General features: G+C 37.1%; 35 protein-coding genes and 3 pseudogenes (1 of these 38 cut by a window edge). 19 read left to right on the top strand and 19 right to left on the bottom strand.

What is annotated here, in order from left to right; translation table 11 throughout:
- The 3 genes in view from HX062_RS05190 to HX062_RS05180 are tightly spaced (at most 6 nt apart) and all read left to right on the top strand, a layout consistent with a single transcriptional unit that may run on beyond the window.
- A protein-coding gene (locus HX062_RS05190; RefSeq protein WP_286466681.1) for a site-specific DNA-methyltransferase crosses the window boundary here: on the top strand, window positions 1-1399 show its 3' portion. The gene continues 674 nt to the left of window position 1, outside the view; 1399 of the gene's 2073 nt are visible here — the last part of the coding sequence; its start codon lies beyond the left edge, outside the window; its stop codon occupies window positions 1397-1399.
- A 6-nt stretch (window positions 1400-1405) separates the two neighbouring features.
- Window positions 1406-1843 (top strand): virulence RhuM family protein, encoded by a 438-nt coding sequence (locus HX062_RS05185; protein ID WP_286466680.1) that lies wholly within the window; start codon window positions 1406-1408, stop codon window positions 1841-1843.
- Entirely contained in the window at window positions 1827-4670 is a 2844-nt protein-coding gene (locus HX062_RS05180; RefSeq protein WP_286466679.1) for a DEAD/DEAH box helicase family protein, read from the top strand. Before HX062_RS05185 ends, HX062_RS05180 begins: the two co-directional genes overlap by 17 nt.
- Before the next feature lie 192 nt (window positions 4671-4862).
- On the opposite strand, the gene HX062_RS05175 is transcribed toward HX062_RS05180, so the two are convergent.
- On the bottom strand, window positions 4863-5312 hold the full coding sequence (locus HX062_RS05175; protein ID WP_286466678.1) for a DUF421 domain-containing protein: 450 nt from the start codon (window positions 5310-5312) through the stop codon (window positions 4863-4865).
- Window positions 5313-6266: 954 nt separating this feature from the next.
- Between HX062_RS05175 and HX062_RS05170 the strand changes: the two genes are divergently transcribed.
- The 5 genes from HX062_RS05170 (at window position 6267) to HX062_RS05150 (ending at window position 10592) form a co-directional block, all read left to right on the top strand.
- Window positions 6267-6938, top strand: coding sequence for a KGG domain-containing protein (locus HX062_RS05170; protein ID WP_286466677.1), 672 nt, complete (start codon window positions 6267-6269; stop codon window positions 6936-6938).
- Between the two features lie 66 nt (window positions 6939-7004).
- Window positions 7005-7700 carry a YciE/YciF ferroxidase family protein gene (locus HX062_RS05165; RefSeq protein ID WP_286466675.1) on the top strand — a complete coding sequence of 232 codons (696 nt, stop codon included), beginning with the start codon at window positions 7005-7007 and terminating at the stop codon, window positions 7698-7700.
- Between the two features lie 749 nt (window positions 7701-8449).
- Window positions 8450-9031: a DUF4142 domain-containing protein gene (locus HX062_RS05160; RefSeq protein ID WP_286466674.1), complete on the top strand. Its 582-nt coding sequence runs from the start codon at window positions 8450-8452 to the stop codon at window positions 9029-9031.
- A 361-nt stretch (window positions 9032-9392) separates the two neighbouring features.
- Window positions 9393-9995 carry a DUF4142 domain-containing protein gene (locus HX062_RS05155; protein ID WP_286466672.1) on the top strand — a complete coding sequence of 201 codons (603 nt, stop codon included), beginning with the start codon at window positions 9393-9395 and terminating at the stop codon, window positions 9993-9995.
- 15 nt (window positions 9996-10010) lie between these two features.
- Window positions 10011-10592 carry a DUF4142 domain-containing protein gene (locus HX062_RS05150; RefSeq protein WP_286466671.1) on the top strand — a complete coding sequence of 194 codons (582 nt, stop codon included), beginning with the start codon at window positions 10011-10013 and terminating at the stop codon, window positions 10590-10592.
- Window positions 10593-10652: 60 nt separating this feature from the next.
- Here HX062_RS05150 and HX062_RS05145 read toward each other — a convergent pair whose 3' ends face one another.
- Both HX062_RS05145 and HX062_RS05140 read right to left on the bottom strand, forming a co-directional pair.
- Window positions 10653-11588, bottom strand: coding sequence for a helix-turn-helix domain-containing protein (locus HX062_RS05145; protein ID WP_286466669.1), 936 nt, complete (start codon window positions 11586-11588; stop codon window positions 10653-10655).
- A gap of 548 nt (window positions 11589-12136) precedes the next feature.
- A complete protein-coding gene (locus tag HX062_RS05140) occupies window positions 12137-12979 on the bottom strand; it encodes an SDR family oxidoreductase (RefSeq protein WP_286466667.1) in 843 nt (280 codons plus the stop codon).
- A 411-nt stretch (window positions 12980-13390) separates the two neighbouring features.
- Between HX062_RS05140 and HX062_RS05135 the strand changes: the two genes are divergently transcribed.
- The gene (locus HX062_RS05135) at window positions 13391-14101 is read left to right on the top strand and encodes a hypothetical protein (protein WP_286466666.1); all 711 of its coding nucleotides are present in this window, start codon (window positions 13391-13393) and stop codon (window positions 14099-14101) included.
- A 265-nt stretch (window positions 14102-14366) separates the two neighbouring features.
- On the opposite strand, the pseudogene HX062_RS16245 reads toward HX062_RS05135, so the two are convergent.
- Window positions 14367-14566, bottom strand: a pseudogene (locus HX062_RS16245) (hypothetical protein); the annotation flags it as partial.
- 184 nt (window positions 14567-14750) lie between these two features.
- Here HX062_RS16245 and chrA point away from each other — a divergent pair.
- On the top strand, window positions 14751-15887 hold the full coding sequence (chrA, locus tag HX062_RS05130) for a chromate efflux transporter (RefSeq protein WP_286466665.1): 1137 nt from the start codon (window positions 14751-14753) through the stop codon (window positions 15885-15887).
- Between the two features lie 611 nt (window positions 15888-16498).
- Here the strand turns inward: chrA and HX062_RS05125 are convergent.
- Entirely contained in the window at window positions 16499-17194 is a 696-nt protein-coding gene (locus HX062_RS05125) for a hypothetical protein (RefSeq protein WP_286466664.1), read from the bottom strand.
- Between the two features lie 394 nt (window positions 17195-17588).
- On the opposite strand from HX062_RS05125, the gene HX062_RS05120 reads away from it, so the two are divergent.
- The 7 genes from HX062_RS05120 to HX062_RS05090 all read left to right on the top strand — a co-directional run bounded on the left by HX062_RS05120 (window position 17589) and on the right by HX062_RS05090 (window position 27656).
- Window positions 17589-20156 carry an McrB family protein gene (locus HX062_RS05120; protein ID WP_286466662.1) on the top strand — a complete coding sequence of 856 codons (2568 nt, stop codon included), beginning with the start codon at window positions 17589-17591 and terminating at the stop codon, window positions 20154-20156.
- 7 nt (window positions 20157-20163) lie between these two features.
- Window positions 20164-21399, top strand: coding sequence for an McrC family protein (locus HX062_RS05115; protein ID WP_286466660.1), 1236 nt, complete (start codon window positions 20164-20166; stop codon window positions 21397-21399).
- A 568-nt stretch (window positions 21400-21967) separates the two neighbouring features.
- On the top strand, window positions 21968-22363 hold the full coding sequence (locus tag HX062_RS05110) for a (deoxy)nucleoside triphosphate pyrophosphohydrolase (protein ID WP_286466658.1): 396 nt from the start codon (window positions 21968-21970) through the stop codon (window positions 22361-22363).
- Window positions 22364-22366: 3 nt separating this feature from the next.
- On the top strand, window positions 22367-25372 hold the full coding sequence (locus HX062_RS05105; RefSeq protein ID WP_286466657.1) for a DEAD/DEAH box helicase: 3006 nt from the start codon (window positions 22367-22369) through the stop codon (window positions 25370-25372).
- Between the two features lie 92 nt (window positions 25373-25464).
- Window positions 25465-26493 (top strand): HNH endonuclease family protein, encoded by a 1029-nt coding sequence (locus HX062_RS05100; RefSeq protein ID WP_286466652.1) that lies wholly within the window; start codon window positions 25465-25467, stop codon window positions 26491-26493.
- On the top strand, window positions 26494-26859 hold the full coding sequence (locus tag HX062_RS05095) for an HIT family protein (protein ID WP_286466651.1): 366 nt from the start codon (window positions 26494-26496) through the stop codon (window positions 26857-26859).
- A gap of 218 nt (window positions 26860-27077) precedes the next feature.
- Window positions 27078-27656, top strand: a complete 579-nt coding sequence (locus HX062_RS05090) for a helix-turn-helix domain-containing protein (protein ID WP_286466649.1) — start codon at window positions 27078-27080, stop codon at window positions 27654-27656.
- Window positions 27657-27724: 68 nt separating this feature from the next.
- Here the strand turns inward: HX062_RS05090 and HX062_RS05085 are convergent, their stop codons facing one another.
- From HX062_RS05085 to HX062_RS05075, 3 genes are read right to left on the bottom strand one after another with little or no spacing between them, the layout of a single operon-like run.
- Window positions 27725-28408, bottom strand: a complete 684-nt coding sequence (locus tag HX062_RS05085) for a phosphonatase-like hydrolase (protein ID WP_286466648.1) — start codon at window positions 28406-28408, stop codon at window positions 27725-27727.
- Window positions 28409-28413: 5 nt separating this feature from the next.
- Window positions 28414-29568: a TIGR03364 family FAD-dependent oxidoreductase gene (locus tag HX062_RS05080; RefSeq protein ID WP_286466647.1), complete on the bottom strand. Its 1155-nt coding sequence runs from the start codon at window positions 29566-29568 to the stop codon at window positions 28414-28416.
- A 21-nt stretch (window positions 29569-29589) separates the two neighbouring features.
- A complete protein-coding gene (locus HX062_RS05075; RefSeq protein ID WP_286466646.1) occupies window positions 29590-30876 on the bottom strand; it encodes a DUF5690 family protein in 1287 nt (428 codons plus the stop codon).
- A gap of 231 nt (window positions 30877-31107) precedes the next feature.
- Between HX062_RS05075 and HX062_RS05070 the strand changes: the two genes are divergently transcribed.
- Complete coding sequence (locus tag HX062_RS05070; protein WP_286466645.1) at window positions 31108-32199, top strand: zinc-binding dehydrogenase; 1092 nt, start codon at window positions 31108-31110, stop codon at window positions 32197-32199.
- A gap of 169 nt (window positions 32200-32368) precedes the next feature.
- Here HX062_RS05070 and HX062_RS05065 read toward each other — a convergent pair whose 3' ends face one another.
- The 6 genes from HX062_RS05065 to HX062_RS05040 all read right to left on the bottom strand — a co-directional run bounded on the left by HX062_RS05065 (window position 32369) and on the right by HX062_RS05040 (window position 49003).
- Window positions 32369-33082 carry a TonB-dependent receptor domain-containing protein gene (locus HX062_RS05065; RefSeq protein ID WP_286466741.1) on the bottom strand — a complete coding sequence of 238 codons (714 nt, stop codon included), beginning with the start codon at window positions 33080-33082 and terminating at the stop codon, window positions 32369-32371.
- Window positions 33055-35202, bottom strand: a complete 2148-nt coding sequence (locus HX062_RS05060) for a TonB-dependent receptor (RefSeq protein ID WP_286466643.1) — start codon at window positions 35200-35202, stop codon at window positions 33055-33057. Before HX062_RS05060 ends, HX062_RS05065 begins: the two co-directional genes overlap by 28 nt.
- A gap of 405 nt (window positions 35203-35607) precedes the next feature.
- Window positions 35608-37179 carry an L-type lectin family protein gene (locus HX062_RS05055; RefSeq protein ID WP_286466642.1) on the bottom strand — a complete coding sequence of 524 codons (1572 nt, stop codon included), beginning with the start codon at window positions 37177-37179 and terminating at the stop codon, window positions 35608-35610.
- An 83-nt stretch (window positions 37180-37262) separates the two neighbouring features.
- A complete protein-coding gene (locus HX062_RS05050) occupies window positions 37263-44285 on the bottom strand; it encodes a beta strand repeat-containing protein (protein ID WP_286466640.1) in 7023 nt (2340 codons plus the stop codon).
- A 28-nt stretch (window positions 44286-44313) separates the two neighbouring features.
- The gene (locus HX062_RS05045) at window positions 44314-47571 is read right to left on the bottom strand and encodes a phage tail-like protein (protein ID WP_286466638.1); all 3258 of its coding nucleotides are present in this window, start codon (window positions 47569-47571) and stop codon (window positions 44314-44316) included.
- Between the two features lie 724 nt (window positions 47572-48295).
- Window positions 48296-49003 carry a LuxR C-terminal-related transcriptional regulator gene (locus tag HX062_RS05040; protein WP_286466636.1) on the bottom strand — a complete coding sequence of 236 codons (708 nt, stop codon included), beginning with the start codon at window positions 49001-49003 and terminating at the stop codon, window positions 48296-48298.
- Between the two features lie 793 nt (window positions 49004-49796).
- Here HX062_RS05040 and HX062_RS05035 point away from each other — a divergent pair.
- A pseudogene (locus tag HX062_RS05035) lies at window positions 49797-49916 on the top strand (IS982 family transposase); the annotation flags it as partial.
- Window positions 49917-49995: 79 nt separating this feature from the next.
- Here the strand turns inward: HX062_RS05035 and HX062_RS16240 are convergent.
- The 5 genes and pseudogenes from HX062_RS16240 to HX062_RS05015 all read right to left on the bottom strand — a co-directional run.
- Window positions 49996-50052 (bottom strand): annotated as a pseudogene (locus tag HX062_RS16240) (hypothetical protein); the annotation flags it as partial.
- A gap of 596 nt (window positions 50053-50648) precedes the next feature.
- Complete coding sequence (locus tag HX062_RS05030; protein WP_286466632.1) at window positions 50649-50930, bottom strand: hypothetical protein; 282 nt, start codon at window positions 50928-50930, stop codon at window positions 50649-50651.
- A 3-nt stretch (window positions 50931-50933) separates the two neighbouring features.
- Window positions 50934-53330: an RHS repeat domain-containing protein gene (locus HX062_RS05025; RefSeq protein ID WP_286466630.1), complete on the bottom strand. Its 2397-nt coding sequence runs from the start codon at window positions 53328-53330 to the stop codon at window positions 50934-50936.
- A 637-nt stretch (window positions 53331-53967) separates the two neighbouring features.
- The gene (locus tag HX062_RS05020) at window positions 53968-54594 is read right to left on the bottom strand and encodes a HEAT repeat domain-containing protein (protein ID WP_286466628.1); all 627 of its coding nucleotides are present in this window, start codon (window positions 54592-54594) and stop codon (window positions 53968-53970) included.
- Window positions 54595-55508: 914 nt separating this feature from the next.
- Window positions 55509-57671 (bottom strand): MBG domain-containing protein (locus tag HX062_RS05015; RefSeq protein ID WP_286466627.1); only part of this gene is annotated, 2163 nt, incomplete at its 5' end.

Raw genomic sequence — 57671 nt, 5'->3', positions numbered from 1 at the left:
GTTTAAGGGCAAAGTTAAATTAATTTATATAGACCCTCCATATAATACAGGAAGCGATAGTTTTAAGTATAATGACAATTTTAATCATTCCACTTGGTTGACCTTTATGTATAATAGACTAAATATAGCTAAAGATCTACTAAAAAACGATGGTGTTATATTTATAAGTTGTGATGATAATGAATATGGTTATTTAAATATAATGCTTGATAATTTCAAAGATTTATCCTTTGAATCAGCCTTTTACATAAAAGTCAGACATGAGAATAGAATCCTTCGAAAGGACAATAGGTATCAAAAAGTAATGGAGCAATTACTTTGTTATTCAAAAGCAGATTATAGTCCAAATAGGATTCAAGTTGAAAAAGACAAAGATGTAGACTACATATTTGAAATAGAAACAATACATAAACCAAAGCAAATCATCCACCTAAATGGATATGAAGTAGAGATTTATACCGCAGATCAATACAAAATCACGAAAGTCCAAAATGGAAGTCTTAAAGAGTATAATATACGAGGTTCACTAATAACTCAAAAAGGTTCAGCTTCGGAGTTTTATGAATTACATTTAAGGGATAGAAAAGAAAATGATGGTTTAGGAACCTTGTACAAGGTTATAGGAATGGGAGAAAGAGGCGATGGATTAGGATATAGATATATAAGACAGCCTTTTGATCTAACAGGTCAAAATGGATTTTATTATCAAGGAAAACCACTAAAAGCAGGTGAAGATATTGGAAATCCTTATCCCAACTTTTATGATTTTGAAAAAAACTTCAACAATTCATCTGATGAAGGGGGTGTTGTATTTAAAAATGGAAAAAAACCAGAACGCTTTTTAGAGAAAGTTTTAGAAATTTCGGACATTAAAAAGAATGAAATAGTACTAGATTTTCATTTGGGAAGTGGAAGTACTGCAGCAGTAGCACATAAGTATGGTTTGCAATATATTGGTATAGAACAATTAGATTCTCAACTCTCCTTATCCATAAATAGGTTGACTAATGTTATACACGGTGAACAATCAGGTATTTCTAAACATATAAACTGGACAGGTGGTGGTTCATTCACGTATTTAGAATTGGCTAAAAATAATGAAACGGCTAAAGAGTGTATAGATGCCTGCCACAGTTTAGAGGAGTTGATTTCTCTTTTTGATGCGTTAAATACGCGCTACTTTTTAGATTATAATGTACGCATCAAAGATTTTAAAGAAAACGTTGTCAAAGAAGAAGCTTTTATCAATTTAAGTTTAGCACGTCAAAAAGAATTGTTTAAACGGATGTTAGACAACAATCAGCTGTATGTCAATCTTTCAGAAGTTGAAGATACACGTTACCATTTATCAGAAGACAACATCCGATTAACAAAAGATTTTTATCAAATCAAAAACTAATGTCTTATGCGTGATAATGGTCCGTTCTTCCCTTCATACGAACGATCTGCATTCCTTTTATATGCGGATTCTCCAGGCAAAGTCAAGGGAGATACTTTTGCGATGTATGATACTGTTCGGCTTATACAAGAGCGTATAGTTGAATTATTCGCAACTTACAAAACACTAATTACCAAGTATTTAAACATTGTGCTCACAGCAGGCAAATGCCATAAAGATACAGCTCGTGCAAGTAGTAGCCAAACGGCAAAAGAGGGTAAAACACTTTTTGAAAACGATTATTTCAAGGAGTTCGTAGAGCGCTTTCGTTCCATTTGTGCAGAGGACAGTCCTATACACCAACAAATTACCGCTATATGTCAAGAATGTAGCATAGAATCAAATTGTGATAAAATGGTAAAATCCATTAAAATAAAAAATATAGAGCATGACTTTGTTTCCTGATAAATATCTTTTCGAGACCCTTAGAGATAAAGCTTATGATTTAGGAATAACCAAACAAGTTATTCCCCCTTATATTATAGATAATTTGCGCTTTCCATTATTCCAGTGGCAAGAAGATGCAATGCAAAATTTTCTGTTAGCAGAAGCTATTAAACAAGTAGAAAATCCAGGCACAGCCTCGCATTATATGTTCAATATGGCTACGGGTACAGGTAAAACACTTGTACTAGCTGCTAGCATACTTCATTTTTACAAGCAGGGGTATCGCAATTTTATATTCTTTGTAGATCAAAATAATATTGTTGGTAAAACAGAAGATAACTTAACAGATGCTACTCATCATAAATACCTGTATACCAATCCAATCGTAATTGACGATAAAACGGTTGAGGTTCGCAAAGTAGATAATTTTTCGCCTTATGTAGATGGTACTACATTAGACAATCCGGCAATTGATCATATCGAAATAATCTTTACATCCATACACAAATTGCATAATGCCATGTATGTAGTAAAAGAAAATGATATGTTTTTAGACGATTTACAAAAACGTGATTTAATTCTACTCGCTGACGAGGCACATAGCTTTAATGCTGATACTAAAAAGAAAAAGCAACTAGATGTAGTAGAGTTCAAAGAGCTAAAAGATGGTGCCAAAGCTGAAGATGTGGAACGCAGTTGGGAAAATACTGTTACGGCTAAATTATTACATAAAGAAGGGATAAAGGCCCCTAGCAATACTAATGTATTGTTGGAATTTACCGCAACCATTCCAAAAGACACCAACGTAGCAGCTAAGTATACAGACAAAATTATTATTAAGTTCGATTTACCAGAATTTCTAAAAGCAGGTTATACCAAAGAAATCAATTTAGTATCTTCTAATTTTGACAAAAAACAACGTATTCTACAAGCCTTGCTGTTTAATTGGTATCGCAATCATTTGGCGATAGCCTATGACATTAAAAACTTCAAACCAGTAATCCTTTTCAGAAGTAAATATTCAGATGAAAAGTTAGAGGGAAATGTACAAGAAGATTATGCCTACTTCAGAGACGTTGTAGAAAACTTGGTTGCTTCTGATTTTAAATTCCTAGAATCTATTAAGGTTGAACAAGCGCAAAAAATATATGAAATCGGTCAGAGTAGAATTGTCGATATTGTACGGCTTATCAATGAGAAATTCAATGGTAATTATCAACCGATCATCTCTTATATTACTTCAACATTCAAGGAGCATAATTGCATAGTCACACATTCGAAGGAAAAAGCCGCCAAAGGCCGTAAAGGAGAAGAAAAAACAACATACAATCAAGACAGGCTATTAAATAGCTTAGAAGACAAGAACAATCCCATAACGGCTATCTTTACATGTAAGCGTTTAACGCAAGGTTGGGATGTACTCAACCTTTATGATATTGTTCGTTTATACGAAGGTCGTGATGCGAGTAAAGACAGCAAAACGGGCAAACGCAAAGCCGGTACAAGTACGGTTTCAGAAGTTCAGTTGATAGGTCGTGGCGTGCGTTACAATCCTTTTACATATGGAGATGACATAGCTTATAAGCGCAAATTTGACAAGCACTTAGATCACCCGTTACGTGTATTAGAAGAATTTTATTTCCATTCAGATAAGGATGAGAGATACATTGACGAGTTAAAATTAGAGCTAAAAAATCAAAAATTATTTCCAGATGACAAGAAGGTCATCAAGTATTTTGATATTAAAGAACAGATTAAAAATGATAAAGATTCATTCTATCATCAGCTACAACTATTTGCTAACCAAAAAATTGAAAACCCTAATCGCCGTAAAACAACTTTAGAAGATATTATTCAAGATTTCAAATTTGAATATACAATTCCATCTTACCACTATAAAGCGGAAAAGGTAGTCCTAGAGGATGGCAAAAAAGACGAGGTTCGCCATAACCAAGGAAATGAGGATAAAAAACAAATCAAGCAAAAATTATCAGTCATTATGGCTGGGCATCTTAGACATATATGTTTAAAAGCGTTTAATGAAATCGCTAAAAAAGAACGATCATTGTTTAGATTTGAGCAGTTACAACAAGAGCTACAAATTAGATCCATTGACGATTTATGGACAGATCAGTTCTTAGGTACACTCTATATTACGTTGTATTTACCTAAGCAATACGACAATTTAAACGAGGTAGAACCTAAAATACTAGTAAAAGCATTTGTGCGTTTCTTTGAGCAATTCATTGAAGAGTGGAAAAAAGAAATACACCCCCATATTGGCAGTGATTTTGAAGCGAAGCCCTTTAAATACTATTTCGAAAGTGCAAAGCCACTAGCCGTTGTAGAAGATTCAAAAAATACAGCTTACGAAAACAAACTTATCACTAAGGATTGGTATGCGTTAAATCACTTTCACGGAACATCTGAAGAACAGTCACTGGTTGATTTTATCATCAATACGATAGAGAATTTCAAAGAAAAATACGAAAATGTCTATCTGTTAAGAAATGAGCAAGTATATAAAATATACGATTTCAAACATGGAAAGGGTTTTGAACCAGATTTTCTATTGCTATTAAAAGAGCGAGACACAGCTAGGTATTATCAAGTATTTATCGAGCCAAAAGGTTCGCAATTCAAAGATGCTACAGGGAGATACGACAATAGTAAAGAGGCTTGGAAAGAACAGTTTCTACACGATATTACTACTAAATACGGTAAAGAAGACGTTCTAAAAGTAGAAAACAAAGACTACCGTTTAGTTGGTTTACCGCTGTACAATGCTACACTTGAACATGCTGTAAAACAAAGTATTGATGCAAACTTACATATAGTATTATAAAATGCATAAATAGGCTCCTCTATTAGCTAACAGCCTTCGATTTTGAAGGCTGTTTCTATGCAATCAGCTTGGTGATTATGATGACACGGTCTCACAAAGGGTGTAAGATCAAAAATAAAGCTAGGGTTAGGATCACTGGCACAAATCGAAGCGAAATATCCAAATATGGAGTAAACCAACAAGCATAGTAACTTATTTTAATACAAAGCTAATTTTTCCATTTGGTTCTAAATAGGCAGATTTTATTTGACTAAAATCTTCAAGTTTTGCTTGTAGTCGTAAACTTGTCGTTAGGTCATTTATTCCGATAGCTCCTTTGGTCATATTATCCCAAAGAAATTCACCATCTTGATATAGCAATATAGGTTTGCCTTTAAAAAAATGGTTAATAATACTATGTTTTGCGCTAAGCCACATCAAAAACCGATTAAAAGCAACAATGCTTATCCCTATAAGTATTGAGGGCATAAACAACGGAATTTCCATTAATCCAGCACTTAAAACTGATCCAAGCATAATGAGAATTACAAGATCCACACTATTTTGTTTACCCATGATGCGAAGTCCCCCTAGCCTTAAAAGAAATAAAGCAACTAAATACATTATAAAGCTGCGCAGGATAAAACCTAGTATCCCTGCCATAGAATTGATTTGACTAAAATCAAACGTTATAAAATCGAATAGAATAAGAACCATACAGTCTAGATTATTTACGGAAATTTTACTCTTTACAAAAAGTAGGATAAACACCTAACAAACAACAACATAACCCTAAAATACAAACCACAAAACAACAATAGCTGCTATCCTTTTCTCTCATTCAATGGTTTCTTTTGTTTTAGCAATAAAAGTGGCCCTTTCACATTCCTTTACAAAAACAAAAAACGGATCTACTGTTACAAGCTATTACCTAGTAGTACCCTCTAATAATAAGACAGCACTCCTACTACTTTCCTGTATTAATGCAAATACTACTCCATAGCTGTGATAATCGTCCTCACAGATTAATCAAGTATGTTCACCTTCATTAAATAGCAAGTCCCCCCCTACTACCACACATTGCTATTAATTAACATCAATATTGAACAAACACACAAAAAATTAAATAATAAAAACAAAAAATGTAGAACATATGAGTAAACAATACACACTATGTAGAAAATATACTTAAAATAAACAGAATTACTACATCAATAGATCACCAGTGTTATTTTCCCATTATAAATATAACCAACTGATTGACAGCTTCTTACAATTCATCACCTCCTAAAACTACCATATACTATATTATTTAACTTAATAAAATAAAAACAATAATTAAATTAACTTTTTTTATATGTTTTTTACTTTTTAAATAACATAGTTAATAATAAAATTATTTCATAAAAATAACGAACAATCAGAAAGTCAAACCCTCGACAGAAGGTAGTTTACTTACAGTAATTTATTTTTTTAACACTAAAAATAGCAACATGAATAAAATTTACTTTAAATACTCTTATTCTTATTGAGCACAGTAATTGAAGTTCATACTACAACTGCGGCTTTTATGACAGCTAGTATCGCAGTTCATATTAACCCTTTAAAAAATAAATTATGAATCACCAAAATTCAAGAGGCAATCAGTCTCACAGCAACAGCAGCGGATCTCATTTGTATGATTTAGCAGAAGAGATCTATCAGTTAGGCTATGAACACGGATATGACGATGGAGCGGAAGATGAAAGATATGATGATCAAATGGATCAAGAAGATTTAGACTACTTTTTTGATGACGAAGATTTTGACTATGATCAACGAGATGGAGGTTATGAGGACGATTATCACTCGAACTTCAATGGACAGGATCATCCTCGTGATTCTCAAGGTAGATTTGTCTCAAAGCAAGGAGGAGGAAGAGGTTCATACCGTTCATCTTCAAGTAACTCTGGCTCTAATGCTGGAAGAAGATCCTACAACACATCAACTAGAAATTCTGGTTCTGGTTCAAGAGGGGGATCATATGGGTCTTCTACAAGAAATGCTGGATCTGATTCAAGAGGTGGATCTTATGGGTCTTCTACAAGAAACGCTGGTTCTAATTCAAGAAGTGGATCTTACAGATCTTCTTCGAGAAACGCTGGTTCTAATTCAACCGGACAATCCAATAGCGGTACGAGCCGACGCGGGTTTGCGTCGATGAGTAAAGCCAAGCGAACTGAAATAGCGAGAATGGGTGGTCGTGCATCCCATGGTGGCGGACGTTCAACTAGCAACACTCGAAGATAAAATCCTTCAGGCAAGTATCAATTAGAAGAAGGAGAGCTATCTCCTTCTTTTATAAAAAAGTGAATTATGGAAAATTTGAATCATACCACCGAGGCAACCGCAGAATTTAAAGCGCTTTTCATCACCCTATTAAAGGGGATATACAATACAGAACAAGCCATTTTAGATTCATTGCCTACCTTTATAAATGCGGCAACAACCCATCAGTTAAAAGACGCGTTTCAAGATCATGAAATTGTAACAAGAAAGCAGATTATGCGTCTTGAGCGAATCTTTAGACACTTGCATATTACACCAAAAAAAGAAGCGTGTTCGATGATGGAGACCTTTGATAAGATTGTACAAAAAATCATCAAGGTTACTCCAGATAAAAGTATGATACGCGATGCTGGACTCATCGTAGTAGGTCAACAAATTGAACATTACGAAATTGCTACTTATGGAGGTCTTATCCAGTTTGCTCTGGCTATAGATGAGCATGAACTAGCAGATCTACTTGAGCAAACGCTAGTAGAAGAAGAAGAAACGGATTGTGAGCTTACTTATATTGGAGAATGTCATCTTAATCTTGAAGCCAGTGGCCACAGCAACAACAAGCCTATGGATCAGCAGGACAATGAGGATGATGAAGAAGATCAACAAGAGGATGAAGACGAGGATCAGGCTCATGGCGACTCTAAAAACAAAGCGTCCTCAACAGCATCCAAAACGTCAAAAGGAATGAACACTAGCACTTCAAAAGATACAAAGTCAAAAAAGTAGCTTAATTCAGTTCTAAAAAAATTGCTTGGATTGAAAATCAAGTGACTTACCGACGGTTATTGCTCTTGTTACTCATACTGAAAACAACAACCCAGGTAAGTCATTTTTATCCATTAAAAACATCTTTTATTATGGGCGTTTCACTTACATATAAAGTCTTTGTTATTCTTTTTTCAATCGTGTTTTTCGCTTTTATACAAGTGATTTCACGTAGGAAAAAACAGGTTGGAGAAAACTATTTTTACAAAGAGGGTCAGATCAATGGTGGTATATCTCCCCTATCCTTTTCCTACGAAGAGCAGTATGATACCACGGATCAACAGCTGTTAAAAAAAAGGTTCAGTAGTTTACTATCCACTCAATTGTACTATACTAAAACTGCGATGGAAAAAAGCGAACATCCAATGGTTCAATAATTTGCAAAAAATGTAGTAACAGCATATGAACAATCGCTTAACGAATTGAAGTGCCTGATGCATGAGGATAGTCAAAAGGAACTACTGTTTAATACGAAGCACAGACTTCTGATCCATAGACTTGAAACGGAGATACCGTCCAATTATGACCTCGATTTTTTAGACGAGACCATCAAGTTGCAATTTAGTATACGAGAGGTGTTAGGGTACCTAAAAAAATGTACCGACAATGCTGATTTAAAAACTTTTTATACTAAACTAATTCATGAAATTGAAGAGCGCATCGATCGGGGAATTACTTTATTAAACCATGTTTAACCAATACGCATTATTATGAAAAGAGATACTATATTTTTTCTTCTTGTTATATGTATAGCTCTTGTAGCTGTATCTTGCAGCGACCGACGTCCAACGGCAAAAGATCCAGATGCTATTGCCAAAGATCAAAATCAGGCAAACCAGCAGCACATTACTGGGCAGCAAAAAGACTATTCTTCCTATTTGGTTGATGTAGTCCAGGATCAGCTATTTGAAATTGAGCTAGGAAAATTGGGAAAAAGGAAATCTAACAGTGATAAAATTCAAGATTTTGCAGCTGAATTAGAAAAGCACCATCAAAATAGATTGAAAAAACTAAATAGTTTAGCCAATGACTTTGCCTATATGATGCCACATAATCTGTCCGATAAACAATGGGAGGAAATAAAAGATTTAGAAAAAACCAACGCAAAGAACTTTGATGAAAAATGGATAGATGCTGTTATTTCTAACCACAATAATGCAGCTGATGTTCTGATAAAATCCATTAATAAGGTGGATAACAACAAGATTAGAACGCAATTGAATGAAACCTTACAAGAGGTTCGTTCACACCTAGAAGCAGCAACTTATATTAAAAACCAACAGCTGAAATAATCCATGGTTCAAAACACCCCTTGAAGAGAGAAAACGACTTTCACACCTACACCAACAGGAGCATACTACAGTCTCGTTGATCCAAGTAAAAGCGAATCTGTACAAGAAGCGACAATTGAAAAGGCGAATGAACAGGAAGAGGAAAGGTACAAAGGAAGTTCTTCAAGTAGTAGAAAATTAAATAGCAACATTGCTATATAAAATAAAGAAACGAAGGTAAAAAAACACCCTAGTTTCATCTCTATAAAAAAATGCTTGAATTGAAAATCAAGTGGCTTACTCAAGGCAATTTCCATAGTTACTCATACCATAATAGCAACACCCTTGGTAAGCCACTTTTATTCACTTAAAACACATACGTATGGGAGTATCAATTAACTATAAACTATTTGTGATCATCTTTACCGTCTTTTTTTTCGCTTTTTTGTTTCTTACCTCGTGTAAGAACAAATCGAATTCGGAAGACTATATATACAAAGAACAGAGCGATCCAAAACCGGTGCACACAGAACCCTTTACTTATAAGGAGCAATATGATACCTCCAATCAGGATGTTTTAGAGCAACGCTTCAGCAATTTGATATCTACTCAGTTGTATTATACCAATCTAGCCATTTCCCAAAGTCACAGTGCGGAAGTGCAGGAATTTGCGGAACAAATGATACTGGAATACGAGCATGCGCTCAAAGAAATGGAGAGCTTGATTAGCAAGGAAAAACAAAATGAAATACTATTTCGAGCCAGTACACGATTCACCATCAACGCATTGGATTCGCCAAATAAGAGCAGCTATGATCGTGATTTTTTGGATGAAACCTTCAAGCTTCAATACAGTATTCGAGAAGTGCTGTGGGACTTGAAACAGAACACAAAAAATTCCGATTTACAAACGTTCTACAGCAAATTAATACAAGTAATTGAATTGCGTATTGATCAAGGAGTGAATTTATTAAATCATGTATAACCAAAATTTATAACTATGAAATTACATACAAAAACCCTTTTTTTATTCTTTTTTCTATCGGTATTTCTAGCTTCATGCAAAGATCAACCCAAGGCAAAAGAACCTGAAAAAATAGCCAAAGAACAAAATAAAGCCAATCAACAACATACAGTTGAACAAAAACATGTAGATTATTCTTCTTATTTAGTAGATGTCGTACACGATCAACTATTTGAAGTTGAATTAGCAAAACTAGCAAAGCGAAAATCAAACAACGAAAAGATTCGCGAATACGCTGCAGAACTAGAAAAACACCATGAAAACAGGTTGCAAAAGCTCAATGCTTTGGCAAGTGATATGATCTATGCAGTGCCTCATAATTTGTCAGACAAGCAGTGGGAAGAGCTACACGATTTAGAAGAGACAAACGCAAAGAACTTTGATAAAGAATGGATGGAAGTTGTCATTTCAAAACACAATAAAGCGGCTGATGTATTGATTGATGCTATCAATAATGTCGATGATTACAACATGAGAACCCAGTTAAATGAGACGCTACAGGAGGTGCGTGCACATCTAGAAACAGCTACTCTAATTAAGAATAAACAAGTGAAATAGCAACATTTTTAAGCTTTTATTTTTTTTCTAAACCGCTCAAAATCTTTCAATTTGGGCGGTTTACTTTATGACAGAACTGTCAATTTTTAGTCCTTTATAATGTTGCTTTCGATATTGCGCTGGACTACATTGCACGAGCTTTTGAAAGTTTCGAAAGAAGTTAGAATAATCGGAAAATCCACATTTTTCAGCAATTGCATAACTAGACAAGTCTGAATAAATGAGTAGTTGCTGTGCATATTCCATCCGTTTAGTTAAATAGTAGGTATAAAACGTTTGATTATACAACAATTTAAACCCTTTTTGAAAGGCATTTTTACTCAAATCAAAAAGTTGACACAATTCTTCAATCGTATAAATCTTCTCGTAGTTTTTGTTTGATATTAAATCGTGTATTTTTTGAATTTTCTTCCGCTCTTCTTGACTCATCTTTCGCATTTTTTCAACACTCACTTCTTGTGCTGATGCGTCTGGTTGAACAATGGGAATGACCAAAGCAAAACTCATCCAAATATCATGTGATTGATCCATATAATGAAACCCACAAAATCCATTGATCTTTTTATTCCCTAACGCTAGCTGTAGAGAAAACGAATTTTTATGGGCTGGGGTTTGAATGAATAACAAAAAATTCTTCATCCACTTCTCCTGTTGATCATCTTCCAAAAAATCAAGTACGTTATGGTCAATGAACACAGTTTTATCAAAAGAGCTTTGATTGCCTTGTATGAGTGAAATATCTAATATTTGCCCTTGTGCACTAATCTTAATAATAGTGGTTGTAACAAACTCATAGCCCAAGGTAGGTTGCAAGGAGATAAAATAGTTGAATTTATTTTCGTAATCACCTGCCAAAATATTGAACAAAACTTCAGCTTGGGAAAAACAGTCTTGCTCCACTTTCAAGTCAAGTCGCCTAGTGTAATTCCCTTTGGACAATTCTTCAAGCGCTTCAATAAACGCTTTGACTCTTTTTTTGCTGATTGTAATTGACATCTGACCTTGTTAATTCATTTATCGATTTTCAAAATTCCTCCACTAGTTTCACTACCTAATAAATTTAATTTAAAGCTCAATTGTACTTTACTATCACTTTTGCACCAATAAGAGATATCTCAACCGTTCAGCTTGTAAAACTCACTTTATTCCCATCGCTTTGTTGCTAAAAAAAAACTCCTTTTAACCCAAGCGAAAAGCACCAACTTCTTTATAAATTATACCAAAAAAAAGAAAGTGACGCATATGAAAATGATTCATATATACCACTTCTATTATTTAAATCTGATTTAATTTTTTCAAAAACTTCTTTTTAAGTAACAAATGTACATATTTTCAAAAAGTATAACAATTTTATAACACTCTTTATATTGTATATAAATACACTATTTTTACCGCGTTTAGTCAAAGTTAAAACTACTACAGCATAACAATAATTGAAGGTGGTACGCGTACGCTTTAGAAATGTATTAAAAAAAAATGAGGCTAGCACTCCTTCTGTTGAAAAAAGAATACTACCCTCAATTATTTTATCCTTTTAGTATCATTTACAAGGTAATCCGTCCCCCTGTTACTGCAATAATAGCTCCTGAAACATAGCTAGCGGCTTCACTGGCTAGAAAAATATAGGCGGGTGCAATTTCCTTAGGCTGTGCAGGTCGCTCCATGGGAGTGTTTTGTCCAAAGGTATCTACATCAGAAAGTGTAGTAGGAATCAGCGGTGTCCACACGGGACCTGGAGCTACAGCATTTACTCTAATTTCTTTGCCTTGTTCTAAAAACATCTTACTCATACTCGCTGTCATATTTTGAATCGCTGCTTTTGTAGAGGCATAAGCTAATAAACCAGGATTAGGGTCGTATACATTTACAGAAGTTGTATGAATGATACTTCCTCCCTTAGGTATATGCGCTAAGGCATATTTGGTCATATAAAAAAACGAATCTACATTGGTCTCATACGTTTTTTTCCAATCCTCTATCGAAATATCTTCAAACTTTTTGTGCTCGCGTTGATAGGCAACATTGTTAACCAATACATCAATTTTACCAAATGCCGCAATGGTTTGATCAATAACCCGCTGACAATTATTTGCGTGTGCTAGATCCATTTCAATAGCCAATCCCTGTACACCTGCCTGTTCAATCCAGTATAGCGTATCGGCAGCATCTTCTCGCTCCTGCTGAGATAGATATACGAATACAACATTGGCGCCTTCTCGGGCAAAAGCAAGGGCTATTGCTTTTCCAATTCCTGAATCTCCTCCTGTAATCAAAACTGTTTTACCTATAAATAACCCATGTCCCTCATAGGTGTACTCCCCGTGATCGGGATAATTTTTCATGTTGTGCTCACTCCCTGGTGGTTGCTGTTTTTTCTCTTCTTGCATAGTATTTCATTTTATTTCCCTTTAATAGAACTAAAACCATGCTATTCTCCTACTTGCTTTGTTTTTGTGAACTAGTGCTTTCTACTTCTTCAAACAGTGTAGATAATATTGTGTATTATTTCTACATTATGTATATAAGAGCAACAACAATAAAACACCGCCTCATTTCCCATCCACAAATAAACAACACTTTGAAAAACAGTCTTTTAATTAGATTATTCATGCCTTAAAAGGCCTAAACCTTTACTTTTATGTTGTTTTTAAACAAGAACAAATCGCAAGATTGAATCAAAATATTCACACTCATTATTTATTTGCACGACTTTTGCCTTAGTTCTAACAACATTGAAGCAATGAAATAATAAATACTAGCTGTCACTACTTTTTATTAATCACAAAAACTTCAAGACTATGAATAATCGAAATAACAACAGATCGAGAACAAATCGCCAAAGAACTACTATGGATAACTCTGGTTATTCAAGAAATTACGGCAACCACAACGAGAATCAATACCAAGATAATTATCGTTATGACGACTATAATTACAACGCAAACGACACAGAAGATTATCGATTCAACAATTCAAGAAATCCAGATTACGACAGCAATGTTGATTATGAAAATGATGGGTACTTCAACGATAATGAATACCACCCGAATCAGCGTTCATACTACATGGATAGCTATGACAGAAACTTAGCGTATCCGATGAATCGCCAAAGAGATTACAACAAAGAAATCTACGCAAGAGACGATCGCTATTCGGATTATCCTAATTACCAGGACAACAGTTACGAAAACAACGACGATCATTACGGATACAATGAAACAATGGACAATCGATATGATCAGGAATACGACCGTCCTTATCGCATGAACTCTCCTAGAGAATACGGTCATCAAGATCAGCGATATGACCAAGATCAGTTTTACAACCAAGGAAATCAGTCGCAAACAAATCGTGGTAATCGTTCGCGCAACACTTCAGCAAGAACCTCTCGCAACTACGACTCAATGAATACATCTAGAGATTCAATATTTACTGACAACAATGCAAATTCATCTAACAATAACCGTAGATCTAAACGTTACGGTTTTGGAAGTAGATACAATTACTAGTTAGTACATTTTTATATTTCGTTATTTTCTGTATACAAAGAGGAAGCCCCATGCTTCCTCTTTGTTGTTTTAAATTATACCTTTACCCACTGACGAAGCTGTCATGAAATCCGTATATTTGGCTGTAAGAGAAGCAACTAAAAAAGGGTCCATGCCAGTGAGAAACTGGGGTGTGATTATTGATCAATTCTTAATCCTAGATCAAGAAAGGGTTAGACTTTTATTTAAAAACCTAACCCACCACCTTAGCTGATGGAATTAAAGTTCCATAAATAGCTTCTGTTTTAAGGGTTATAAAAAACGTTCAATACCCCTATTATCCCAATAATTAGCTTTTACTCCTTGGTTATTATTTATTTTGGTGTTCGTGATAAGCTTCGCAGTTCTACTCATGCTTCTAACAACATTAAAGGACTCTAAATAGTTTGCATAGTGTACTCCTTGGTCAGAATGGAAAATTAATCCGTTGTTTTTCGTTTAAACTACACTACAGAAATGTTGCACAAAAACATGCCAATTGGCAAGAAACCCTTTTGTTTACATTTAGATAACCTCTGAGGATTGAATTATCCTTAGCTTTACGCCTCTTGCATCATCCCCAATAATACTGAAACGTCGAGGATAGCAAAAACTATAAGTAGGAAGTAATATGTCAGAAAAAGTGAGCCTAAAAGAAATAGCCAAAGTCTTTACAAAACTGGGAATTATTGGTTTTGGTGGTCCTGCAGCGCATATTGCGATGATGAGAGAGGAAGTAGTCGTACAGAGAAAATGGATGGATGAACAACACTTCCTAGATTTACTGGGAGCTACCAATTTAATTCCTGGTCCTAATAGTACAGAAATGGCTATTCACATTGGTTATGACAAAGGAGGATGGAAAGGCCTTATAATTGCGGGACTATGTTTTATTCTTCCTGCTATATTTATAACAGCCGCACTCGCCTACTTTTATAAATCATATGGACACTTACCACACATACAGCCTTTTATATACGGGATTAAGCCAGCCATTATAGCCATCATGCTTGGTGCTGTTTTTCCACTAGCTAAAAAATCGATTACCTCCTCCTTTTTAGCCGTTTTAGGACTAATCGTCTTATTAGCTTCCTTACTTGGTGTCAGTGAAGTTATTTTATTATTTGGCGCTGGATTTTTAGCCTATGCGCTGTATTATATCAATACCATAAAGCGAAATACCTTGCAAAGTTTAATCTCTTTGCCTCTTTTACTCAGCATAGAAAGTACGTTTTTCACTTCAACCAATCGACAGTTATTTTGGATTTTTCTCAAAATAGGGTCAATACTTTATGGAAGTGGTTATGTTCTATTTGCCTTTTTAGATACAGAACTCGTACAAACAGGATTGCTAACACGGGAACAACTGATGGATGCAATTGCTGTAGGTCAATTTACCCCTGGTCCGGTTTTCTCTTCTGTTACTTTTATTGGGTTTCAAATTAATGGATTGTCCGGGGCTCTACTTTCAACCCTAGCCATTTTTTTACCTTCCTTTATTCTAGTAGCTTTAATCAACCCTGTGATGAAGAAACTGCGTAAATCAAAAGGATTAGCTGTCTTTTTAGACGCGGTGAATGTTGCCTCTGTTGCCTTGATTGTCGCTGTTTGTGTTACAATGACACGAGATGTTTTGCTCAACTGGCAAACTCTCCTTATTGCCCTACTTAGTGGTATTCTCGTTTTCAAATTCAAAAAAATAAATAGTGCTTTTATTGTTTTGATAGGAGCATTACTGGGATATATTCTCTTTTACTCTTTCCATTAAAACTAGTTTTTTTACAGCTTACGCCTAAATACTGCACCCTCTCTACTGCATAGGCCGTTTTGAATCCCTCGCTTACTTTCTGCCATCCCCTCCTTTGTTTACTTGTTACTATTTTTTGACAATCGTTCTTCGCTATCCGCGTTCTACATAGCTACACTGCAAACCTAAGCAAGTCGAAACCAACCTGCAATATCCCCCTTCCGCATTCTTCCACATATTGGACAAAAAAGGAGTTATTGTCCACTCTTTTCAAATTAAAGAAAACACAACAAACTGTATTTCAGTATTTTAAAATACAAAGTAAAGTAGTTGTAAAGGGTTTGTAAGGGGATCGTTAGTATTTACAAGGGTTTTAGGCCATTTTACCTTACAAACCCTTTACAATCCCCTTACAAACCCTTAACCATCTACCTATATACTCACACTTTACCCATCCGCCAATCAACCTTTGTTGTAACAACTAATCCTTGGAGTGCATGGTGCTAGGGGTTAAGAGAACTGAAATGATTTCATTTTCAACAAAATTACCACCGCTCAAGACTTCGATTAGAAGTCATATTTTTAGATATACCAAGCCTTTGAGTGTAGTTACATCTGCTTGAATATAATAATCAGTTTTGATTTGAAAGTACCCAAATCCAACCTTCTTTTTCATTGACACCTTCGTTTGGACTATCTAACTTAGCTCTATCTTGATCAAAAATAGTTGCAATAGAAGCACATATATATGCATCAATAATATCATTATGCTCCCCATATAATTCATCAGGTATTTCAAAAGTACAAGCAGCTGGATAGGTTTCAATAATAGTTAGGCGTTTATCACTAGTTTTCCAAATACCAACAGTTTCAATAGCACAATTGAATTTCGAAATAAAATGCATGGCTTTTGTTGCTTGTGAACCTATCATGTGGTTTATAGCTGAAAGCGGTTTATATCCTTTTGCATAAAGAAAGCGTTCCGTTTCTCTGAACAGGTAAGGGTTATCCTTAAATAAGTCAATGGAACTAGCAGCCGTTATATATTCTGTTATAAGTTTGACAAAGGCCTCTGAAAAACCCAAGGGAGCATCAATTGCCATAGTAACATTTTGGTTATTATAGGATAAGTCACAGCATTGAAAAAGAAGATGTAAAAAATCTTTGGATGTTTCTGCCTGATTTAGTATTTCCCTTAGGTTACCTCTACTCCTACCTACTATATTACCGTTTTCATTGAGAATAACTATTCCATCTCTACTAAACCTATTTTTATCACAATTCCAAGCCCCCACATCCCAACCCATATAGAATTTTTCTACACTCATATTTCTTTTGATTTTGATATACGAAGTTAATACATCTATAGCACTTTTAATGAACGTACATTATTTTTATCGAATGATCCAATACAACTAATTTCTTCTTAATTATCATCAATAGACTCTATAAAAAACACTTTGTTTCGAACTGATTGCTGTCTAATCCTTACTCATAAAGTATAGTCATCCACGAAGATATCTTTCTTTTCTATTCTTCCCTTTTGTATATTTACTTTCTATAAAATTGACGTTATATTATTTGAATATCAAAAAGCAAAAGGAAGTCTTGATGTGATTGAAAGCGCTATTGATTTGAAAAGCGCTTCAATTGCAATTTCCACCACATTAGGTGACCTTGAATAACGAGCACTATTAACCAAAATGACCAAAAGAACTTGTAATGGATTTACAGCAACTTATTGAGAATAAGCGACCAGAAATTACTGCATTACTGGAAAAATATAAAACTCACCTCCGAAATGGTGGATTAAATGAAGAAAAAGATAAATGGGTTCTATTTGAAAAACAAAAAGGACTTCCAAAATTGGATCCAGAAACCATTGTAGACGAACTAATCTCCTTAAACTACAGCAATCTACTATATCACACTGCTTTAGGAGTTATGAAACATTTAAAAGAAGAGAGAAAAGAACAATACGCACAGCTACTAGTCGCATTTTACGACGAACAAGAAGACTTGCGCGAAAGGATTAAATCCTTTGACAAGGAGCTCTTAGCGCTATATAGAGAAGTAATGCCTACTGTTAAATACGGGCACCACCACGATGAACGAACCCTTTCTCTTTTATTAAGCTTCAAATATCCAGAAAACTATTTTCTATATAAATATTCATTCTATTCGAGATTATGTAAGCTGCTTGGTGTGAAAAGCACTGTTAAAAATCAAAGATATCTTCATTATCTAGAATTAGCAGATATCATTAAGAATAAATTCATAAAAAATGATCAAGAACTACAGAGTCTTATTAAAGCTAACTTACCTGAAGGCGGATATACAGATCCAAGCTCTAATCTCTTAACACAAGATTTTTTGTACATCATGCTTGAGAAAGACAATAGCAATCACGATCTATTTGCCGAGGTTAAAACTTTATTTAATGAACAATTAAATCAAAATTTTGATTTTCCCATAGCCATAGGAAGTGATCACGGTGCAGATTTTCAACGTTTACAGGATCAATTCGGTATTATAGGCAGTGATTATGTACACTATGAGTTATATTGTGATAACTCTGCAATTTACATTGATTTACATTTAGAAAATGAGAAACAACCTCAAGAAATAACAACACTTCTACAGAGCTTGTATACTTATTTACGGACTAAAAATTATGACGAACAAACAGTTCGTTGGTTTGATTGGGCCACTAAACCCAGACAAAAAAAATATTTTCAATCCATACGATATCAACGAATATTTTCATTGGAGGAAGAGGAAATCACTTCGATAGAAAGCATAAACGAAATGATCCAAAGTTTTGTTGAGCTTGATAAAATTATTGGTCATGATATTCGAGATTTTTTGATCAACAACAATATCATTAAAGCAGAAATTGCAGAAAAATACATGATGGCTAAAAATGCAAAACACCCGTTAAATCAAATCTTATATGGTCCTCCAGGAACTGGTAAAACTTACCATACGATCAATAAAGCGATTGCCATTGCCAATCCAAGCTTTGACCTCAATCAAAATAGAAACAAGGTTAAAGAAGAATATAAGAGATTAGTAGAAAAAGGTCAAATCGTATTTACTACTTTTCATCAAAGCATGACTTATGAGGATTTTATTGAAGGAATAAAACCCGTTATAGAAGAAAATGACAATGAAGACAAAAGCGTTATTTACGACATACAAGATGGAATATTTAAAACAATATCAAAAAAAGCACAAATTCCATCTGAGCAATTAGAGGTATACAAAACCTATACTTTTAACGATGCTTTTAATGATCTTGTTTTAGAGGCTAATAAAAATCTTGAAAACGAAAAGCAATTGGTATTGAATATATTAACTGAAAATCTTGGTTTAAAAATAACTGGAATTTCAGATAAAGGCAATTTAATTTTAAAACCTATTTATTCTGAAAACGCAAAAGAATACACCGTTTCTTATTCACGTGCGGAAAAATTGCAAAAGGTCTATCCCGATTTATCTGTAATAAAAAACATAGACAAAGAATTTAGGGCTGTAATTGGAGGTTCAAATTCTACAGCTTATTGGGCTGTACTGAATTACATCAACAATAAAATTAATGCTAAAACAAAATCAATTGCGACAGCACATTCAGTACCGCTAGAACCTCATGTATTGATTATTGATGAAATCAACAGAGGTAATGTCTCTAATATTTTTGGTGAATTAATTACGTTAATAGAAGAAGACAAACGCTTAGGCAATGAGGAAGAAATAAAGGTTACGTTGCCTTATTCAAAAGAACCTTTTGGTATTCCCTCTAATCTCTATATTATAGGCACAATGAATACGGCCGATCGAAGTGTAGAAGCGTTAGACACAGCCCTGCGCAGACGTTTTGTTTTCGAGGAAATGCCCCCTAAATACGATTTACCCGAACTACAACAAATGCTGTATGGCTATACTGCTGCTTCAATTTTAGAAAAGATCAATACGAGAATTGAAAAATTACTCGATCGTGATCATCTTATTGGTCATTCCTATTTTATCAATAAGAATGAAGCAACCCTAATTGAGTCTTTCTATAAAAACATTATTCCTTTGCTTCAAGAATACTTCTTTGGCGATTATGGCAAAATCGGTTTGGTTTTAGGTAGTGGTTTTATTGAAGTAATTGAAAATAAATCTGCTTTTGCAAAATTCAGTACAGTGGATTATTCACAATTTGAAGAAAGAGAATCGTATAAGATAATCGATCACAAAAGTAATACGGAAACATTTAGAGAAGCTATTAACTTACTAATGAAGTAATTGAACTGTGAACAAAGAGAATAAAATCACCGTTTTTGAGCATGAAAAGCGCGTATTTGATTTAAACAATACAGAGGAAAAATTGTTGCATGATGCCTTGGAATTATATCATGGTGATGGTACTCCGTTCTTTAAATTAATCCGAAATGGTGTACAATTCAATGAACATGTGGGTGTCATTCAAGTTGGAAAAACAACTATTGAGGTTCTGCCTAAAGCTGATCAATCGGGTGAAACAAAATGGAGAAATCTATTGATTGAAATGATTAAAACGGTTTGGAGATTTGATGTAAAATCAACTGGTTCTAGTTCTTTAAAACTGAAGGCAAATTCAATTTTAGAGCTCTATTTCGAACTATTTATTTCTGAAGTGGAATATTTGCTACATCGAGGATTAATCAAAAGATATCGCAAGCAGGAAGGAAATCAAAAGGCTTTAAAAGGGTCCTTGCAATTTTCAAAACACCTTGCTCTTAATTTGGTGCATAAAGAGCGTTTTTATGTGAAATACACCCACTATTCAACGGAACATATTTTACATGAAATCCTATTCAAAACCATCCAATTATTAGTTACTAGCAATACAAATCCCGCGTTAAAAGGACGAATAGCGTCCCTTGCGATGAACTTCCCTGAAATGAAGAATTGCAAAATAACAGCATCTACCTTTGGCCAACTTGTTTTTGATCGAAAAAACAAACCTTATGAAAAAGCGATTGAAATTGCCAAACTATTACTTCTCAATTATCATCCTGATGTGGTAAAAGGAAAAAATAATGTGCTGGCTTTAATGTTTGATATGAATAACTTATGGGAGAAATTTATTCTTGTAACCTTAAAAAAGGGATTAACAACACATCGGGTTTCTGCTCAATTATCCAAAAAGTTTTGGCAACCCAATACTGGGTATTCTTCTACTATACGACCGGATATTGTTATACAACACAACACATCAAAAGAATTCATTGTTCTTGACACCAAATGGAAGAATATAAATGATTCGAATCCTTCTCCCGAGGATTTACGTCAGATGTATGTCTACCATCGTTTTTATCAAGCCAATACCGTTCTTCTAATTTATCCTTCTGATCAACATCAAATTAGAAAAGGAAATTATTTTAATTCAGCTAGCGAAGGAGAATTATCGGATAAAACATGTAGTATTATACAAATAGCCACGGGTGATACGATACAAACTTGGCAGGAAGAAATTGTCGAAAAAGTAGAGAAAATAATGAACTAAAAAAGATTAATTGAAACTATATACAAATGGTTTCAAGGAACAAAACACATTATTTTCTTACTGTTTCTTTAAATTGAATAGGTAAAATTGAAACGGTCAACCTACATCAATTTAAATAAATGCATAGGTTTTTACGCAGTTATAAATATACCAAAGTAAATTAATGGAAATTCCTTTTTTTATTATAACACGAATTAAAGAATAGTAAAATTTTAGATTTATAAGAAGCCTCCGCCAAAAAATCAATTAAAAACTCATCCGTTATTTTTTGTTTAAATTACTTTTAAAAAATTGCTGTAATAAATCGAATACATTAGTAAAACAAATTAAAATTATGATATAGCCCTGACATAAAAATTAGCTTAATTAATACGAATTGATATTCTCTCTGATTTTGACATCTGATTTACAATCCGAATTGAAGTGCGGGTAAAAGAAGGAGAGTTAGGCAAAACAGCGATAATAAACCTTTCAATACTTACTATTGCCACTAGTTTATCTTTATTTATTATAATACTATATTAACATTTCCTATCTTTACAATTATTGCAATAATAAAAGAAATATAATGAAAACTATTGAGGTCGTTGCGGCAATTATTGAATTTGAAGGGAAGCTTTTCTGTGCGCAAAGAAACGAAAATAAGAAAGAGTACCTTTCTTATAAATTTGAATTTCCAGGAGGAAAAACGGAAGAAGGAGAAACGCGAGAAGAGGCATTAATTAGAGAAATAAAAGAAGAGCTTAATTGGGAAATTACAATTGATAAGTTCTTTATGACAGTACACCACACCTATCCAGACTTCAACCTTATAATGCATAGCTACTTGTGCTCAACTACTACATTAGATTTTCAACTCAATGAGCATGCATCATTTAAATGGCTAGCAATCAGTGATTTAAACACACTGGACTGGGCAGCTGCTGATATTCCTATTGTTGACAAGTTAATTGCTTCATACTAGATCATGGAACAAGCTTTTTTAGACAGTTTAAGAACAGGATTTCTAAATAGTACACATAACTCAGACAATAGGTTTCGACCTGAAATCCTAATCAACGATTTTAAAAATGAGAAAAAGGTTTTAACCTCAATTATTCATTTACTTCACCAGTGTCAAGAGTTTACTTTTAACGTTGCCTTCTTAACTATGGGTGGATTAGCAGTACTGAGAAATACACTGGATGAATTACAACAAAAGGGGGTCAAAGGAACGATTATTGTATCTAAATATCTCAATTTCACTGATCCTCATGCTTTAAGAGGATTACTGAAATATGATAATATTGAATTGCGAATTGATGTTACAAATAACTTCCACGCAAAATGCTACACTTTTAAAAGTAATAATCAATACAGCATAATCATAGGCAGTAGCAATCTGACAGATAAGGCTCTAACCGTAAACTATGAATTTAATGTTAAAATAAACACTTTAGAAAATGGAGAACTAACCCAAAAAATTCTAAATGAGCAACAAAAAATAATCGAGAACTCTATTGTTGTCACTTCTGATTTTATCGCAAAATATGAAATAGAATATCAGCAGATTAGGGCTATTCAAAAAGAAAGCAACAGCAAGATTCAAGATTTAAACAATGAGGTAATTACGCCCAATTCAATGCAAAAAGAGGCTTTAGTCAATTTAAGTGAGCTTCGAAAAAAAGGAGCAAGAAAAGCTTTGTTAATTTCTGCAACGGGAACTGGAAAGACCTATTTTTCTGCATTTGATGTAAAAGAACTACAAGCTAAAAAAGTACTTTTTATTGTTCATCGCAGTATTATCGCATCCAAAACATTGAAATCATTTTCAAAAGTAATCGGAAAAAATTTAGACTCCGGAGAACCAGTAGACTATGGAATGTTCGATGGATCCAACAAATCTATTGAAGAGAATTACATTTTTTCAACAGTTCAAACAATGAGTATGGATCAAAACTTAGTCAAGTTTTCACAAGATCACTTTGATTATATTATCATTGATGAAACGCATCGAGCAGCAACTAAAACCTATCAAAAAATACTCAACTACTTCACGCCTAAATTTCTTTTAGGCATGACAGCAACTCCAGAAAGAACGGATGCACAGGACATCTATAGTATATTCGATCACAATATTGCCTATGAAATAAGACTTCATCAAGCATTGGAAGCAAATTTATTGACAACTTTTCACTACTATGGTATTACCGATATTAGTATAAACGGTCAAGTAGTAGATGAAAAAACAGCTTTTAATACTTTAATTGAAAAAAATAGAGTAAACCATATTTTAGATAAAATTGAGCACTACTCTACAGATTCAGGTGAATATAGAGGTTTAGTATTTTGTTCGACAGTACAAGAGGCTGAATCATTAGCAGCTCAATTTACTAAAAATGGTTATCCTTCACTTGCACTTTCAGGTGACAATAAAGAATCAGAAAGAGAAAAAGCTATTCTCAATTTAGAATCTGATCTTGAAGATAGATTACAGTTTATTTTTACAGTTGATATTTTTAACGAAGGGATCGATATCCCAAAAGTGAATATGATTGTTATGCTTCGAGCAACTCAATCCTCTATTATTTTTATTCAACAACTGGGCAGGGGCCTAAGAAAAGCTGATGGTAAATCTTATGTTACAGTCCTAGACTTTATTGGAAATTACAAAAATAATTACCTAATTCCTATTGCCTTATTTGGCGATACAACATACAATAAAGACCATTTGAGAAAAACCCTAAGTGAAGGGAGTGTATTAATTCCCGGTGCATCAACCGTTGAATTTGATGCAATATCAAAGAGCAGAATATTTGAATCAATCAAAAATGCTAGATTAAATGTAAAAAAAGATCTTGAACAAGACTATTTGGCATTGAAATACAAACTAAACCAGATCCCTTTAATGATGGATTTCATTAAACACGGGGCTAGAGATCCTTATTTGTATGTGCAAACGTATAAGTCTTACTATAGTGCGGTTCATAGCTTTGAAAAGAAAACAGGGAGTAAAATAGATTTGGATGAATCTATGGAAAAAGTATTGATGTACTTTGATTCAGAAATAAACAATGCAAAACGGATAATAGAAACATATATTCTCCATCAATTAGTAACAACTAATGCTGATTTGTCAATAGACCAATTAAAGACTGATTTTCATCACCTTTATAAATTTGAGATTTCAACAGTAGATATTGAATCTGCGATCCAAAACATCAACTTTGATTATTGCACAATAAACTACAAAGAATCTCCTAGTGCTAAGGGCAAAAAAGTGACATATAGAAACTCTGATTACTTAGATAATCCACAACTATACAATGTACTAATTAAAACTAACCAGCAAATTGAACTGACTAACCAGTACAAAAAACTAATACAAAACGAACTGTTCAAGACCTATCTAATAGATAGTATTAATACCGCATTAAGCAAATACCAAACTAAATTAGAAAAGGCCAATTATCAAGTTGTAAATGGATTTATTCTATATGAAAAATACAGTAGAAAAGATGTTTATCGAATTTTAAATGAATCAAGTAGTCCTGTTGAACTTAATATTGGGGGATATAAAATTAATGAATTAAAAGATGCCTTCCCTATTTTTGTAAACTATCATAAAGAAGATGATATTAGTGAAACTACTAAGTATCAGGATCGCTTTTTGGATGCAAGTACTTTTGAATGGATGAGTAAGAGTAAACGCACATTAGAAAGTCCAGAAATTCTTCAACTCAAAATGCATAGAGAAAATAAAATGAAAATTTTACTTTTCATACAAAAAGGAAAAGAAATAGAAGAGTCTACCAATCAAAACAAAGACAACGACCGAGAACTGTATTTTATGGGGGAAATGACTCCTATAAACGATCGTATTATACAAACCACTATGCCGGCAAATGGTCGAGATGTAAATGTAGTTAAGGTGGATTTCAAACTCAATATTCCAGTTAAAGATGCTTTATATCACTATATTCTAAGTCAATAATCTACTTTTTCTGAGTATCATATATTCAAATTATTTGACAAGCTTAATTTACTTTGGTATCTTGTTTGTTTTTTATACAAAGTTACCGGTATATGTCTTTGATTTTTCAAGAAAACGACCCAAGTTTAGAATCGCAGTGGAGGGCTTTAATCCTATTTGGCAAGAACTCAGCAACCTATAAATTTGCCTTTGCCAAGGCTTTACTTGAGCTAATTGATAAGGAAACCACAACTATTTCTTTAGCTCAAGTAGCGCCAATATACGTAAAGAGTATCTTAGAGCATATAAAGGCCAATGACAAACAAGGAAACTCCCCCTCTAGTGTGTTTCTAAATGCCTGTAGAGACTTTAATACCCATACCATCTCCTATGATCAGCTCATTCACTTAACTGAAAAACACGGTTTTACCAATGTTGTCGACGCCTTTCAAAACATAAACGGAGGTACAATTCCCCATCGATTCTATGAAAAGGATTATCAAGGAACAGCTAAAAACATTGTAATCACGGATCATCTTTTACAACTCAAAGAAAGCGTACAATTTACCAACTTAAACAGTGAAGTTGAGGCTAGGTGGAATCTCGTTGAAACAGCCTGGAATTTGGATTTAAACCCCAACTTACTAGAGGTGAAAATAGATGATGAGCTAAACACCCTATTTATAGAAAATAACCTAATGCGTCGCAAGGACATCACCTCGGCTCGAGCTTCTTTAAATGGCTATCAAAAAGGCAAGTGTTTTTACTCCTTTCAGGATATATCCATAGTATCTGGAAGTGATAAGCTATGCGCCGTAGATCACTTTTTCCCGCATATGCACAAATTGCATTTAAATAAAAATGGCGCTAACGTCAACGGAATATGGAACTTAGTGCTATCTGATCACTATGTCAATTTGGATAAAAGCGCAAAAGTACCAGAACCAAAATATCTAGATCGACTTCACAAGAGAAACGAGTTTTACATAGCAAGTAAACATCCTCTTGGAGAGACCATTGTCAATCAAACTGGAAAAACACCTGCAGCAAGAATAGCTTTTTTACAAAAACAATATAACTTAGCTGTTGAATTATCCATCCAAAAATGGAAACCCAAAGTTGAATTACAACCTTTATTTTAAATGCAAGATTTTACTCAAATACCCCAAGACCGCATCGTATATCAAGATGAATACTTTTTTATAATTGAAGATATTTTTCCTGTAAGTCCGGGTCATTTACTTATTATTACCAATACTGTCAGACAGGATTACTTTGCGCTTACAACAGAAGAGCAACAAGCCCTCCCCTTAGCTATTGAAGCTGCGAAACAAATCGTATTGGCGAACTATGCTCCTGATGGATTTAATATTGGGATGAACTGTGGAGCACCGGCGGGTCAAACGGTATTTCACTTTCACTGTCACCTCATCCCTCGCTACATAGGAGATATGGAAAATCCACGTGGGGGTGTGCGACATGTGATTCCTTCTAAAGGCAACTATTAGCAAGTAAACTACCGCTGAGCAAAAATCTAGGTCTACAATTCCAGCAAATGCTTAAGCTGAAGCACTTAAAGCAGCACTTTAGGGATTAAAGGGTAACAGCTCCAACAAATTCCTTCTGCAGCTGGAAAAATGACCATACAACCCAAAGACAAAAAAGCAATCCTTGTCTTTTACTGACTAAAAGTTCCCTATATTTGTTGTAAAACACAGAAGAAAACATGGATAACTACCTGATTGGTATAGGAAAAAAAATAAAGGAAATCAGAAAGCGAAATAAATACACCATTACCCAAGTTGCAACCAAAGCAGAAGTGAGTAATGGGCTTATTTCCAAAATTGAAAATGGCAGAACAATACCTTCATTACCTGTTCTACTACATATTATTCAAGCTTTAGACGTAGAAGTGGGAACCTTTTTCAACAATATTCCACTGGCCAACAAGAGCAATTATATTCTGTGTAAAAAGGAAGACTACAGCATCATTGAAAAAGAAGAAGCTGCGGTTGGTTTTGAATACCGCTCCATCTTTTCCAAGCAGCTAAATTCATGTGGTTTTGAGACCGTTCTCCTAGAGGTAAAACCAAATTCCAAAAGAGATAAAGTCGAAACAGACGCCTTTGAATTCAAGTATGTCATTTCAGGAGCTTGTACTTATGTGATTGGCGAAGACGAAGTACTTGTACAAGCGGGGGATTCCATCTTGTTCGACGGTAGAATTCCACACGTTCCCATCAATAAAACCCAAGAAAATTGCCTCATGCTTGTGGTCTATTTTTTTTATGATAAAAACGATTAACGACAGTTCCCTTCAATAAAAAAGGGGTAGCTCACACACGAGACTACCCCTTTTATTGATTTACACACTTACTTTACTAATATTGTTTGAAGCTCAACCAAGGAATCTACAATCATTGTAGGTTCGGCAGTTTCCAATAAGGCTCTATCTTGAGCTCCTGTTAAAACCCCTACAACCACTCCGCAGTTGGCATTTTTACCTTCTTCTATATCGATGATGGAATCACCTGCTTTCAATACGCGTTGCGCATCTACAATATTAAATTGCTGCATCGCCTTGTGAATCATTTCTGGTGATGGTCTGCCCACCTCCACATCATCTGCCGTGATTAGCCCATCGATGGTTGGTCCCACTTGCCAATTTAATTTAGCCAACAGCTTATTGGCTGTTTTGGCATCATATCCCGTGTTTAACACGACCTTGATGTCGTTTGCACGAAGTACCCTAAAAAACGCTTCCATACCGTCAAACGTTTTGATTGGAAACGTATTATACGCATCTTCTAAGTGCTTTTTAAAGTTTCTAAAAATCAATTGGGCTTGTTGCTCTACCTCAACTGCTGTGGTACACTCAACGAGTATATCTTTAATCGCTTGTAACTTTTCTTTGCCTGCACCATGTGCTAACGTTTGAGCTAAACTTACCTCATACCCAGCGTCGTTAATTACTTTGCAAACGGTTTTATACACTAAATTATCTTCATTCACCGTGGTCCCTGCCATATCAAAAACCACCATTTCTATATTTTTCATCTTATCTAAAATAAAGTATTTATATTTTCTTTTGCATAACCAGCACTCCCCGTCATGCCTTTTCCTCCAATACCCGTAACAATGTGAATATTTTCGCCAATCACTGTATTGAAAATATCGATATTCTTGCCTTGTGCATAGGTACCAAACCAAGTATCTCGGATTTCATACGTTGGTAATTCAAATATTTTCTGGGCCTCTTCTAGCATAAAGGTGTTTATTTCCTGTTTGATGTCAAACCCCAAATCATCGCTATGTGCTGCATCGGCGTATTCATGTGAATCTCCAATGATAATTGATCCATCGGTAGCTTGTTTGAACAGAATGTGTACGCCCCATTTTTTCTCTAAACTATTTTGGTCTTCCCTCGCTTTGATCGCCTGATAGGAAGGACATTCCTGAAAAGCTTCATAACGGCGAATAGACAAGCCTGTTAAGATAGAACCTTTGAGTTGATAAGATCCCGGTTGAGCGACTGTTTGCATCATTTGCAATTTAGTTACTTCCATATCACTTTGCTCAAATACTGAAGGGAATAGGGTTTTAAACTCCGCTCCACAGCAAATCATCACCTTGCTAGCCGTTAGCATTTCTCCTTTGGCTGTAGTGATTTCCACCTGATCATTGGCCTGTTCACAATGAACAACAAGCGTCTGATAAGCAAACACAACCCCTAGAGTTTCCGTCATATACTGCTGTAGGCGGTGGATCATCGTACGCGGTTCTACAGTTACTTCTTCAGGAAAGAACAACCCGCCCTTTACATAAGAAGCGCGTATTCCCGCATAGCGATCCAAACACTCGGTTTTGGTCAGTAGATGGGAGGCGTATCCATTGCCTCTGTTGATGTGGTACAGTTCTTCCAACAAAGTGAGCTCTTCCTCATTTGACGCTAGGTATACCGAACCATTATTGCGGACGGAAATGTCAAATTTAGCCTGTATTTCTTTGTATACTTGTAAACTTTCTCTGCCGTAATTTTGCCATTTGGTATTCATTCCCGAAGGGACAACTTGACCAAAATTGCGCACCGTTGCACTGCTTGGTTGTTTATCTCTTTCGACAACCAATACGCGCAATCCCTTTTGCGCAGCGTAGTACGCGTGAAATGTTCCTAAAACACCTCCACCAACTACTATTAAATCGTATGTACTATTCATATCTTTTAAACTATTTCTATATTAAACCGTTGCATTGTGTAAGATTGGCTTTTTCTCTATTTGCTTTTTAAAAAACCAAACCACAATTAGCGCTACAAGGAGAATAACAATCGCTGCTTGAATGTTCATTGCAATGAAGAAATCTGTCCATCGCTGTTCAAAACCAACGATTTCCTTCAACAACAAGACAGCTACACTACCAAAGTATCCCAATGAATCTGCGAAATAGAACAAAAAGCCTACATTTCCTTTAAAGCTCAATAAGGCTACTAATCGCTCAAAAATCAAACAGTGAAACAGAATATAAGGAAGGTAGACCCCTATACCCGATAGGATCATCCAAACGATTGCCGACACATGACCTTCTTTAAAGAGAAAAGTGGTAGCAACCATAGTCAATGCACCAGCTACGGTTAGGTAGATTCCCATATTAAACGCCTTTCTATTGTTTTTAATCAACACACTACAAGCTGCAATAACAAGCACAATCAGGGCCACAGGTATTTCAGTTAGGGTGATCAATGTCGGTGCACCAGCTGTACCTTGTTCCTCCCAAAACTCCACCACAAAATTATCTCTAAAATCGCGCACGATGGTGAGGATGACATAGATTAAAACCAGCCCCAAATACCCCAATCCGTTGGCTCTCAAGAAGGCCATGCGGTCCTTTTTATACATGGGTTTGCGCTCACTACGCGCTTGTATATCCTGTTCAGAAGGCCCTTTACATTTATTCATAATAAAAGAACACAAAAGGAAAAGCGGAAAAAACAAGAGTCCAGTAAGAAACGGCATATCGTATTCGCTTACGCCAAAGTTATCCATGAGCAATAAACCCACTGACTTAACGAATCCCGTTGAAAATATAAAGGTCGCACTCAAAGCTGCTGCTAGTAATTCGGTGTTTTTTCTCCCTTCAATATAAGAGAACACAATGCCAAAAATCATCCCCAAAGGCAATCCGTTCAAAAACAAAGCGATAAACTTCCACTCCGCTGGTAAAACTGCAAACAAGCCCAACATCGCCAATCCAAAGGCCGTTGCTCCAGTCAACCAATACAATCGGCTGCTTTTGGACATTTCAGATACAATCTTAATACCGATAAATTTCGATATCATATACCCAAAAACCTGACTGATCACGAGCAATATTTTAGGATCCATATTGAAGAATACCTTCATATCTGAATATTGTCCAGCCAAAAAAGACTTGCGCACAGCATACATCCCGGTATAGCAAAGAAAAACGGAAATCAACAAAAACCAAGTTTCTATATTTTTACTCTTTGTAACTATTGCTCCTTTCATGAGGTAAATATTTTATTATTTGTAAACAAAAGTAAGGGAAAGAAAACAAGCGAATATTACCGAAAGGTAAATTTTAGGTTAAGCTTCTACTTGCTCAAAACAACCTATAAACAAAGGACATACCTTTACAAAACCAATAAAACAAAGAGATAAGACTGGAGGTATAAGCAGGGTAAACCCCCAAATATAGGTCGAATCTCATTTTTACAAATATTTACAAATAGTAAAACTATGAAATTACCAAAAGCGACAGCCATGGTGTTTGATACCACCACAAAAACCTTTGAGGCTAAGGACGTACAACTCGATCAAGTATTGGAGGGAGAGATTCTCGTTGAAATTGCCTACACCACAATATGCACGAGTGACTTACACACCTATTGTGGACGACGAGCGTTGGACAGCCCAACAATATTAGGTCATGAGATAGTAGGTCGTATAGTACAACTCCCTACAGCCAAAAAAGATTATACAGGACAAGCACTTGCATTAGGGGATTTGGTTACCTGGTGCGTATACGCTTTTGACGAGTTCGACCCTATGGCGGAGAAAGGATACCCACAAAAAGCTTTTTCTTTATACAAATACGGACACCATCCTTTTAACGATGGGGAGCTCAACGGGGGGTTCGCCACCCACTGCCTCTTGAAAAAAGGGACTGCTATTTTTAAACTCCCTCCTCATATAAGTCTACAGGAACTCGCCCCTTTAAACTGTACCCACGCTACAATAGCAGGTGGACTGCGCTTAGCGGGCGATGTGAAGGACAAAACCGTCTTGATCTACGGGGCGGGGATGTTGGGATTATCCGCAACTGCCATGGCAACCACGTTAGGAGCAAAACACGTTTTGCTCTGCGATATCAACCCAACACGACTGGCCTTAGGGGAGGAATTTGGCGCAACGACCACCCTGCTCAACACCCTAGACACAACGGCCAAAAAACAGCTGTTAGACGAGGCCAACCTCAGCCTTGATATTGTCATCGATACAACGGGAATGCCCGCCGTTATGGAAGAAGGAATCGAATTGCTTGGCATTGGTGGCATTAGCATCTGGATAGGTGCGGTTTTCAATCAGGAGGCAACGCCAATTAACGCAGAAAAAATAGTGAGAAAATTACTGACTATTCGCGGCTTACACAACTACACCCCTCAAGATCTCTCAACCGCCATTGATTTTTTAACCCAAAACCACCAGCGCTTTCCTTTTGACAAACTCGTAAGCGCTCAATACCACCTAAGTGAACTTGCTTCCGCCTTTGATACAGCCAACTCCGGACAGCACTTTCGAGTGGGTATTAGCCCCTCCTCTTCAAACTAATCCGCAATAAATACAACAGTAGCAAACCCAAGTAGGCTACTGTTTTTTTTAGCTCTTCTTCTTTTCTATGCGCAAGCAAGTCTATCGCATTTCCCCAGTACAAAACTTTATCCAATAAAAAAGACCTGATTGCAACAATCAGGTCTTTTTATTCGCTTAAATAAAAGAATTACAATTCCCACTTCAGTCCAAGCATTCCTTTTGCACCGTAGTACTCTACTTGCAACGGACGACTTGAATCTCCGTAGTAATATTCTAATTTTGAATTCAACAAATTATTAGCCTCGATAAAAAGCGTAAAGTTTTTGTTGATTTTATAGGTAATATTGGCGTCTAAACTCGCGTAATCTCCATAGTACACATCATCTCTAGACAAGCCACTTGCTCCGTGTTCTGTGATGTACTTTCCTTTGAAGTTATAAGCAATACGCGCATTAAATCCTCCTTTTTCGTAATATAGCTGAGCGTTAAATAAATGCTTCGCTTGACGAGGTAAAGAAGTTACCCCTGCTCGTGAAGGGATTTTCATCTCAGATTTGGTAAAGGTATAGTTGGCTTGCATTCCGAATCCACTGAAGAACCCAGGTAAAAAGTCGAATTTCTTGTTTCCGCTAATTTCCGCTCCCATCAACCAAGCATTGTCACCATTTCGCGGTTGTGCCATTTCTACACCACTGATGCCATTATACGTCCCCTGTTCTGCATTGACAAAAATAGGATCTGTAATTTGCTTGTAGAATACCCCTGCTGAAATAACGTCTAAATCGCCAAAGTAATGATCAGCCATTAAGTCGAAATTATAAGCATAGGTAGGATTAACCGATGGATTTCCACCTACATATTGATTGTCTGCTGCTAAATACGTTCCCCAGGTGCCAAATATCCGAAATCAGGACGAGTAAAGGTTCTAGTCATTGCAAAACGCACATTGGTATTGTCGTCTACTGTATACTTCAAATGCAACATCGGCAATAGAGACAAGTAGCTCTTTGTATCTTTTACTTTGGTCAGCTTCCCTTCGGTCTCACCTTCCTCTTGTTGATAGTTATACCCGTTAATTGTCGTGTTGGTATGTGTTGCGCGCAACCCTCCTAAAAAGGTCAACTGATCGTTGATTTGATAGGTTAGCATTCCATAAACCGAGGAGTGTTGTTCGCGTACTTTAAAGTTACGCCCCAAACCGCGACCCTCAGCTAGGATTTCTGAATCCCCTTTCAATAAAGTCAAATCTCCGTTAAAAAAGTGGTTGAAATAAAAGTCTTTCATTCCTTCTTTCGACAATACAGGACCAAAACTAGTTCCAATATTCGTATCTAGCGGTTTTAAATAGTCCGTACCTCCTGGCTGTCCCACCAAGTAAGGCTGTTGATCTGCCAATACAGGTGTTGGTCCAGCACCTGTCCAACCGTAAAACTCATCCGAAAATACAGCTGATCGCTCTTTATCGACGAATTTAGCTCCAAATTTCCACTTGAAATCACTAGATGGCTCCCATTCGTAATTGGCTGAAGCCACAATATTATCGCGCTCTTTCACTCCTACTTTGTACAGCTGCAAGTTCGTGAACTTCATTTTCTTTGGATCGTCAACATAATTAGCATCGCTTAAATAATCAAAGATATTCCCTGTGTTTAAAGCCCCTTGATCAGCCTGCCAATAGGCGCGCATGCCATTGCCTCTATCTTCTAATAGATCAGCATTAAACGGCACATTATCCTGTGTGTACATCATAGACAAATAGCTGTGATTTGCTTTGTCAGGAATATTGCCGTAATAAAACTCCGTTCTATAATGCCCCAAGCTCCAATCCAAGGTTCCTTTAGACAAATGGTGCTCTCCACCTACTTCTCCACCATAAAAATCAAAGTTCAAATCATTGACGATGTTTTGTAATTCAATACGCCCAGTATTCGTAGCCGCATTAAATTTATCAAATCGAATACGTCTCTTATAGTGCAACTCCTTGTCTAATAGCTTTCCGTAATTTAAACGAGCGAATAGCTTGGATTGATCACTTACTTGGTACTCCACTCCTGTATTTAAACCCGTTGTTTGACGTTCACCTGTATAATTGCGCAATTCAAGTCGATATACCCCTTCATCTCCCGAGCGTCTTGCTTCGTAATTGTCTGTAGCCCAGTTTCTATTCCACTGCGACAGGTTAACAATATAGCCCAATTTGCCGTTTTTAGAGCGATCACCAACAGTAAAACTACCGCTGTACACACCTTTATCCGACAATTGATTATAGCCCATTCCCAAAGAAGCATTCAAGGTAAATCCGGCAGGAGCCGTTTTAGTGATAAAGTTTACACTACCCCCCAAAGCATCACCGTCAATATCTGGCGTTAAGGCTTTAAAAACCTCTACATATCCAATAATTTCCGTAGGAAAAAAGTCGAAAGCAGTAGCTCTACTCGCTCCTTCATCTGCTGCAGTTGGCAGTCGATGTCCATTCATCGTCGTCGAGTTCCATTCAGCAGGTAAACCGCGAACCGCCACATAACGTCCTTCCCCTTGATCGCGCTCAATCGATACTCCAGGTATACGCTGTACAGTTTCTGCAGCATTTCGATCCGGCAATTTACCAATACCATCCGATGCTACTACATTAACCATACTAATGGAGTTCTTTTGCATATTAATCGCCTTAGCTTCGCTCAATCGCTTTGAAGAAGTAATGACAATTTCATCTAAATTACCACTCGCAGCACTCATTTGAAACGTGTAGTTTTCTGTTTTGGTCAGATCAACTAATTCGCGCTTATCACTATAGCTAAAGTAGCTCAATTGCACTTCGTACTCTTGGGCTGTTAGCGCATTAAATATAAAATAACCATGTAAGTCTGTCGAGGTATGCTTGTTCTCGCCAACTAAAGAAACAACAACACCAGGCAAGGGCTCTGTTCCATCTAATACTCTTCCTTTTAGCACTTTGTTTTGAGCAAGTACCGATACAGCACTCAAAAAGAAAAGTAGACATAGGGTAAACTTTGAATTCATATTACAGTTTTTTATTACGTAGATTACACTACAAAACTGAAAATATTTTTTACTATTTGTAAACATTTTATGTTAACAAAATTTTATATATACATTATCCAAACCGACTAAAACCTCCTTTAACCCAATTTAATATTATCAAATCATTACCAAACCATTAATTTAACCACTTAATACGTAGAAGCTAAATATTACCCTAAGTAAAACAAAACCCAACCATTCAAAATGTTTACTATAAGTAAAAACAACAGCATTATTTATACCGATTTTATCCCCTGCCGCTTTCGCTGCCTTGGCATGCGGGCAAAACAAAAAAAACTGCTTGGATTAAACCCAAACAGTTTTTATATTTCTCACTAGTAGCCCAGCCTTACTACTCACTTATGTAGTTTAGCCTCACTAGTCTTATTCGTCTTCCATTTTTACCTTAATCGGTAAATTAGGGTTAACCACGGATCTACACTTTCGAGCTTGTACCGTAAACTTAGTAGGTCTAGAACGATACACATGTTCGTGAAAAGGTCCATTATCCCCACTATCTTTACTGTGAGCCGAATAGTAGACTGTATAATCCCCTTCGGGTAAGTCGTCCGTTAGCGGGACAAAAGAAAAATAATGTGTATCAGAACCATTTCGAAGCGCAAACTCCCATATTCCTACGTTGGGAACTTCATATTCTTTAATGTAAAAGTTGCCATCTTGGTACTCCGCAGTGGTAATGTCGAATCCATTCTCATCCTCAAAGCGAAAGGACGTAAAATCAACATTTCCATTTCCTAAACTATAGGAGGGATTATCAACCGTACCGACGTAAAACTTATCATTGATAAACATGGACTGTGTACTGATATAAACAGTTTTATCATCGTGGTCGGTTAAACACATGACCATAACTTGATCCTCAGTTTCAGGGGCATAAGGCAAATTAATCTTGACTTCTTTAATAATATGGGTTTGGGTAGCCCCCCCTGTTCCTGCAGCGAATCCCACTCTAAAATCATCGGGTACCCTCGTTTCAAAGGTATAGACATTGCCATCAACGTCTCGCGTTTTAAAGCTATTAGGGTAAATAAAGTCAGTAAACGGTTTTTTAAATCTCACTCTACTTTCATCTTCAGCCAAAACAGTAACTTTCATTCCTCCATTGCCATTGTCAATTGGAAGAAGGGTCGCTGTCACTGTATTGTATCCTAAATTATAGCCGTAATTCGACGTTCGCAACGAGTATAGTCCGCTAGGACTACTATAACTACTTGTTTCATAGTCGCCCGTATCATAATCCAACCAAAGCCTAGCTACCCCAGGGGAGTTTTCATTTCCATAAGCCATTTGCTCACTAGCTAATACGGGATATCCTTTATAGCGGTCATTTTTGTATTGGCCTCCCCTTAAGGTGATGTGATCTTCTATGTATTTATAGTCCAATCCATAGGCACCCTCTCTTCGCTCCGAAGGATTGGTAGAACGCGATTTGTAACTCCCAAATACATCCAACCCGATTCCCAAATATGCACCATTCACACCAGGTTCATTAGTCCCAAAACCACTTGCTTTGTTTTTATTGGCGTAACCTAAACTTGCACCTGGTGCACCGATTTCAAATTCCTTGTCTGCATCAAACAAAAACAAACTCATTCCATCTCCATACCTACTTGAATATTGCTTTCCATCATACATGGCGTATGTAAACTCAACTATAATTCCAAAATTAGACGGGAAATCTACATCTTTGAGGTAAAATCCACTGAAGGCAAATTCCGTATCCCCTTCGGTTAATACGATTCCCTCCTCTGTATAGCGATCACTGCCCGTTGGGGAAGTTGACGTAATATGTTCGCCAATTCCCTCTGGTTGAGAAGTTCCTGTTAGCGATATATAGTAAGGGAAAGGTCGATCTTGTACTTGCGACCATCCCAGTTGAACATATAAAAACGCGAGTAGTACACCCAGTATCTTTTTTCTGTTATTCTTGCTCATAAAAAATTGCTGTTTTCCATTTTCTAATCATGCCTCAATGCGTAAAAAAACAACCTGTCTTACGGGGTAAGACAGGATATGCTTTACTCTTCTCTCAGCTTCATCACTACGTTAAAATAAGTTCGCGCCGAAATGGTAGGATTTTGTACAACTTTATACTCTAATACCCCCGCTTCGCTAATGGAAACATCTTCAAATACATCATCATCATAGTATACCACAAAATAATCCAATTCATTTTCTTCATATACGGATAAGGAAGCTCCTGATCTAGAACTGATTGCATAAGTAAATTGACTTTCGTAAATCTCGTACACATTTTTTCTTCCCGTTCTACCTGGTTCGATGTCGACAACGAAACTAGGTGCATAGAAGAATCCGGCACCGCCACCACCTTTTGCTGGTTTGAAAGAAGCACCGCCTGATCCATCTGCTGTTAACACATAGCCCTCTTCTGCTGTTTCTCCATCTTCATTGGTAGAACTGATTTTCTCTTCTGAAACTCCGCCGTCTTTAATTACGTCTCCGTGCACAGCTTCCCCTTTTAATTGATCGTATCCAACTGCATCATTTTTAAGCTCATCTGTTCCGATAGCCTCATATGCAATATACTTTGATTCAATGGATCCGAGTTTGATTTTCAATTGCATATCGCGCAACACCGCATCATCTCCATCGACTACATCAATTACATCATCTCCTACTATATCTCCTGTTGATACTTCCGGTTCTGCTGGCGCATTATACGCAACACTTCCATCAGACTGAACTGTTAAGACATATCCACTGCGTTCTCCCGCTGCGCTAATCTTCTCTACAGTTACTGCTCCATCTTCTATGTGATCTGTTTCTACAGCTCCATCCATTATTTTATTTGCTGAAATGGAATTGTTTGCAATTTTTGCATTGGTCACTGCGTTAGAGGCAAGTACTCTGCTGTTCACCGCTTGATCCCTTAAGTTTGTTTCTCCTACGACCTTCTCAGCCAAGTGTTCATTTTGAACTGCCTCGTTGGCAATCTTGTTGCTTGTTACGGCCGATGTTGCGATTTTTGCACTTGTCACCGCATTCACATCCAAATGATCGGTTTTAATTCCCAACTCCTTCACGGTTACGGTTGCATCTTGCAATAGAGCACCTAATCCATCGGTTACATCAATAGAAGTAGACCCCTTCAATTCTCCTGTTGTGGAAGCACCACCTGCTTGGAAAACAACTCCTCCACGACCATCTGAAGCCAAGACTTGTCCAGCATCAACATTGTTGGCATTCACCTTCGAACTCAACTTTTCGATTGTTACATTTTTATTTGCTAACTTCTTCGTGGTTACCGCATTATTAGCTAGCTGCATTTCTTCAACACCGCTGTCTTTGATATTCACACTCGCATCTCCTAACAAGGCATGGGCAGCACCAGGTCCTGTAATGGTAATTCCCGTACCTCCTGTCAACGCCTTCCCGGCATCTGCTACTATATCAATCATATTTTGAAAGTCAGCACCACCTTGGCCATCGGTAATCAACACCAATCCTTCTTCCGCATCACCTGAACCGATTTTATCCGCTGTCACTGCGCGAGTTCCCAAATGAGTAGTATTAACTCCGCCAGTGGCAATGCCAATATTCAGGCCTTGTAAAGCCGCTTTATTATTAGGAATGTTAAGCGATCCATCCGTAGCGGTAATTGCCTTACCTTGAGTAGATGCTACTAATTCAAGCGATTGAAACTTCGCATTACCCGCACCATCCGCTGTTAAAATTGTACCGCCAGCAACATTTTCATTGTTTACTTTTGAGCTAATTTTATCCTGGGTTACCGCATTGGCTTTTAAGTGTTTAGTACCAATCCCATCAGTCGCTACTGCAATTTTTGTTTCAGTCAATAACGCTTTATTATCCGCTGCTACGGTGATCGATTCATCTGCCAATAAATCTGCACCTTGTCCATCAAAGGCCGCTGTATTCAATTCTTTGAACACCACTGTACCTCCGCTTTGCGCAGTTAATACGCTATTTTCAGCTGCAGAACCAGCACTCATTTTAGTAACTGTAACTGCGGCATCTTGTAGTTTGGCTGTTGAAATTCCGCCATCCTTCACATCAATAGACGTTGGCGCCAACACAACATTTAACCCATCTGTATTATTCGTAAACGCAAGAGCGCTTCCCAATTGAAGGTCTTCCCCTCCTGCTTGAACTGCTTCTTTTGCGGCATAATCAAACCCGCCTTGTCCATCGGTTACTAAGATGCGATCGCGATCGATAACCACTCCATTGTCTTTAGAACTCAATTTACCTCTTGTAATGCTTTGATCAGCAATACTCAAGCGAACGTCTTTTAACAAAGTATTTGTTCCATCGCCTTCAGTCATCTGAATAATGTCATCCGTGGTTAAATTACCTGCTGTATCCGTTACGATATCGCCTAATTCACCCCAAACAACTTCTCCATCTCCTCTAGTGACTAATACACTTGCTGCATCAACCCCTACGGCTGAAATTTTATCTACTGATACTGCTTTTTCAGCTAATTGTGCGTTTTGAACTGCACCATCTGCTAATTGAGTAGTCGTAATGCCTTGGTCCTTAATTCCCAACTTTACATTGGCAAGTACACTAGCTGCTCCATTTTCAACAGTAACAACCCCATCGGTTGTAATGGAACCTTTATTGGTTATCACAGCAGCAGTTAGCGGTTCATAGCTAACGCTTACTCCATTAGATCCTACTGTGGCTACTGCTCCTGGGCTAGCATTGCCAGCGTTTAATTTATCCGCTTTGATCGAGGTATCATTAATACTCAATGTAACATCAGCAAGTACTTTATCTACCCCCTGATCAGAAACAGCAATAATCTCATCCGTACTAATGTTTCCTTTTTCAGTGAGCATTGTAGCAGAAAACGCTTGGTAACGTACGGCTCCTGTTGCATCAGCAACTGCAATTCTATTGTCGCTACCCTCAGCTGCTGTCAGTTTAGTCGCTTCAATAGTTGCATCAGCTAGGTTTACATTTCTAACCGCACCCGCTGCAATATGATTGCCTTTTACTCCTCCTTGTTTTAGGGTAAGTACTACCTTTTTCTCTGCATCGCCAAAGAGTACATTTTCACCCCCTGCTACTGCAATGGATTCAGATCCTTCCAAATCACCGTGCATAACAGAAGATATGGCGTCATCGGCGGCAAGGAAAACGGCATTTCCAGACCCATCAGCAGTTAATACTGCCCCTAGTTCTACATTGGCTGTGCTAATTTTATCTGCTGTTACCGCATGACTGTGAAGGTGCTCGTTTTGTATTCCTTCTTCTTTTACTTTAATCAAAATAGGTTGCAAGACAGCTTTAGAGGCATCGCCTTCCAATGCCAAAGCAGCATCAACCGTTAAGGGGTGTCCTTCTACCACAGCAGACATCGGTTGGTACTTGACAGAACCATCGGTTTGCACAACGGGCACAAAGTTCGCTTTCCCTTCACCTGCAAATAACTTATCTTCTGTAATCGACTGATTCTTAATCTTAGCCGTGGTAATCCCTTGATCTACTAAGGATAGTGTCATCGGTGTCAAAGTAGCTTTCTCTCCGCCCACTACGTTTATCGCAGCGTCAGCTGTTACTGCCTTTCCTTGTGCCGCTACTGTATTGTAAATATCATTTTGAACCGTTGTTTCACTTAAAATTTCTGTGATATTTTCAATTACCGTTCCCGCTATATCAATCTTAGCCAATGGCGTATCTCCACTTTTATCGTAAAACTCAAATGTACCAGGGGTCACTTCCTCAATGTGAAGGGTATTGGCATCAAACGTTATGCCCGCACCCGTTACTTCACCTAAGCTATTGACATCATTTTCATTAAAATACGTAAATGTACCATCCTGGTTGTCTTGTAAAAGCGTTACCTTTTCTTGGGTTTTTACAATCTCTCCAATAATTTCATGATTGGCATCCACCCACTCTGCTTTTCCTGCCGCATTGGTAATTAAAAGCTGTTTAGCTACCCCGCCTTTAATCTTTTGCGCTGTAACAGCTTCATTTGCAATACTTAGATCTACAGCTGTAAAAACAGCATCAGCAACACTTGCTTGTCCATTGATTAATATGCCTGTTCCCGATAAAGGGGCTTTGTCAATTTCCAATTGCTCTAACACTTCAATCTTTTGATTGATTTGGGTGATTGCTTCTTCCACATTGGTATAGCCAACTACGGAATTATCTTGGAAAATAATGGCATTTGCACGTGTGTTCACCGTAGCTAATGGCGTATCACTCGCTTTATCTTTAAAGATAAATATACCTGGGGAAGTGGTATCAATCGCTAGTGTATTGGCGTCGAAATTAACCCCAACAGCACCAGGTTTGATGTTGCCGTGTTTGTCTACTTGTTGTTCGTTAAAATACGTAAAGGTACCATCTTGGTTATCTTGTAAAATAGTATTCGTCTCGTGAGAAGCGATAATCAATTGAAGAATTTGATCATTGGCATCCAACCAGGCTACCGATCCACTTTCATTTGTTCCGAGTATTTTACCAGGTCCATCTCCACTTAACTTCGCTGTCGTAACGGCATTATCTTGGATTTTGGCCGTAGAAACTGCATTTGTGGCTAATTTAGCTTCTGTAATACTGCTGTTTTTTACATCTAGCGTTACATCGGCTAAGGCCGCATGCTCTCCACCCGTTACCTCAATGGTAGCAGCCCCTGTAATTGCTTTACCACTATCGCCAATAACACTTCCCAACGACTGAAACTCCGCACCGCCATCTACTGTTGAGGTCAATACAAGTCCCGCTCCTTTTTCCGTGCTAATTTTATCTTCGGTTACCGCTCCAGGAGCAAGGTGTGCACTTTTAATTCCTCCTTGTGCCACCGTCAGGTTTAACGGCTGTAAGGCCGCTTTATTTCCTGCGGGAACAGCAATAGATTGATCTGAAGAGGAAACCGCTTGTCCAGCAGTTTGCGCCACATCACCTAAGGTTTTAAAGGTAGCATTACCCGATCCATCCGCAGTTAATACCGTTCCACCTGCTGCCGTTTGCGCATCAATCTTATCCGTTGTAACTGCCTTGGTTGCTAGATGTGAGTTGCCTACTCCTGCTGGAGCAATGCCTATGGTAACTTCATTCAACACCGCTTTATTATCTTGCGGAATTGACAAAGAGCCATCCGATTTTAAATCAGCTTCTGTTCCTTCAAAAGCGGTTGGATTAATCTTTTTATAGGTTACATTTCCTAAACCATCGGCTGTTAATACGGCGTTTTCTTCTGCACCTTCCGCTGATATTTTCTGTGGCGTAACAGCGGCATCAGCTAATTTAGCTTCGGTAATACCGCCTGCCTTAATGCCTATTTTTGTGTCAGCCAAAACAGCCGAAACACCGTTTCCTGTGAGAAACTCTAACGAATTATCTAGAGTTAAATCTTCTCCTGCTTGTACAATCGTCTCGCGAGCGACATAGGTGAATCCTCCCGTTGCATCAGTAATCATCACCATGCCTTCTGTTGAACCCGCACTGCTTAATTTGCCAATTTCTATGGTTTTATCCGCTAGTTCACTATTGGTAATGCTCTCCGCTTTAATTCCCAATTTCACATTGTATAGCAAGGAATTTACTCCATCGCCATCTTGAATTTCAACAATGCCATCTGTGGTTAAATTCCCCGCGGTATCAGTTACGATATCACCGAGTTCGCCCCATTTTACTTCACCCGCATCATCTGTAACCAAGACGCGCTTATCCAAGGCAGGTCCAGCCACTAATTTCTCAATTTCAATGGTTTTATCTGCGAGTTGAACCCCTGTAATTCCTCCATCGGCAATTGTTAAATGTACATCGTCTAAAACTTTACCTACTCCGTTATCTACAACGATAATATTGTCGGTAGTAATATCTCCTTTTGCCGTAATTGCACTAGCTTCCAACGGTTTATAACTAACTGTACCGTCGGCATTTGCTGTTGCTACTGCACCTGCTGCTGCACCTGTTGCGTCCAACTTACGAGCGTCAATTCCTTTCTCAGCAATCCCTATGGTAAAATCTTCTAATACTTTTCCAACGCCGTCGTCTACAGTTACAGAACCATCGGTTGAAACTGTACCGCGATCGGTAATAATGGTCGACGTCAGTGGTAAATAGCTCACCGTACCATCGGCATTGACCGTAGCCACATGACCGGCTTCTTCAGCCTTGGCTTTTAATTTTACTGCGGACACCGCTTGATCAGCAAGATTGTCTTCTTTTACTGCTTTTACTCCAATGTGTTTGCTTGCAATTCCTCTTTCATTAATACCAATGGTCACTTTTTTAGAAGTATCCCCAAATAAAACATTTTCTCCGCCTCCTGTTATAAGAACAACACCAGCTTCACCAGCTAAATCTCCTTGCATCGCAGGACTCACCGCATTTTTAGGTGTTTCAAACGAGGCATTGCCCAAGCCATCTGCTGTTAGAATAGCATCTGGTTCAGCGCCTACGGCATTGATCTTCGCCGGCGTTACAGCGGCATCAGCAAGATGATCTGTTTTAATTCCGCCTTGTTGTACATTTACAATAACTTCTTTTAACACTGCTTTATCGCCTCCTGTAATGGCAATGGAATGATCAGTACTCTGCATTTTCTTTCCTTTGGCCGCTACCGTTGCAAAAATTTGATTCTGCACTTCTTCCTCATTGAGGATATTGGTAATCTGCTCCGTCACCGTTCCACCTACATCAATCGTAGCAATCGGATCATCTTGAGACAAGTCATAAAAGGCAAATACACCTGTTGGAGCCCCTGTTTGTGGATCATTCAGCTCTTGTACGCTCAGCGTATTGGCATTAAATGTCGTCCCTACAGCCGATGGCTTTCTAACGCCATTGGCGTCATAATCTCCCTCATTAAAATAGGTAAAGGTTCCATCCTGATTGTCAATCAACTCAGTAATCGCCTGATTCAACGACAAGATTTCCTTGATCTCATCATCAGAAGCACTCATCCATTGTGCTACTCCATCTGCTGAAGTAACTAACAATTGACCGCGTACACCACCTAAAATTTTATCGGTTGTTACCGCTTTAGGCGCAAGTGCCGCAGTGGACACTCCTTCCTCTTCAATGCTTAACATTAAGGTATTTAAAACAGCTTTATCCCCATCACCCCCCTATCTTAATAGACGAATCAGGTGAACTAACGGCTTTTCCTTGTGCTGCTACTGCATGGTAAATGTCGTTTTGAACCGTGGTATCGTTCAAAATTTCTGTAATATTCTCAATGACACTCCCCGCTACATCGATTGTTGCAATCGGCGTTGTATCACTTGTTTTATCGTAAAATGCATAAGCATTATCCGTTGTTTTTTCAATGCGCAGTGTATTGGCATCAAACTTCACACCTGTTCCTGCAATGGGATTGCCGTTGGCGTCAATTTCCTTTTCGTTATAATAGGTAAAAGTACCATCGCCAGCATCCACGAGTAGGGTTACTTTTTCGTTGAACTCAAAAGCATCTTGAATCACCTCATCTGAGGCATCTACCCATTTTACTACTCCGGTTGCATCCGTTACCAACAATTGTTTGGCTCCACCTGCTGCAATCTTTGCCGTGGTAATTCCACCTGCTGCAACAGAAATTTGCATAGGGTTTAACACCGCTTGATCTCCATTGTCAACCACTATTGAGCCATCAGCCGCAGTCGCTGCTTTTCCTTGGGCGGCTACCGCATGATAAATGTCGTTTTGAACCGTGGTATCATTTAATATTTCCGTGATGTTTTCAATCACTGTTCCTGCAATATTAATGGTTGCCAAGGGCAGTCCTGTTGAGGCATAGGTGCCATCCGTAAATACATAGGTACCATTGGGTTGCTCGGTAATGGTCAGCGTATTTGCGTCAATAAGAATTTCATTGGCTTTAATAGGAGCCCCAGTAGCGTCAATGCTGTTTTCGTTATAATACGAATAGGTTCCATCGCCGTTGTTTTCAATAAGCGTAACAACTTCGTTTTGTTTGACTACTTCTTGAATGATAGAATCTGTAGCTGGTACCCATTGGGCTTGCCCTTCTTTGGTAACTAAAATTTGCTTATTTGCTCCAGGTGCAATTTTTGCTAAGGTAACTGCCTTGTTTTTTATTTTATGAGCGGTTACCGCACCCTCTGCAATTTTGGATTCTGTAACAGCTTCATTCGCTATACTCAAGGTAAGTTCTTGCAATACCGCATCATCAACCTGTAATTGTTCGTTAATTAAGATACCCGCTCCTTTGATAGGCGATAAATTTCCCTGTGCGCGTTCCACTTTGGCGATAAGATTATTCACCACATCTTGCAAGTTGTCTCCTTCTATAGTCGCTGAACTATTTTCAAATACAATGGCTTTCGCACGAGTGTTAATAGTCATCAAAGGGTTTTGCAACGAAGTCGTACCATCGTAAAAATCGTAAATCCCCTTGCCTTCAGCTCCTGTTCTTTCTTTGATGTTTAACGTATTGGCATCAAACTTCACACCTGTTCCTGCAATGGGATTGCCGTTGGCGTCAATTTCCTTTTCGTTATAATAGGTAAAAGTACCATCTCGTCCATCGACAACTAGGGTTACTTTTTCGTTAAATTCAAAGGCTTCTTGAATAACCTCATCTGAGGCATCTACCCATTTGACTACTCCGGTAGCATCAGTCACCAACAATTGTTTGGCATCGCCTGCTGCAATCTTTTCCGTGGTAATTCCACCTGCTGCAACAGAAATTTGCATGGCGTTTAACACCGCTTGGTCTCCATTGTCAATAGCAATAGAACCATCAGCTGCAGTTGCCGCTTTTCCTTGGGCTGCTACCGTATGGTAAATGTCGTTTTGAACCGTAGTATCGTTCAAAATTTCCGTAATATTCTCAATGACACTCCCCGCTACGTCAATTGTTGCAATCGGCGTTGTATCACTGGTTTTATCGTAAAAGGCATAAGCGTTATCCGCTGTTTTTTCAATGCGCAGTGTATTGGCGTCAAACTTCACACCTGTTCCTGCCATGGGATTGCCGTTGGCGTCAATTTCCTTTTCGTTATAATAGGTAAAGGTTCCATCTCCAGCATCCACGAGTAGAGTTACTTTTTCGTTGAACTCAAAAGCTTCTTGAATAATATCGTCCGAAGCATCTACCCATTTGACAACTCCAGTTGCATCAGTCACCAACAATTGTTTGGCTCCCCCTGCTGCAATCTTTGCCGTGGTAATCCCACCAGGTGCAACAGAAATTTGCATGGCGTTTAACACCGCTTGGTCCCCATTGTCAATAGCAATAGAACCATCAGCTGCAGTTGCCGCTTTTCCTTGGGCTGCTACCGTATGGTAAATGTCGTTTTGAACCGTAGTATCGTTCAAAATTTCCGTAATATTCTCAATGACACTCCCCGCTACGTCAATTGTTGCAATCGGCGTTGTATCACTGGTTTTATCGTAAAAGGCATAAGCGTTATCCGCTGTTTTTTCAATGCGCAGTGTATTGGCGTCAAACTTCACACCTGTTCCTGCCATGGGATTGCCGTTGGCGTCAATTTCCTTTTCGTTATAATAGGTAAAGGTTCCATCGCCAGCATCCACGAGTAGGGTTACTTTTTCGTTGAACTCAAAAGCTTCCTGGATAACCTCATCTGAGGCATCTACCCATTTGACAACTCCGGTTGCATCAGTCACCAACAATTGTTTGGCTCCACCTGCTGCGATCTTTGCCGTTGTAATACTATTGTTGTTTATACTCAGTGCTGTTGTAGTTAATACAGCGCCATCTCCACCCGTTACCGCAATCATACTATCGCCTGTTAAATCCTTAGCATTTAGCGATATGGCCTGTATAATTTCATTTTTAACGCTATTGTCTTGTAGAATTTGGGTGATATTTTGAATCACATCTGCAGCAATATCAATGGTAGTCTGCGTTTGGTCTTCTGACGTATAGGTGTATGTTCCATCAGCATTCGACTCTAAAGTAGTCAATACATTCACCTCATGTAAAGGCACGGATACTACTCTGTTTTTACTGTCTCGTAAAAATAGAGTTTGATTGTTGGGATCAACAGCCAACTCTTCATTTTGAGCCACGTCTTCTAAGAAATCATCCGTTGAGCTAATCAAGCGAACCCAACGCGAATCAAACCAAAAATAATACCCCGGTTTTAGCTCGCTATTATCTGTTGTGTTAAACACTAACAAACTAGAAGGTGCTTTTCCTCCTGAGATAATCGAACTAGTAGCAGTAGACTCTAAGGGAATTCTCGGTATTAATACCCCCTTAAACGTGCCTGCTTTTGCTTCCACATCTAAAAGTGCAGCGGGATTTGGATTGGTCGTTCCAATCCCAACTTGCGCAAATGTGAACCCTGACATCATTAATAATGCAACTGAAAGTACATTTCTTTTCATAAACAACTATTTATTTCAATTATACTACTTAACAAAATTTTTTAACTATTTTGTACTTTTCAATAAGTAACAAATACAATGCCACATATTAAAAAATCAAATAAAATACCCTACACAAATCAATACTCCATCAATAAATCTATGTTTTTTAACCCCATACATGATTTATTTTAAGACCTATCGATCTTTACAAAATACAAATACTTTTAAATTTAAGATAAATATATGCATTTTACATCGTATTTTATAGATTGATAAAAAATAATTACAATTAACACAAAATCTACGCTCGTATTTTTGATAAAAATGTACCTTTTATAATTCTTAAATTATCATTAATATCTATTTTTTATTATGGTAAATAAATCATAATTACATGTAAAAAATACAATAATCAAAAACACCATACGTTAGCCCTGTTATTTCTAATAATTTAACTAAACAAACGCTTGGCTCACGCAAAAAAGAAAGTTACTCCTGTCTTGTAGTTTGTGCTTGTTGCTTTGAAATCTTTGCATTTCTTCCCCCAAGAACAACTAAATCCTCCCTGTTAACCATCCGGAATAATACAAGGCACATATGCGTTCAAAAAAATGTTCGCCTCAAGTCACAAAAAAAGGGATTCCATGTTGAATCCTTGCTAAATAAATCTTTTCGCCCTCATTCGATATAAGCGTAGGCCGGAGAATAAAAACCTCAGTTCTAGTTCATTTGTTCAATCTTCTTATGCTGAATCTAACTTTTTAATTAGCGCAATAAAGCTATTGGATTTTGTTTTACTCAAAATATTTTTTCGATGAGTCAGTACTGTATTAATACTAAGGTGTAAAATTTCGGATACTTCCTTACTGGTTAATCCCTCCTTAATCAGTTGAATAATCTCCTGCTCTCGGGTTGTTAAATTAAATCGATTGGTCAAATCGAGGTAAACGCCTAACTCTTTATCGAAAATTGTATAGTCTGTTTTCCTACATACGTCCGTTGAGGGGTCCATGACTTTATGTGTGACTAAAGATTTACACCAGTATCCATCTGCATTTACCTCCAACGCCTGATATTCTTGTCGGATTAACATATAAGTCCCATCAGCTTTTCTCAGCCTATAGCTATATTTAAAAACATAGCGAAAGAGTTCTTCATAGCGCAATTTGTTAGTAAACTCTTGCCCTTGCATTTCCATTTCTAGAAAATAACTTTGATCATCAGGATGCATCCAACTGATAAACATTTCAGTAGTAACACTGCTCATCTGATATCCCGTTGTTACCGCAAATGCAGCACTGATAAAGGGAATAATATTGTCTACGTTATCGTAAATAAAATAGTAGGACGTCCTTGCATCGGATGACGAGTCAGCGGTATTGATCTTGACATTTTCTTTGTTTAAAAAATCTAACCAATCTTTGTAAGGTAAGGTGTTCATGCTGTCCATGCTGTGTTGTGTTTAAAAGTAAGCCTCGTAGATTTGTACCTGTTCGACATTGTGGATATCTTCTGCTCCTACCACCTGAAATGATCTAAGCGTGTATCTTGCGTTTTGCGAATAAGCATAGCCATTGCTTAACCAACAGCAATCCCATATCGATCAGTTACATAAACTATACGCAGTAAATATAAAACAAATAAACTGCTTAAAAATCACCTATTTGCAGTATATACGCCCCAAAAAAAACTTAGTTGAACACAGGGCTCACTGAAAAATCTAGGAGGAGGCGAAAAATTAAAGAAATAAAAACACGGCCAAACAGCGAACGAACGAATATCACTTTCAAAAAAGGGAGTAAAAGTAAAACCTAGCTGTTTTAGGAAGCACTTAGGGTCAAAATCACTCAAAAGTGCCAAAAAAATGTTCGCCTCAAGTCACAAAAAAAGGGATTCCATGTTGAATCCCTGCTAAATAAATCTTTTCGCCCTCATTCGATATAAGCGTAGGCCGGAGAATAAAAACCTCAGTTCTAGTTCATTTGTTCAATCTTCTTATGCTGAATCTAACTTTTTAATTAGCGCAATAAAGCTATTGGATTTTGTTTTACTCAAAATATTTTTTCGATGAGTCAGTACTGTATTAACGTGGGTACTATATAAGAAAAGCCCAAAAAGAGTATAAAAAAGAGATAGAATTACTTGAGTTCGATACAAGAAAAGACAAAAAAAGCTATAAAAAAAGAGATAGGATTAGTATATTTAAGGTTCTGAATCACAAATATTTAACTAAAACTATCTCTATGTTATCTACAGACAAAATTACTGAAATTTATTATGAAGTTGATGATTTTTTTAAAGCATATTCAAATGTTTTGCAATCTCATAGTATTGAAGCAGATAGTACAAAGAAAAAACGCTCAATCGAATTTGCCATGGTATTACTGAACCATATTTCGATGCAAGAGATGTTCCTTTAGAAGCTCCCTTCGCTTGAAATGGTTTACTTAATAAACCTTGATTATCAATTGCGGCAGCAAGAAAAACAATATCTTTAATGCCAAATTGTTCTGCTGCTTGATCTATAAGAATAGCCCCATATAATTCTCCCTTATTTTCATATGTCTATCCATTATATTTATAAGGTCGATCATCAATATCATAAAAAGGATTCTTACTTGTAGTCTCTTTATTATCGAATGCCATTGTGATTTTTATGCGCTGCATGATCTAACAAACTTACATAAAAGGCAGTTGCAGCTCCTTCCCAGAAATTACCTCCTGTTAATACGGATACTCCTCCACCACGAACCTACTTATTACTCCAAATATAGCGGTTTTCGCAAAAACGAATTTCTTTTCAAATACTTCTTATCTAGTAAATACTGAAGGTTAGCCTAGCCTGTTACAAAAGTTGAACGAATTAATGCATTAAGTTTATTAAATGTGTGTGTTTAAACAAAAAAAGCAGTAGAAAATAGATCTACTGCTTTTCTAAATCTATTACTTTTTAAATTATTTTTTTAAACTTCCCTGTATATACCTTGATAAATTAAATTCTTTACAAGAATAAAATATTATATGGAATTCTTATAACAATGTAATGTACTATTCTTGTACAACTATTATTTGTTAATTAATTGACCATTTTAATTCTAATCTCCGTAATTGATTTCAACTACAATACTATCTTTTTTAGTAAATACTATTTTATAATCATCAGATGCCGAACTAGGAGATTCGTAATTTTGAATAAATAAAGAATCATTCCAAAAAGCATTTTCAACTTTTAGTGGTTTATTATTCATAATACTATTTACCTCTCTATAGTGCATTCCTATCTTAACTTTCACTAAATCATTGTAATTTTGAACTACTTTACTACAATTAAAAAAAAGTCCAAATACAATAATAAAAATATATTTTCTTTGTTTCATTCTCTATTTTTTACCAGTGCTAAATAGCACTTTATAATATACATCTATAAACCTTTTAAAATCATAAGCAAAACTAGATGAAGACCAATTACCAGAATGACGCATTTGGTAATAATAAGCTCCTACTCGATTTGAATAATAATCTTGTGGATCAAAAGCACTAGCTCGTGTTGAAGAATGAATATTCTGAATATGCTCGATTAAATTACCGACACTTTCACCATAACCATACCCTACTATTACTACATGTCTCATGTCCATTACCTTTCCATCCGGAGCTTGGACGTACCTCCATTCTGCTTTTGGTCCTAATGGTTGACCTTGTTTCCATCCTGCTTCAGTAGCTATCTCTTTCCAAGACATATCTTTATATCTCTCAGCCCACTCCTCTAAAGAATGTTTTACATTTGAAGAATGCTTTTTTAACGGATCTTCTTGATCTCCACCATCCGCTGTCATTTTATGCGCTGAATGATTTAACAAACTCACATAAAAGGCAGTTGCAGCTCCCTCCCAGAAATTACCTCCTGTTAATACGGATACTCCACCGCCACTAACGGTAGAAAAAGAAACCATAGCTACAGAATTATCTCCTAAACTACCGCCGTATTCCATAAACCCAAAAGACAGCATACTACTTACTGCCGCTGATGCAAAGGAAGATCCAAATTTACCACCTTGAAGAGCCGATATCGCTCCTTGACTTATTCCATGGGCTATTGCTTGTCCTACGGCTTGTTGTACGGTAACTATTGTACTTGCTCCTTGAGCAACCTGAAATAATTGTCCAACACCAAAACTAACGGCTCCACTGACTGCTCCAAATATAGCGCTTTTTGTAAAACCTCCTGCAGTGAAAGGCACATCTGCTAAAAGAGCGGTCATCGTATAAGTTGTCATAGCGACAACTGTACCAATAATTACTGCCGCAACAAACGAAATTTCTTCACCACTCGGATCCGTATATTTTAGTGGATTGTTCCATACATACCCATAGCGGTTAAAGTTTTGTGTATTTGAAGGGTCCTGTATATAATTATCAGGAGCCATAAATCTTCTCAACTGTGGGTCATACAAATGACCATTCATTTGAATGATATTGATTCCTTGAAGGTGTTCGTGTCCTGTATAACCTCGATCTGTAAATGTTAATTGATTCAGGACTTGTCCTTGTCCATCCATTATTTTTACAGCAGTTCCCCAAGCGTCAAAATGTCTTTTTTCAACAATGGTTCCTACTTGATTTGTAATAGCGACAATACTAGACAAATAATCTCGGTGAAAATAATAGTATTGTGGAGCGTTAGCTTTGTCTCCTTTTGCTATTACCGTGGCATTATACGCATCCCCATCTACATAATACACATACTCTATATTCTGATTTTTTGTATTGTAGGTTATTTCTATACTACCATCTGAAGAATAATACCTTCTATACAAGCTTTGCTCTTTTGTTGTAGCAACATTACCATAATACATTACGGTTCTATCACCAGCTCCATTGTATTCAAAGTACAAATCTTCTTTATTCTCTTCATGAATAGATACAGGACTTTTTAAAGCATTATACGCTACTTCCAATAAGGGTCTTCCTCCATAGTACGATTTAGCATCTGACGCTAAAGCAATCGTATTTACTTGGTATTTCTTTGTCGCATCATACTCGTAAGCTCCAATCTTGTTAGAAGTAATCCTCCCTTTATTATCATACGCCTGCGTTTCTTGCTGCCTAGATAGTACGTTCGTAAATCCTATTAATCGATCTAATTCATCATAAGTAAACGTTTCGGTAAACCCAAATAAACTATTCGTTCTACTTAAAAGATTACCTCGTTTAGCATCAAAAGTAGTTTGAAGTTCAAAGACTGAAGCTGTGTTAGCACTCTTTTTCACTTTCATACTAACTGGTAGAGAAGTCTTCACATCATAGCTATATACATGCTCTAATCCATTACCTAATTTTACCTGTGCCAAATTCCCTACATCATCAGTGGCCACTTTCTCCGTTAATACCTTATTCGTAGCAAAATCAACTACTCGCCAGTGCTGTCCATTTTTGTACTCGTTCTTAGTTTTATTTGTAAAAACCTTGCCAAAAGCAGCGGTTTTAACCTCTTCCGTTGCACTTCTACCCCATCCATCATAGGTCATTGTTTTAGTAAAAGTTGCAACTGGTGTTTGTTCCACAACCTTTGTTATTTGCAACAACGCATTGTAATCAAAAGTAATGGTTGATACCTTCCCATTGATATTTTCTGTGGTTGTCTTTAGTTGTTGAGTCGTTGGATCATATGTATGTGTACTATCATATTGGGTTAAATCTCCTTCTACTTTTTTGCGAAGTAATTTACCCACTCCATCATACTCTAAGGTTGTTTTTCCTATAACAACTCCATCCATTTTGTGCGATCATTTACTACAAAACGACACGTTTGATATGCTGTATATCAGCAAAAGCAAGGCGGACCTTTTTTTCGTAAAATTAAATTTATGAGAGTGGAACAGTAAATAGTCTGGGGTGATGCCTAGTTTTCCTCCAATAGCCTGTCGGTTTAAAAATGAATTGGCAACGCCATAAGCTTCCAAGACTTCACCTTTTTCTAAAGGTAAATCTAATTGAAGTAAAACTCCTTTGGTCATCTTCTTCAAAAAGAAGTAAAATACCAAGGAGAAAAATACACCAAACAGCACACCTTTTACCAAATAATAGTACCACGCTTCCAGGCTTCGGTCAAATAACCAATTTCTAGCAGTTGATACTAGGGTGGAAAGTAAAATTTACTTTTTATAGGCAGAGGCTCAGGAGGGGACAAAGACAAGAAGGGGTACCCTCATTATTTTTTTAGGCAAAGTAGCTAGTAATTACCGATGGTGATCTGCTTGTCTTTTAGGAAAGACACATAAAAAAGAATATACAAAAAATCGTTCCTTCTATGTGGAATAGAAAATACCTGATACTAAAAAAGCAGTAGATGATTGTTTTCTACTGCTTTTTCAACGCTTACTCCGCGTATACTTTCTTACCTTTTCTAACTTTTTAAATTAGATTATGTCTTTTTCCTAAATACTCATCTTTAGAACATTCTTCTATAAAACTACTAATTTTAGGATCTTTTCTATCCCACTTAGACATTGCAGATAACAAATACTCCCTTGGATCAAAACTTCCAACCTCATGCTGTTCTTTTATAAGCGTTTGTTTTAAATTAACAGCATCAATAAGCGTATATATATCTTCTTTTTCAGGAATAATATCGTCAAACGCCAATACTGCTAAAGCTACTGAAAGAACAGATAAATTACCTTCTTTTAATAATTTCAATATTGGAGAAATATCTTTAATAGATTTTCTATTCATTCTCACATATGCTAAAGCTACTTCATGCGTAATCATATCATCTACCTGGTTCTCTTCTAAAATACGCTCTAAATGAGGTAAAACGTTTTTATACTTAATTTTACCTAAAGCTTTTATCATGATACACTGGGATTCCCAAGCTTTAAGATTTTTGCTTTCTTTCAGATATGCTTGATATAATACGTCTCCAAGCTCAACTACTTCAAACGCTCCTATGAGTTTAGCAGCTTTTCTTCTTTCAGGTGCCTTACTAGAGTCTAATAATAATTTTAAATCTTCAATACTTTCTTTTAAAACTTTTGCCATATATCTTCTTCAATAATTAATTCCCAATCACCAACCAACGTTGCTCTCACTTGGTTATTCGCCTTTTGTTGTTCACTGCGTTGATAACATCTACCACAAAACTACCTATAGGTAAAACAGCGGACAAAAACGTAAGGATGTACCAAACTACACGAGCAAAAAGAGGACTCTTTTTCACTTTTAGCACTACTGTAGTGTCATTCAAGACGATTTAATTCATAGCGGTCAATTTTTATACGGAATGAAAAACGAACGCTGTTTTATAGTCCCATTCAAAGATATCATAAAATCAAGTAGTTCGCATACGGAAAAACAGCACTTCCTACACTTTATTTTCCTTCTTTTTACTTGATCCTAACTCTTTTAGTACTTATCTTTGTACTCTTATGCAGCAGTAATAAAATAACATAAACCGATGTCGTTTTCTTTCGAAAAGAAAAACGCAAGTTTTTTTTGAGTACCCAATCTTTGGGGTACTGTTATTTTATTATACCTCATCATGAAATCAACAAACCTAAACAGGATCGTACTATTTATTGCGATCACTATACTATTAGATAGTGCCGGATTTGGTCTTATCTTCCCTGTATTACCCGAATTATTGGAGCAAGTACTGCACGCCGATTTAAGCAAATCACCGTCTTATTTGTTGTTTTTTTCTTACTCTCCCCAGCTTCACATAGCATGGAGAACCCTACTTACCCGGTATTGCCTTTGCCCTCGCAGCGACCTTGATACTCATTAGTTTGTATTTACTCTTTCGATACAGTAGAAAATAACGCCAGTACCACTCCTCTTTTCATTGACATAATAAAAGAAGCATCCCTTCTTTGCGTCTAGGTTGAGCGCGTTGATTTTTACCCTCGTCTCAAAAAAAAGTGCTTGCTGTATGTAAACAGCAAGCACTTTTTGTATTACTTGACGATAAATCGAACGGATTGTGGTTTTCCATCGACTTTAATCACCAAAATATAGGCTCCAGCCGCAAGGTCAACTGGCAAGTCAATGACGGATACCGCCTGTTCTAACTGGCCTTTGGTCATCAATTGTCCAAGGGTATTGTAAATCGTATATTCACTTGTTTTAAACGTCCCTACGGGATAATCAAATCGAACAGTCAAAGGCTTATTCTTGTCGACTGGATTCGGATACACCGCCATGGCATAGGTATTTTTTCGCGTCACTTGCATCGGACAAGTCGTAAATACTTGGCCTCTACTGGTGTGAAGTACAGCGTAGTATTCAGCCGCAGGATCCAACAAATCACTCGATGTTCCTCCTTCGGAAAACAGTTGTTTGTCCGCTACTTTTTCTCCGTTTTTATACCATTCGAATTTAGTAAATACATAGCCTCCATTGGTTTTGGAATTGTTATTGACAAAAACGAGGTTGTCGTATTTCTGTAGTAAAACGCCTTCCCATGGCATTCTCTTTTCAATAATCACAGTATAGGTTTCTCGATGAATGCCATCTTCCGCTATAACCTCGATTTCTTGTTTATGCTTTCCGTATTCAGGAAGAGCAAGGACGATAGTAGAAGACGGGAGAACTAAAGTGCCTGCTGCTGTTTCAACTTCAAGGAAAACGCTGTTTATAGGTCCTTCACAACCGACGGCAATATATACTTCGCGTTGAATCTTACCGTAGGATACCCCATCGACAACTAAGTTATCTAGGGCTGTATTTTTACTTCTCACTTGAATGGTACGCGATACGGGAGCTGCGGCTTTGTAATTGGCATTTCCCTCTTGATGGGCCGTTACCGTTACAAACCCTGGTTTTAAAAAGTGAATCACTCCAGCTGTATCCACTTGTGCAATAACTTGTTCAGCAGGGTCATCGATCGTATAGGTTACAGCTAAACCAGAACTAGCCACTGCTTGAAGTGGCAAAGATGGCGTATCTTCTAGTACCACCGTAGACACAGCTTCAAAGCGAATGTATTGCTCTGCCGGTGTAATAGTCAAGATGCCCACTAAGCGGAGTGGTTCGTAGTTGGGTTCATTTGCAATAGTAGCCACTACGGTATAACGACCTACTTGTGTTTGTCCGTTGTTTTCGTAGGTTACCGTTGTCCCAACTTCTAACGCTCCTTCTACTTCTAAATACTGAGCCTCTCCATCGTAAACAACCGATTTTGAAGGCAAGCTAAGCCCTTGTATTGCAGCTCTTTTAATTTCGAAAGTTGCTGTTGTAAACGAACGAATGATGTAATTCGCGCGTGGGGAAAGGCTTCCTTGTGTAATAGTATAATGACCAACTGCTTCCCCTGCCTCGCGTTCTAACTGTCCCGTCATTGCATTAGCGGGATAATCGCCACGACGCAATCCTTGAATAGTATACCTCAATACAGGGTCTGTTTGTCCATGACGCTTGTATTGCCCTGCATCAACAACAATATCGATTGAAGTAGGCGTAATCTCAAAACGCTCGGTTGTATCTAGGTGTAATACATAATTATTTCCAATACTTTCTAAGCTTCCTAAGGTGTAGGAATAACGACCTACATTTTCGCCTGCATTTCGACCTAATACACCGCGTAAAGCCGTTGCTAGGGTATCTCCATTGCTTAATCCAACTGCGGTAAAGGTCAAAACAGGATCAGCAGTACCGTAATCTTTGGCTTGGTTTTCTTGCGGATAAATAACCAATTCAATCGGTGAAATGGTAAAATCAGCGCCTTCGTACACCAGGGTATAATTGGCATTTGCTACTAAATTGCCTTGATTAATCGCATAGGTACCCACAGACTCTCCTGCCTCGCGCACTAAGCTTCCGCTTAGAACAGTAGCAGCATCGTCTCCTTCTTGTAATCCTGAAACCGCATAAGTTAAGGCAGGATCAGTTGCTCCATAGGCTTTTGTTTTTGTTTCCGCCGTTACCGTTAAGATAGCTTCAGTTATGGTAAAATCCGCACTTTCATACACCAAGGTATAATTAGCTGTTGCTGCTAAACTACCTTGGTTAATCGCATAGGTACCCACAGACTCTCCTGCCTGACGCACTAAGCTTCCGCTTAGAACAGTAGCAGCATCGTCTCCTTCTTGTAATCCTGAAACCGCATAAGTTAAGGCAGG

This window comes from Myroides sp. DF42-4-2, from assembly GCF_030326445.1.
Classification (GTDB): domain Bacteria; phylum Bacteroidota; class Bacteroidia; order Flavobacteriales; family Flavobacteriaceae; genus Flavobacterium.
The sequence above is the reverse complement of the archived record's forward strand: the minus strand, read 5'-3'. Positions and strand labels throughout refer to the sequence as shown.

What these genes read in the sequence shown, in the direction of transcription:
- HX062_RS05185 (WP_286466680.1), top strand. Translation starts at nt 1,406, where the DNA reads ATGCGTGATAATGGTCCGTTCTTCCCTTCATACGAACGATCTGCATTC.
- HX062_RS05180 (WP_286466679.1), top strand. Translation starts at nt 1,827, where the DNA reads ATGACTTTGTTTCCTGATAAATATCTTTTCGAGACCCTTAGAGATAAA.
- HX062_RS05175 (WP_286466678.1), bottom strand. Translation starts at nt 5,312, where the DNA reads ATGGCAGGGATACTAGGTTTTATCCTGCGCAGCTTTATAATGTATTTA.
- HX062_RS05170 (WP_286466677.1), top strand. Translation starts at nt 6,267, where the DNA reads ATGAATCACCAAAATTCAAGAGGCAATCAGTCTCACAGCAACAGCAGC.
- HX062_RS05165 (WP_286466675.1), top strand. Translation starts at nt 7,005, where the DNA reads ATGGAAAATTTGAATCATACCACCGAGGCAACCGCAGAATTTAAAGCG.
- HX062_RS05160 (WP_286466674.1), top strand. Translation starts at nt 8,450, where the DNA reads ATGAAAAGAGATACTATATTTTTTCTTCTTGTTATATGTATAGCTCTT.
- HX062_RS05155 (WP_286466672.1), top strand. Translation starts at nt 9,393, where the DNA reads ATGGGAGTATCAATTAACTATAAACTATTTGTGATCATCTTTACCGTC.
- HX062_RS05150 (WP_286466671.1), top strand. Translation starts at nt 10,011, where the DNA reads ATGAAATTACATACAAAAACCCTTTTTTTATTCTTTTTTCTATCGGTA.
- HX062_RS05145 (WP_286466669.1), bottom strand. Translation starts at nt 11,588, where the DNA reads ATGTCAATTACAATCAGCAAAAAAAGAGTCAAAGCGTTTATTGAAGCG.
- HX062_RS05140 (WP_286466667.1), bottom strand. Translation starts at nt 12,979, where the DNA reads ATGCAAGAAGAGAAAAAACAGCAACCACCAGGGAGTGAGCACAACATG.
- HX062_RS05135 (WP_286466666.1), top strand. Translation starts at nt 13,391, where the DNA reads ATGAATAATCGAAATAACAACAGATCGAGAACAAATCGCCAAAGAACT.
- chrA (WP_286466665.1), top strand. Translation starts at nt 14,751, where the DNA reads ATGTCAGAAAAAGTGAGCCTAAAAGAAATAGCCAAAGTCTTTACAAAA.
- HX062_RS05125 (WP_286466664.1), bottom strand. Translation starts at nt 17,194, where the DNA reads ATGAGTGTAGAAAAATTCTATATGGGTTGGGATGTGGGGGCTTGGAAT.
- HX062_RS05120 (WP_286466662.1), top strand. Translation starts at nt 17,589, where the DNA reads ATGGATTTACAGCAACTTATTGAGAATAAGCGACCAGAAATTACTGCA.
- HX062_RS05110 (WP_286466658.1), top strand. Translation starts at nt 21,968, where the DNA reads ATGAAAACTATTGAGGTCGTTGCGGCAATTATTGAATTTGAAGGGAAG.
- HX062_RS05105 (WP_286466657.1), top strand. Translation starts at nt 22,367, where the DNA reads ATGGAACAAGCTTTTTTAGACAGTTTAAGAACAGGATTTCTAAATAGT.
- HX062_RS05100 (WP_286466652.1), top strand. Translation starts at nt 25,465, where the DNA reads ATGTCTTTGATTTTTCAAGAAAACGACCCAAGTTTAGAATCGCAGTGG.
- HX062_RS05095 (WP_286466651.1), top strand. Translation starts at nt 26,494, where the DNA reads ATGCAAGATTTTACTCAAATACCCCAAGACCGCATCGTATATCAAGAT.
- HX062_RS05090 (WP_286466649.1), top strand. Translation starts at nt 27,078, where the DNA reads ATGGATAACTACCTGATTGGTATAGGAAAAAAAATAAAGGAAATCAGA.
- HX062_RS05085 (WP_286466648.1), bottom strand. Translation starts at nt 28,408, where the DNA reads ATGAAAAATATAGAAATGGTGGTTTTTGATATGGCAGGGACCACGGTG.
- HX062_RS05080 (WP_286466647.1), bottom strand. Translation starts at nt 29,568, where the DNA reads ATGAATAGTACATACGATTTAATAGTAGTTGGTGGAGGTGTTTTAGGA.
- HX062_RS05075 (WP_286466646.1), bottom strand. Translation starts at nt 30,876, where the DNA reads ATGAAAGGAGCAATAGTTACAAAGAGTAAAAATATAGAAACTTGGTTT.
- HX062_RS05070 (WP_286466645.1), top strand. Translation starts at nt 31,108, where the DNA reads ATGAAATTACCAAAAGCGACAGCCATGGTGTTTGATACCACCACAAAA.
- HX062_RS05060 (WP_286466643.1), bottom strand. Translation starts at nt 35,202, where the DNA reads ATGAATTCAAAGTTTACCCTATGTCTACTTTTCTTTTTGAGTGCTGTA.
- HX062_RS05055 (WP_286466642.1), bottom strand. Translation starts at nt 37,179, where the DNA reads ATGAGCAAGAATAACAGAAAAAAGATACTGGGTGTACTACTCGCGTTT.
- HX062_RS05050 (WP_286466640.1), bottom strand. Translation starts at nt 44,285, where the DNA reads ATGTTAAGCATTGAAGAGGAAGGAGTGTCCACTGCGGCACTTGCGCCT.
- HX062_RS05045 (WP_286466638.1), bottom strand. Translation starts at nt 47,571, where the DNA reads ATGAAAAGAAATGTACTTTCAGTTGCATTATTAATGATGTCAGGGTTC.
- HX062_RS05040 (WP_286466636.1), bottom strand. Translation starts at nt 49,003, where the DNA reads ATGGACAGCATGAACACCTTACCTTACAAAGATTGGTTAGATTTTTTA.
- HX062_RS05030 (WP_286466632.1), bottom strand. Translation starts at nt 50,930, where the DNA reads ATGAAACAAAGAAAATATATTTTTATTATTGTATTTGGACTTTTTTTT.
- HX062_RS05025 (WP_286466630.1), bottom strand. Translation starts at nt 53,330, where the DNA reads ATGGATGGAGTTGTTATAGGAAAAACAACCTTAGAGTATGATGGAGTG.
- HX062_RS05020 (WP_286466628.1), bottom strand. Translation starts at nt 54,594, where the DNA reads ATGGCAAAAGTTTTAAAAGAAAGTATTGAAGATTTAAAATTATTATTA.